The sequence below is a fragment of the Ignavibacteriota bacterium genome, from assembly GCA_016707525.1.
Classification (GTDB): domain Bacteria; phylum Bacteroidota; class Ignavibacteria; order UBA10030; family UBA6906; genus JAGDMK01.
This window is the reverse complement of the sequence record JADJHP010000006.1, coordinates 230686-288356: the sequence shown is the minus strand read 5'-3', so window position 1 is coordinate 288356 and position 57671 is coordinate 230686. Positions and strand designations below refer to the sequence as shown.

39 protein-coding genes and 1 tRNA gene (2 of these 40 only partly in view) are annotated in these 57671 nt (G+C 61.3%); 7 read left to right on the top strand and 33 right to left on the bottom strand.

Going from position 1 to position 57671, the window contains the following annotated elements:
• A protein-coding gene (locus tag IPI01_11645) for a hypothetical protein (GenBank protein MBK7258431.1) crosses the window boundary here: on the top strand, nucleotides 1–480 show its end. It extends 621 nt beyond the left edge of the window; only the last 480 of its 1101 coding nucleotides appear in the window; its start codon lies beyond the left edge, outside the window; its stop codon occupies nucleotides 478–480.
• Nucleotides 481–745: 265 nt separating this feature from the next.
• Here IPI01_11645 and IPI01_11640 read toward each other — a convergent pair whose 3' ends face one another.
• From IPI01_11640 to recC, 4 genes are all read right to left on the bottom strand, one after another.
• The gene (locus IPI01_11640; protein MBK7258430.1) at nucleotides 746–1420 is read right to left on the bottom strand and encodes a phosphoribosylanthranilate isomerase; all 675 of its coding nucleotides are present in this window, start codon (nucleotides 1418–1420) and stop codon (nucleotides 746–748) included.
• Nucleotides 1421–1555: 135 nt separating this feature from the next.
• Nucleotides 1556–3310 (bottom strand): exodeoxyribonuclease V subunit alpha, encoded by a 1755-nt coding sequence (gene recD, locus IPI01_11635; GenBank protein MBK7258429.1) that lies wholly within the window; start codon nucleotides 3308–3310, stop codon nucleotides 1556–1558.
• Nucleotides 3307–6648 carry a UvrD-helicase domain-containing protein gene (locus IPI01_11630; protein MBK7258428.1) on the bottom strand — a complete coding sequence of 1114 codons (3342 nt, stop codon included), beginning with the start codon at nucleotides 6646–6648 and terminating at the stop codon, nucleotides 3307–3309. Before IPI01_11630 ends, recD begins: the two co-directional genes overlap by 4 nt.
• A 6-nt stretch (nucleotides 6649–6654) precedes the next feature.
• Nucleotides 6655–10044 carry an exodeoxyribonuclease V subunit gamma gene (gene recC, locus IPI01_11625; protein MBK7258427.1) on the bottom strand — a complete coding sequence of 1130 codons (3390 nt, stop codon included), beginning with the start codon at nucleotides 10042–10044 and terminating at the stop codon, nucleotides 6655–6657.
• Nucleotides 10045–10283: 239 nt separating this feature from the next.
• On the opposite strand from recC, the gene IPI01_11620 reads away from it, so the two are divergent.
• On the top strand, nucleotides 10284–12260 hold the full coding sequence (locus tag IPI01_11620) for a glycoside hydrolase family 97 catalytic domain-containing protein (GenBank protein ID MBK7258426.1): 1977 nt from the start codon (nucleotides 10284–10286) through the stop codon (nucleotides 12258–12260).
• A gap of 69 nt (nucleotides 12261–12329) precedes the next feature.
• Nucleotides 12330–12689 carry a hypothetical protein gene (locus IPI01_11615; GenBank protein ID MBK7258425.1) on the top strand — a complete coding sequence of 120 codons (360 nt, stop codon included), beginning with the start codon at nucleotides 12330–12332 and terminating at the stop codon, nucleotides 12687–12689.
• 162 nt (nucleotides 12690–12851) lie between these two features.
• On the opposite strand, the gene IPI01_11610 is transcribed toward IPI01_11615, so the two are convergent.
• A complete protein-coding gene (locus tag IPI01_11610) occupies nucleotides 12852–14027 on the bottom strand; it encodes a hypothetical protein (protein MBK7258424.1) in 1176 nt (391 codons plus the stop codon).
• Nucleotides 14028–14253: 226 nt separating this feature from the next.
• On the opposite strand from IPI01_11610, the gene IPI01_11605 reads away from it, so the two are divergent.
• Nucleotides 14254–14682 carry a DUF1801 domain-containing protein gene (locus IPI01_11605; GenBank protein ID MBK7258423.1) on the top strand — a complete coding sequence of 143 codons (429 nt, stop codon included), beginning with the start codon at nucleotides 14254–14256 and terminating at the stop codon, nucleotides 14680–14682.
• Between the two features lie 11 nt (nucleotides 14683–14693).
• On the opposite strand, the gene IPI01_11600 is transcribed toward IPI01_11605, so the two are convergent.
• The 3 genes from IPI01_11600 to IPI01_11590 all read right to left on the bottom strand — a co-directional run bounded on the left by IPI01_11600 (nucleotide 14694) and on the right by IPI01_11590 (nucleotide 17624).
• A complete protein-coding gene (locus IPI01_11600) occupies nucleotides 14694–16277 on the bottom strand; it encodes a DUF362 domain-containing protein (GenBank protein MBK7258422.1) in 1584 nt (527 codons plus the stop codon).
• Nucleotides 16278–16355: 78 nt separating this feature from the next.
• Nucleotides 16356–17132 carry a 3'-5' exonuclease gene (locus IPI01_11595; protein ID MBK7258421.1) on the bottom strand — a complete coding sequence of 259 codons (777 nt, stop codon included), beginning with the start codon at nucleotides 17130–17132 and terminating at the stop codon, nucleotides 16356–16358.
• A gap of 21 nt (nucleotides 17133–17153) precedes the next feature.
• Nucleotides 17154–17624, bottom strand: a complete 471-nt coding sequence (locus IPI01_11590; GenBank protein ID MBK7258420.1) for a hypothetical protein — start codon at nucleotides 17622–17624, stop codon at nucleotides 17154–17156.
• Nucleotides 17625–18022: 398 nt separating this feature from the next.
• On the opposite strand from IPI01_11590, the gene IPI01_11585 reads away from it, so the two are divergent.
• Nucleotides 18023–18487 carry a thermonuclease family protein gene (locus tag IPI01_11585; protein ID MBK7258419.1) on the top strand — a complete coding sequence of 155 codons (465 nt, stop codon included), beginning with the start codon at nucleotides 18023–18025 and terminating at the stop codon, nucleotides 18485–18487.
• Nucleotides 18488–18548: 61 nt separating this feature from the next.
• A complete protein-coding gene (locus IPI01_11580; GenBank protein ID MBK7258418.1) occupies nucleotides 18549–19073 on the top strand; it encodes a dihydrofolate reductase in 525 nt (174 codons plus the stop codon).
• A gap of 66 nt (nucleotides 19074–19139) precedes the next feature.
• Here the strand turns inward: IPI01_11580 and IPI01_11575 are convergent, their stop codons facing one another.
• The 7 genes from IPI01_11575 to IPI01_11545 form a co-directional block, all read right to left on the bottom strand.
• On the bottom strand, nucleotides 19140–21401 hold the full coding sequence (locus IPI01_11575) for a hypothetical protein (GenBank protein ID MBK7258417.1): 2262 nt from the start codon (nucleotides 21399–21401) through the stop codon (nucleotides 19140–19142).
• Nucleotides 21316–23016, bottom strand: coding sequence for a hypothetical protein (locus IPI01_11570; GenBank protein ID MBK7258416.1), 1701 nt, complete (start codon nucleotides 23014–23016; stop codon nucleotides 21316–21318). Before IPI01_11570 ends, IPI01_11575 begins: the two co-directional genes overlap by 86 nt.
• A 149-nt stretch (nucleotides 23017–23165) precedes the next feature.
• Nucleotides 23166–23238, bottom strand: a tRNA-Phe gene (locus tag IPI01_11565).
• A gap of 69 nt (nucleotides 23239–23307) precedes the next feature.
• Nucleotides 23308–23922, bottom strand: coding sequence for an HD domain-containing protein (locus tag IPI01_11560; GenBank protein MBK7258415.1), 615 nt, complete (start codon nucleotides 23920–23922; stop codon nucleotides 23308–23310).
• A gap of 102 nt (nucleotides 23923–24024) precedes the next feature.
• Complete coding sequence (locus IPI01_11555; protein MBK7258414.1) at nucleotides 24025–26571, bottom strand: BamA/TamA family outer membrane protein; 2547 nt, start codon at nucleotides 26569–26571, stop codon at nucleotides 24025–24027.
• Between the two features lie 49 nt (nucleotides 26572–26620).
• Complete coding sequence (locus IPI01_11550) at nucleotides 26621–29548, bottom strand: serine hydrolase (GenBank protein ID MBK7258413.1); 2928 nt, start codon at nucleotides 29546–29548, stop codon at nucleotides 26621–26623.
• Nucleotides 29549–30487, bottom strand: coding sequence for a hypothetical protein (locus IPI01_11545; GenBank protein ID MBK7258412.1), 939 nt, complete (start codon nucleotides 30485–30487; stop codon nucleotides 29549–29551).
• A gap of 158 nt (nucleotides 30488–30645) precedes the next feature.
• Between IPI01_11545 and IPI01_11540 the strand changes: the two genes are divergently transcribed.
• Nucleotides 30646–31887: a DUF1343 domain-containing protein gene (locus IPI01_11540; protein ID MBK7258411.1), complete on the top strand. Its 1242-nt coding sequence runs from the start codon at nucleotides 30646–30648 to the stop codon at nucleotides 31885–31887.
• On the opposite strand, the gene IPI01_11535 is transcribed toward IPI01_11540, so the two are convergent.
• From IPI01_11535 to IPI01_11450, 18 genes are all read right to left on the bottom strand, one after another.
• The gene (locus tag IPI01_11535) at nucleotides 31878–32888 is read right to left on the bottom strand and encodes a DUF4922 domain-containing protein (GenBank protein ID MBK7258410.1); all 1011 of its coding nucleotides are present in this window, start codon (nucleotides 32886–32888) and stop codon (nucleotides 31878–31880) included. The two genes, IPI01_11540 and IPI01_11535, sit on opposite strands and share 10 nt — an antisense overlap.
• Complete coding sequence (locus tag IPI01_11530) at nucleotides 32888–34480, bottom strand: glycosyltransferase family 2 protein (GenBank protein MBK7258409.1); 1593 nt, start codon at nucleotides 34478–34480, stop codon at nucleotides 32888–32890. Before IPI01_11530 ends, IPI01_11535 begins: the two co-directional genes overlap by 1 nt.
• Nucleotides 34481–34536: 56 nt before the next feature.
• On the bottom strand, nucleotides 34537–35817 hold the full coding sequence (locus IPI01_11525) for an AmpG family muropeptide MFS transporter (protein ID MBK7258408.1): 1281 nt from the start codon (nucleotides 35815–35817) through the stop codon (nucleotides 34537–34539).
• Nucleotides 35814–36350 carry a GNAT family N-acetyltransferase gene (locus tag IPI01_11520; protein MBK7258407.1) on the bottom strand — a complete coding sequence of 179 codons (537 nt, stop codon included), beginning with the start codon at nucleotides 36348–36350 and terminating at the stop codon, nucleotides 35814–35816. Before IPI01_11520 ends, IPI01_11525 begins: the two co-directional genes overlap by 4 nt.
• 52 nt (nucleotides 36351–36402) lie before the next feature.
• Nucleotides 36403–39030 (bottom strand): N-acetylmuramoyl-L-alanine amidase, encoded by a 2628-nt coding sequence (locus IPI01_11515; GenBank protein MBK7258406.1) that lies wholly within the window; start codon nucleotides 39028–39030, stop codon nucleotides 36403–36405.
• A complete protein-coding gene (locus IPI01_11510; protein MBK7258405.1) occupies nucleotides 39027–39935 on the bottom strand; it encodes a PD40 domain-containing protein in 909 nt (302 codons plus the stop codon). The genes IPI01_11515 and IPI01_11510 overlap by 4 nt, the downstream gene beginning before the upstream one ends.
• Nucleotides 39936–39937: 2 nt before the next feature.
• Entirely contained in the window at nucleotides 39938–42295 is a 2358-nt protein-coding gene (locus IPI01_11505; GenBank protein MBK7258404.1) for a 6-phosphogluconolactonase, read from the bottom strand.
• Nucleotides 42296–42307: 12 nt separating this feature from the next.
• Nucleotides 42308–44038, bottom strand: a complete 1731-nt coding sequence (locus IPI01_11500) for a serine hydrolase (protein ID MBK7258403.1) — start codon at nucleotides 44036–44038, stop codon at nucleotides 42308–42310.
• Nucleotides 44039–44058: 20 nt separating this feature from the next.
• The gene (locus tag IPI01_11495) at nucleotides 44059–45201 is read right to left on the bottom strand and encodes a DUF5009 domain-containing protein (GenBank protein ID MBK7258402.1); all 1143 of its coding nucleotides are present in this window, start codon (nucleotides 45199–45201) and stop codon (nucleotides 44059–44061) included.
• A 60-nt stretch (nucleotides 45202–45261) separates the two neighbouring features.
• The gene (locus IPI01_11490) at nucleotides 45262–46401 is read right to left on the bottom strand and encodes a dipeptide epimerase (protein MBK7258401.1); all 1140 of its coding nucleotides are present in this window, start codon (nucleotides 46399–46401) and stop codon (nucleotides 45262–45264) included.
• On the bottom strand, nucleotides 46382–47500 hold the full coding sequence (locus IPI01_11485; GenBank protein MBK7258400.1) for a C40 family peptidase: 1119 nt from the start codon (nucleotides 47498–47500) through the stop codon (nucleotides 46382–46384). The genes IPI01_11490 and IPI01_11485 overlap by 20 nt, the downstream gene beginning before the upstream one ends.
• 179 nt (nucleotides 47501–47679) lie before the next feature.
• Nucleotides 47680–50058, bottom strand: coding sequence for a family 10 glycosylhydrolase (locus tag IPI01_11480; protein ID MBK7258399.1), 2379 nt, complete (start codon nucleotides 50056–50058; stop codon nucleotides 47680–47682).
• A gap of 173 nt (nucleotides 50059–50231) precedes the next feature.
• Nucleotides 50232–51683 carry a T9SS type A sorting domain-containing protein gene (locus tag IPI01_11475; GenBank protein ID MBK7258398.1) on the bottom strand — a complete coding sequence of 484 codons (1452 nt, stop codon included), beginning with the start codon at nucleotides 51681–51683 and terminating at the stop codon, nucleotides 50232–50234.
• Between the two features lie 38 nt (nucleotides 51684–51721).
• Nucleotides 51722–52261 (bottom strand): hypothetical protein, encoded by a 540-nt coding sequence (locus IPI01_11470; GenBank protein ID MBK7258397.1) that lies wholly within the window; start codon nucleotides 52259–52261, stop codon nucleotides 51722–51724.
• Entirely contained in the window at nucleotides 52230–52910 is a 681-nt protein-coding gene (locus IPI01_11465) for an IPT/TIG domain-containing protein (protein MBK7258396.1), read from the bottom strand. The genes IPI01_11470 and IPI01_11465 overlap by 32 nt, the downstream gene beginning before the upstream one ends.
• A 53-nt stretch (nucleotides 52911–52963) precedes the next feature.
• Nucleotides 52964–53974: a PorV/PorQ family protein gene (locus IPI01_11460; GenBank protein ID MBK7258395.1), complete on the bottom strand. Its 1011-nt coding sequence runs from the start codon at nucleotides 53972–53974 to the stop codon at nucleotides 52964–52966.
• 23 nt (nucleotides 53975–53997) lie between these two features.
• Complete coding sequence (locus tag IPI01_11455; GenBank protein ID MBK7258394.1) at nucleotides 53998–56061, bottom strand: hypothetical protein; 2064 nt, start codon at nucleotides 56059–56061, stop codon at nucleotides 53998–54000.
• Between the two features lie 52 nt (nucleotides 56062–56113).
• Nucleotides 56114–57671 carry the 3' portion of a carboxypeptidase-like regulatory domain-containing protein gene (locus IPI01_11450; GenBank protein ID MBK7258393.1) on the bottom strand. Its footprint extends 1610 nt past the window's final position, so the window shows 1558 of its 3168 coding nt (coding positions 1611–3168); its start codon lies off the right edge, out of view — the gene reads right to left on this strand; it ends in the stop codon at nucleotides 56114–56116.

Genomic DNA, 57671 nt, shown 5'->3' with positions numbered 1-57671 from the left:
ATCATGTTCGGACTCTCCCTGGCGATCAAACCTGTGGCCCTTGTACTCTTGCCCGGGCTCTTCCTCGCCGTGCGCACATGGCGCGAGCGGATGATGGTGATCGTGGTTCCGCTGTCCATCGTCGTTGTTCAGTTCATACCGTATTTCTGGACGTCGGATCCCCTCGCGGGGATCGTGGCCTTCGGGCGGAACTGGTATTACAATGGAGCGTTCTTCGAGGCCGCATTCGCCTTCACGAAAGACAATCTGTCTGCCCGGTTGATCTGCGGGATCATCCTGTCGGCCTCGCTGCTGGCCGTTGCCTGGCAGCGGTTATCGCTCCCGGTGACCGCATACCGGAGCGTGTTGCTTCTTCTCCTGTCTGACCTATGCCTGGTCCGGCATCTCCCTTCTGGCTCTGGCCAGCCTGACATCGCTGACCATGGTAGAATACCTCATTTCGGGCATCTGGGGGATCGATCCGTGGATAATGGTACTTGAGTATGCGCCTGTTGTCGTATTGATGTTCATTGAAATGAGGCAAAATGGACCAGAATTAGTCACAAAATGACAATTTTCGGGTCAATTTACTCAATATTGATGCATTTATAGTCAGCCTCCGCTCCTCTTTGATCATCCCGCCCGCAGTGTCCTGAAAGCTGATAGATATCTATCCAGGAGGAATCACGAGACAAAGAAAATATTACATCATACATAATACGTAATATGTATTATTCCTAATCTGACCGGTAGGTCTTCTCCAGGTTCAATTGGAAGAGCTCGAACGTATCTCTTCCATGAATGCTGAAAGCTTCCTTACATCCAGTCGCCCGTTCGAACGGACACCACTGCACACATCGATGCCGAAGGGGCCAACCTGGGAGATCGCCTCCCTGACGTTCCCCGCGTGCAGGCCGCCTGCCAGGAAGAGTGGAACGCCTATCGCCTCGCGGATCGCCCGGCTGATCGACCAATCGTGCTGCCTCCCCGTACCACCCAGTTCCTTCACCGCCGCCAACGGCCGCCCGGAATCCAGAAGCACCGCATCCACATGGGGCGCGACCCGGATCGCGTCCTCCACCGCGTCGGGACCGGTAACATGAATGACCTGCACCAGCTTCACACCGGGCAGGGATCCACGCAATTCTTCGTGCGTTCCTTCGGTCAGCGTGTCCACGATCTGGATCGTGCTTGTGCGCACCATACGCCATTGGTCCACAATGCCCTGCACGGATCGCCGGCTGGTGAGAACGAATGTCGCAACGGCCGGCGGCACGCGCCCGGCGATCGCGGCGATGAGCTCGTCGGCGATCGGGCCCGGCCCACTCGGCATTGCGCTCACCAGTCCGAGCGCATCAGCGCCTGCAGCGACCGCCAGCGTGGCTTCCTCGTGACCCATGATGCAACACACTTTCACGCGGGGGAAACGGACACGCTCCATGACGTCATCTCCTTCCGTTGTGTTCGGTGACCTCCAATGTACTGAGAAAAACATGCTTTCGCGAGACGGCCCGGATATGGACGGGCCCCGGCTCGTCTTGCCGGGGCCCGGTGTTCACCATCGTATGGCCCACCATCAACCGGATTCACCCCCCCGTTCCAGAGCACGGGCGAGTCCGGACATCTTCTGCGGGCGGCTGCGCGTGCCTGCACGCACAGCCTCTTCGCTCCCCTGCACGATGCACCGGTGACGTGCACGCGTCACCGCGGTATAGAGCAGATTGCGCGTCACCACCGGACTCTCCGTCACGGGCAGAAGCAGCAGCACCTCATCGAACTCGGAACCCTGGCTCTTGTGGACCGTTGTTGCGTACGCGCGGTCGTACGCGGGAATACGTGACGGCGCGTAGGTCCGGAATGCGCCACCGGTTCCCGCGAAGACGATACGAAGATTGCCATCGGCATCCGGCATCGTCACGCCAACATCGCCGTTGTACAGACCGAGCGTGTAGTTGTTCGCCGTGATCATCACCGGTTTCCCCGGATACCAACCGCCTGCATCAGCGATCAGGCCTTCCTTCTTCAACCACTGCTCGACGCGGTCGTTGAGGTCGTCGACACTCCCCGGTCCTTCACGCAGCGGCGTGAGCAGCCGGAAGAGTCCGAACCGCCGCAGGCACTCCTCTTCCGTTCCTCCGTGCAGGATGCTGTCGAAGTATGGACGGAGCCATCGTGCAACGGCATCTGCGGGAAACATGGTGCCGGCGGTGCCGTCGCCGCCGGTCCACTGCAACTCTCCGGTGGTGTCGTTCTGGAGGATCTTCACTGCACCGGCCTCGTCACCGGCATTCACGGCGCGTGCGAACGATCCGATGCCCGCCTCCTCGCGGAACCGGAAACTCCGTGTCAAACGGAACAGCGCATCCTGCAGGCCCTCGCCGGATCCCGCCGTGTCCATCCGTCGAACGCCCTGGACGGTTTCCGCAAGCCTCAAAAGGCCCAATGAATACAAGGGTTCTGCGCACAATTCCCCGAAGACACTCCCCGGCTGCACGGCATCCAATTGGTCCTTGTCGCCCAGCAGGATCAGCCCCGCCCCGGGTCTGAGGGCCGCCATCACCTTCGCCATCAGCGAGAGGTCGATCATCGAAGCCTCATCCAGGACGATCAGGTCCGCCGCGATCGGATCTTCCGCGGAACGCTGCGGCCTGCCGGATGCATCCCTGATACCGAGCAGGCGGTGGATCGTGGACGCTTCTTCCGGGATCCTCTCGAGGATCGCGCGAGGTATCGTCATCTGCGACTTCGCGGAGGCGATCGACTCACGAAGCCTGTCCGCCGCTTTCCCGGTCGGCGCCGCAAGGCGGATCGTATACGGCGCTCCCTCCGGCTGCAACAGAAGCTTGAGCGCCAGTATCCGCGACACCGTGGTGGTCTTGCCGGTGCCGGGCCCACCCGAGATCACGGCCAGGTTACGCACCGCAGCGCCGAGCGCAGCGAATGCGTGTTCGCTCTTCAGCGCGTCGCCCGGGAACAGTGTGCGGAGGTGCGCGGCCAGGACACCGGCATCCGGCATCGGCTGAACGGGCGCAGCGAGGTGCCGCAGCGTGGCCGCAACGGTCTGCTCGTACTGCCAATAGCGGCCCAGATACAAACGGCCTTCATCGAGCATCAGCGGGGCCGGTTCACCGGGCGCCCCCACGACCCCGCGGAGTTCCTGGAGCAGCGGAAGCGCCGCACGGAGTCGCTCATCGTGATGGACATCAACGCACACATGTCCCTCGGCCAATCCCGACAGGACCGCACACACCGCTGCTTCAAGTTCTTCTTTTCCGCGGCCGGCACGCACAGCCAGGAGGCCGCCAAGCTTCTTTCCTACATGCTCCATCACGCCACCTCCTTCCCGAACAGGCGCGATTCAAGGGCCTGGATCAGTCCCGCGGAAGGCCGGTGGAAGAACACGCCATGCTGTGTGCCGGGCTGCATCCCCCGCAGGAACAGATACAACACGCCGCCGAAGTGCTTCTCATACGCATAGTCCGGGATGCGCGTGCGCAGATACCGGTGCACGGCTATACTATAGAGAAGGAACTGAAGATAGTAGTGCTCCTTTGCCAGCACACCCGGCAACAAGGACGGGTCGTAGCGGTCCGGTGTCGCGCCGAGGTTGTTCGATTTATAATCGACGATATAGTAGCGCCCATCGTGACGGAGGAGAAGATCGATCGTACCGATCATGAACCCCTGCATGTCGCGGTCACGCAGCAATGCTGCCGCGCGCGCGAACTCCGAGGGCAACCCGGCTTCCGGGTCCGCCAGGAGCGCGCGGAACGCAGCGGTCTGGAACCGGTTGCAGCCGAACACAAAATCCAACTCCTGCACGCATGCGGCCGCCTCAACGGAAGCCAGACGGATGCCTGCGGGGCCGAGCGGCGTGTCCAGTGCGGTCCGCACCATCCCTGCCATGGCATCGCCGAAAGCGGCATCGAACCCGTACCGTGCCAGCATGTGGTCGACGGCATCCCGCACCGTTGCATCATCGGATTGGAAATTCAGGTGCTCGAAGAACGCGTGCCATGCCTTTCCCGTCCGCGCCCCGGAGGGAAAGGCAAAGATCGTATTCCCTTCCGGTTTCGCATACGGTGCGGTCACTGTCGCATCCGTGTCCTTCCCCGAACGCATCCAGTCGCTCGTGAGCGATGTGTAACTCGCGTAGGACCACGCCTGCCTCACGGGAGGGCGCCTGAACTCGCGGGGGACGAGCTTCACGGATGGCACCGCCGGTGCAGGGAGTTCCCCGCCCGCTGCTGGCGAAAGGGAGATCATCGAACTGCGCATGGCCCCTTTCGACCCCTTCACCAGGCGCATCACCGGGGCGAGAACCCCGCGATGGCCGGCAGCCTTCAACACATTCCGTTCGCGGTCCGCTTCCTTGAAGAGCAGATACGAGAGCGCCGCGTCCTCCATATTGTTCACATGTCCCCACACCACATAGCACCGTTGCCGCGCACGGGTCATCGCCACATACAGGTGCCGGATACTCTCCGACCGGGCCTCCTCCACCCGTCGTTCGAAATGCTGGCTCCTCTCCGGTGACCCGATATCCGCCGTCAGAACGGACGTCCCCGTTTTCTTCTTCCCTGTTCCGGGCATAGCGCGATGGAAGAAGACCACCTTCTCTTCGGACTCTCTGAACGCTTTCCCATCGTAGGTGAAGGGGCAGAACACGACCGGATATTCAAGGCCCTTGCTCAGATGCACCGTGACGATCTGGACCCGTTCGGCGTCGCTTTCGAGGCGGATGCTGGACTCCTCATGTTCCTCTTCCGTTTCCGCGATCTGCTGCTCCAGCCAATGGACGATATGATCATGTCCGGGGTGCAGAATGCTTTCCTGGTGCAGAAGTTCCACGAGATGGAGAAGATCGGTGATGCGGCGTTCCGCATCGGCGTAGATCAGAAGGCGCGTGGCAACAGACCGGCCACCCTGTGCGAGTCCGGGCCCATGGATCAATGCGGTCGCCATCCGCATGAACCCGTTCTGGGAACCTTCCCAGATGGTGCGCAACGCGATCAGCCGTCCGGCGATCGCCGCATAGGCAGCCGCATCCTGCTTCATGGCGGCGACTTCGACACCGGTATAGCCGAGCGACGGTGTGAGGAGTGCGGCTGTGACATCCGCGTCGTGCCCGGGGTTCGCGACCGCACGGAGGAGCGTGAGAAGCTCACCGGCGGCCACGGAACGGTAGACACTGTCGAGGGTCTTGACGATGCATGGGACCCCGGCATCCTGCAATGCCCCCTGAACGATCTTCGCCTGCAGATTGGAGCGGACGAGGACGGCGATATCGCTCGGACGAAGCGCTGCCTGATCGTCCCCGCTGCGTGCTATCAGTCCGCTGATCTCCCCGACCACAGCCCTCACAGCGGCGACCTGCGCCTCTCCTTTCCCCCACATCCACCCGCCTTCCTTCTTCTCGGGCTGTTCCGGCAGCAGGAGCCAATGCAGTGCCCCCCTGGGCTCCGCATCATGGATGGTGCGCGGCGCCTTCCCCTTTTCATGGTGCGCCTCGACCTCCGGGAACGTGGTCATGCCATTGTCGGAGAACGGCGTATCCTTTTCCGTCGCCGTGAATACCTGGGAGACGGCCGCCACCAGGGGTTTTGCCGACCGGTAGTTCACCGAGAGCGATGTCCGGTTTCCCCGCGTGATGGAGGATGTGGCATGGAAGTACGTATGGATATCGCCACCCCGGAACGAATAGATGGCCTGTTTCGGGTCACCCACGAACACCACCGGGCAGTCACTCTTTTCATAAATACGCTGGATGATCTCGAACTGCAGGGGATCGGTATCCTGGAATTCGTCGATCAGTGCCGCAGGGTATGCCGTACGAAGCGCATCCGCCAGACGCTCCCCGCCCGGCGCGGCCAGCGCGTTGCGCACGTTCACGAGCATGTCGCCAAAGGACATGACGCGCAGATCGCGCTTCCGCCCGGCAAGTCCGGTGCGTGCATAGGTGATGAGGGCATGTGCTACCGCGAGAGCCACCGCCACGGGATCCTTCATGGCCCGGGCACGCTCAAGAGAGCTCTCTTCCGGCACGATCTCCAGGAGAGGATCGCTGATGATGGCGTGAAGGACACTGAGGTCCTTCGGGGTGAGCAAGCGCCCGGTGACCCGCCAGTCGTTCTCCTTCGCCCCGCCGAACATCGGCCCGTGCTCCACACACCACCCGAACTCCTCGGTCGAAAGCGCGCCGAGGTACGAGCGCGCAAAGTCGGCGACCACCGATTCAAGCAACGGGAGGTCGTCCGTGAGCACTTCCGCGGAGAAATCCATCCCCGTCGCGAACGCCTGCTCGCGGAGGACGCGGGTGCAGAACCCATGGATCGTGAAGATCGCGGCTTCATCGAAGGAGATGATCGCATTCGTGAGGCGCTTCACCGCCTTCTCACGCGCGCCGGGAATACGGATCAGTTTTTCGAGTGCCCTGCGGAGCGTCGCATCCTCCAGCGAGGCAAGGCGCCCGGCGTCGAGCAGGTCGCGGACCTCACGGATGCGCACGCGGATACGGTCGCGCAACTCCGCCGTCGCCGCTTCGGTGAACGTGACCACAAGGATCTGGTCCACGGCAAGGCCACCGTCAAGCAGCAAGAACAGGTACCTGCTCGTGATCGAGTAGGTCTTGCCTGTCCCCGCGCTCGCTTCGATGAGTTCAAATGCCATGGCCCGTCACTTCCCCCTTTTCTTCTTCACGAGATCGACCCTCTCCATCCCCGCGGCGATCCGCCCCATGATCAGTTCGGCAAGATCACGGAACTCCTCTGTGATGGCATCCGCTCCCGACAGGAACGACCGGGAGATGTACGGATCGTCCGACTCATCGAAGCGGGCGAAGGAATCGGGGTCGTCCCATTGGGAGCGCATCTCTTCCAGCTTCTCGTCAGGGTCCTTCTTTGCACTCTTCTTTGTGCTTCGCTTTGCATCCTTGTTCGCTGGCGCCGCCGGTTTCTCTTCGTCCGCCTGTGTCGCAGAGATGAACTCCCATGCCTTTTTCGGAAAGAAAGGAAGCGGGCGTTTCAATCCTTCACCGTAGGCATCGAGCAGCCGACCGAGCAACGTCGCCGCATCCTTCTGCGGCCGGAAGTCGCATCGTGCATTGATCCCGAGATACGTCCCCTTCACTGCTGAGGGAGCAATGGAGGGATGGACCAGGGAGACCGCGAGGAAGCGGATCCAGAACGAGACGAAATCCTTCTCGTGGACATTCCCCGGTTTGACGGCGAACATGCCATCGTGCGTCACCCACGCATGATCGATCTCGAGGGTCCATGGGCCGAATGTCCGTACCGTGGCGATCCCGGGCATTCGCGGTGTATCGAGAAGCGCCCGGTATGCTTCAACGAACGGCCGGACGGTCTCCATGACATTCCTGAACCCGTACTCCGCAGCGACGCCAACGGGCAGTTCTCCTCCGGCCTGCAGCAGCGCAAAGATCGCGTCTTCATCCAATGCGCGCTTCGGCATCTGTTCGTACAGCGCCCTGAACACTGCGCGCGTTTCAATGTTCCCGATCGTCAACGGCTCAACGGCCTCGATCCCATCCTCCGCATCCCGGTAGTAGGCACCAAGCCGTTTCCGGATGAGGAACGATGCGGGATTGGCGAAGAACCTGCAGAGATCGTCAAGGCGCACGCGATAGAACTCCTCGCCGGGCTTCTCGAGCGGGACCGGAAAGATGTTGTGGCCTGTCTCCCTGCCGTTGCCCGCTTCGCCCGCGATCATGGAGGCGTCGGATGCGTAACTGAACAACCGCGGATCGGACCCGTCGAAGTACCGCCGGGAGAACGCCTGGAGGGGATGCACCACGGCGACCGAGCGCAGGGCTTCGGCGACACGGTCATGCCCCGCTTCATCAGGTCGGTCGAACGCGATCCTGCCGATGAACTCCATGACCTCCGAGAGCACCGGGGACATGGCCTTCGGCTTGCCCGAACGGATATCCTCCCCCACATACGTCGCAAGGAACCGGTCGCGCGCCGACAGCAGGAGCTCCAGGAAGAGATACCGGTCGTCCAGCCTGCCCGACCTGTCGCCATAGCGGTACCATGTCTGCATCAGATCGAAACTCGGGGGCTTGACGGTTCTCGGAAATTCTCCGTCGCCCATCCCCAGCAGCGCGATGACGCGGTACGGCAGGGGGCGCATGGGTTTCATGGAAGCGAAGGTAATGCCGCCACCGAGGAAGCGGGCGCCCGGTTGGGAGCCGGCATCGATCCCCGCGAAGAGGAGTCGCAACGTTCCCTGATCGACCGTGCCCGTATAGCCGGCATCACCGGCGGCGGAGACAACATGATCGAGGAGCTCGCGGACCATCTCCCTGCTTTCCATGTACTCACGTGCATCGCCGGTAAAGCGGTCGAGCCATGCGCCCAGCACCGGTTCCCAGGCGGCCATCGGGCGCGCAGTGTGGAGGTCCCCGACCCACGCGCGGAGCGCTTCGAGGTACGCAAGGAATCTATCCAGAAGTTCTACCTGCTGGCCTTCGATCTGATCGTACGGCAGCAGTCCGCCATACAACGGAGACCCCGTGCCGGTCAGGTCCCGTGGGAACGCCACGCCGAGCACCATCCGCTGCAGGCCCCACTCCCAGGTGAACTGGTCCGAGGGAGGCAGGCCCCACTGCTTCTTCTGCTCGCCGTCCAACCCCCAGCGGATGCCCGCACCCTCGACCCACCCGCTGATCGTACCGGCATCGCCCCCACTGATCCCGAACGCATCGCTCACGGGATCCAGGCGGAGGAGATCAAGAATGAGATCGGCATCGAAACGGGAAAGAGGCAGCGCGAGCAGGCGCGACCAGAGATCGACGATGACATCGATCTGTCCGGTCTTCCGTTCCGCGATATCCACCGGCAGGGTGGCGGCAGGCCGCACGGCATCCCCATCCCCTTTGCGTCCGAAGACCGCCTCGCAATAGGGAGCATAGAGATCGATGTCCGGGGCAAGCACCAGGATATCCGACGCGCGAAGCGTATGGTCCTGGTCCAGCATCGCCAGCAATTGGTCGCGCAGGACCTCGACCTCACGCATGCGCGAATGGCACGAGTGGATCGTGAACGACGTATCGGGGGCACTGCATGTGATATGCTCCTCCGAAAGCCGGAGGATGCCGGACTGCAGCGCATGAAGGAGTGTGCCGGTTCCGGGGTCCTCGAAGCAGCCATCCACGCCGCTCCCTTCGCCTTCGGCATCCACCGCGAACCGGATGAAGTCGCGCCCTTGTTTCCCCAGTGAACCCAGAAGCGCATGCGGCACGTCGATGTGCATCAGCTCCGCGGAGTACTGCAGGTCCACCTGGGAACGATACCGTTCGTCGGCGATGTCGTCCCACTTCTCGCGCGAAGGGTTGAGCAGATAGACATACACCGGCATGCACTGCCCGAGGGCCTGGAGGATCTTCACATACGCGGGCGAGAGCGAGCTGATCCCGAACACGCTCAGCCTGTCGGGCAGGCCCCGCACGGTGCCGGATCCGATCCCCTCGAGGAATATCGTGAACAGAGATGCGCGGTGAGGTTCGTGCAATTCCTGCGTCAACCGGCGCCAGAGGCTTGCCTGCCATGGCTCGTCGGGGCCCAGGTTACGCTTCTCGCCCCGCTCCCACGAATGGAGCCAGTCCATGCGATAAACGAGATACCGATTGTAGAGTTCCGCGAGCCGGCCGGCCAGGTCGAACCGCCGCTCGGTACCCCCCCCGTCAAGGTAGCTCCGCAAGGGCGCAAAGCCGGCCCTGAACGACTCATCCTCCAGCAAACGGAGGATGTGCCACTGAAGGACTTCCACATCATAGACGGATCGGCGCGAGGTCGTGAGGCCGGCCGAACGGTACAGGTCCCAGATGAACTGTCCCGGGCTCCGGTACATGACGTTGGCGGAGACCCCGCGCGTCCGGGCGAGCATCAGGTCGAGCCATTCACCGACGGTCCGGTCATGCACAACCACGCGCTCCGGGCGGAGCGGGTCGGGCAACGGCTCGTCCACGAGCATGCCTGCGAACCGTTCCGCGAGGTTCTCCAGCCTGTTCGATTGTACGATATGGAGTCCGGGATTCTTCATCACCGCCGGTATGCATCCTGTTCTGTGTATTCGAAAGTAGCGAACAGCCCGCTGAGTTACAAGGAAACAGCATGGAGAAGATACGGAACCTGCCCTCCGGTTGCATCTCACCGGATGATACAATTGCACATGGATCGCGGACATGCAGGAGCGATGGGCCGGGCAACTCCTGGATTTCCTCCGTATATTGCGCCAATCCGCCCCCCGCCGGGGCTCATTCCTCCCACGTGTCAGGCATCGCCATGAAGACCCTGCTTGCAGGCCTCCTCATCCTCACATCAATGACGTTCGCCTCGCCGGAAATGCACACGGTTGCATCACCTGACAGCCGCCTGCAGTTCATTCTCACCGCCGGCACGGACGGACAGCTCTTCTACGCACTCACCCGGGATGGGAAGGAGATCATCCAGCGCTCGCGGCTGGGTGTATGCACGCACGATATGCCGGACTGGACATCGGGTTTCACGCTCAACGCTTCCCGGGAGTGGAGAACGGACACGACATGGCACCCCGTGTATGGCGAACGGAGCGTCGTGCGTGACCACTACAGCGCAGCGACGTTCACCTTCATACGGAACAAGGATACGAACGCGGTGATGGCACTCGATGTCCGCATGTACAACGAAGGGGCCGCATTCCGTTACGTATTCCCCGAGAACCTGTCAACCTCCGTGCTGAATATCACAGGCGAACTCACGTCCTTCGCCGTGCCTGAAGGGACGATGGCATGGGTGACCCCGTTTGCGCAGGAACTCTATCACCGGGTTCCGGTGAAGGACTGGTCGTATGGTGCCCTTCCGCTCCCGCGCTGGAATCCCCGGACACCGGAATATGAAAGCGAGCGGCCGCTCACACTGGAACTTCCCGGCGGCACATACGCTGCCATCGGGGAGGCCGGACTCGTCGAGCACGCGCGCATGAAATTCGTCCATGCAGCGGACGAGCCGAACACCATCGGGATCCGTCTGTTCGGGCCGGTCACGGCAACATCTCCGTACGCCACACCCTGGCGGCTGATCATGGCCGCAGATTCCCCGGGAGAACTGCTCGAACGGAATGACATCTTCCTGAACCTGAATGAGCCGTGCCAGATCAGCGATACGCGCTGGATCAGGCCCGGGAAGATCATGCGCGAGGTCACCCTCTCCACATCGGGGGCTGAGGCCTGTGTCGATTTCTGTGCCGCCCATGGCATCGAGTATATCGAATTCGATGCGGGATGGTATGGATATGAATATGCCGTCAGTTCCGACGCCTCACGCGTGGACGTCGACCCCCGCCGGAACCCGGCAAAGGACCTTGACCTCCAGCGCATCATCGCCTATGCCCGGTCGAAGGAGGTCGGGGTCTTCCTGTATGTGAACCACCGGGCGTTGGAGAAGCAGATCGACGAGATCCTGCCCATCTACGAGCGCTGGGGGATCGCAGGGCTGAAGTTCGGGTTCGTGCATGTGGGCTCCGACCGGTGGACGCACTGGGTCCATGAGGCCGTACGCAAGGCTGCGCGGCACCATCTCATGGTGGACATCCACGATGAATACCGGCCCACCGGCTACAGCAGAACATACCCGAACCTGTTGACCCAGGAAGGCGTCTACGGGAACGAGTGCATGCCCGATGCCACGTTGAACGCGACGCTGCCCTTCACCCGTTTTCTGGCCGGAGCGGCGGACTACACCATCTGCTACTATCATCAGGCCGGGATCAAGAAGGTCGCGGGGATCAAGACGACCTCTGCACACCAGCTCGCTCTCTCCGTGATCTATTATAGCCCGCTGCAGTTCGTGTTCTGGTACGACAAGCCCTCCGACATTCAGGGCGAACCCGAGGTGGCATTCTTCGATCGTTTGCCGACGGTCTGGGATACAACGAAGGTACTCCTCGGGGAGACAGGCCGGTATGCCGCACTCGCGCGGCGCAAGGACAGCACGTGGTTCGTGGGGGCGATCACCAACAACGATGCCCGGACGCTCGGGATCCCGTTGTCATTCCTGCAGCCGGGCGTCACCTACCATGCAACCATGTACACCGATGGAGGCGACGCCGTGCCAACGCGTACGCATGTGAAGATTGAGCGGGCGCTCGTGACCGCGGCGAGCCGGGTGACGGCCCCACTGCGCGCCTCGGGAGGCATGGCCATCGAGATCCGTCCGGCCACTGAAGCGGAGATCCGCACGGTTGCGCCATTGACGGACACCGGAGGACAGGCCCGGCCATAGCGCCATCCCGATGCTCTCGTTTCAGGCCATCGGAGGGTCTTTCCTCGGGACGCATTTCGGGAGTTCTTGTTGGGGAACCGGTTCTGGCCCACGGCCGAACTCAGCCTGGGCGAGGATCTGGATCCGGCGATCCTGCCTGATCCGACCAGCAAGGCTTGGAGTGATGTTTGGATCGGTGAGAACGCGAAGGGCGGATCCGGGATCGCTCTTGTCTCCCGCGCCATGGTCCGGGAGACGGAAGAAATTTCCCCGGTGATCGATCGACTGCGGGATGGACTCCGTGCGCATGAGCGGGACGTGGCTATCATGCCGCTTTCCGCCTCGGTGAGCCGCCCCCCCCCCGCCCCCGGCGCACCCTGTCCATTCACTGAAGCCTGCTCGTTCGGCACCAGGATCGGTCCATGGAATAGCGGAGCCAGTCCGCTGTAACAGCGTACTGGCGGGTTGGAGCCCGTGGTGTGAACCGGTGGCGGATCCTGCGGCCGGAAGTGTTCCCGGACCTTCGTTCTTCCTCGTGAGAACCAGGGGCCGGAATGTTGCTATCTTCAGCACTTCGCGTGAACGATCCATAGATCCTTTCCGGTATGGCCGTCAATGCATTCTGTTTCGGGTGATCACCGAAGCCATCACCCACCCTGTCTTCCCCGTTCGTGTACGGATGAGATACCAGTCAGGCCCGTGTTCGGCGACATGCCGGCGCATGATCTCGACGGTTTCGCCTGCCTTCGCGACTGCTCGCCCGATCATCCGCGCGTCGAACGAATGCCCTTCGCGCAATCCAACCTGAGGCACAACAACGCGTGCAGGATCCGCATTGCGGCGAACTGCCGCCGCGGGAGCGGGGGCACTGGCCGCAACAGGGTCAGCGGGACGGAGTGCTGCCTGTGACATCGGTTCATCCATGACCGCCAACGCTGGCATGGAAACCTGCTTGTCGGCGTGCAGCGGATCCAACGTGGCCATGAGCAGGGCCACCACCACGACGGCAGCGCCATACATGAGGAATGTGCGGACCCCGGAGCGGTTCGCAGGCACCGCCTGCGGGCCCGGGAATCCTGCCGACGGCGCACATGCCTCCTGGCGTGGGACGCGCCGCGATCTCCCCCTCGGGGCCAGGAATGCTTTGGCGGGCGTGGGCTCGGCATCGAGACTCAGATCAAAAAACGCGGGGTCCAGATGTTCATTCTGTTGTCCGCCCGCGCAACCAAGGACGATAGCCGAGATGTGTGCACCGGGGAGTGAGGAGCGGATGGCGGTGGCGATGGCTTCCAGGGTCGCACCGGTCATCATCACATCGTCGATGATGAGAACGCGGGCGTGCGTGGCAAGGCCCGATCCGTCGAACTGAAAGACATTCTCCAGCTCGCGGAGATGGGCAGCATGCCCGCCCAATCCCTGCAGGGCATGCGTGGTGCGAGTTTTCTTCAATCGCGTCGGGCTGTACGACGCACCGGAGCGTTCGGCGAGGGTATCGCAGAGCCGATCGAGGGGCGATGCATCGCACACTTCAGTCTCGTCGCAATACAGAGACCGGATGATGATATCATGTTCGGGAAGTCCGCTGAGCATATGCGGTACCAGCGTCAGCCAGCGCTGCACAGCCCGTCCACGCCCTTTGCGGAATTCGTCCATGGCGAACGAGACCGGCTCCTGACGGCCATTCCGTGAGGGATGATAGAAGCCGACATGATGGACCGCATCGAGGCCTTCCGGCCGCAGCGGTGAATGCAGCAGAGGCTGCAGGGCTTCGATCTTGGTCTTCTTCATGGTGCGTTCCCTTCGCTGATGCGGACAGCTCATCAGATGCAAACCCGATGCCAGGGGAACGCACCTCCATTCCGGGCGGCAAAGGGCGTAGGAGACACATCGGGGGGCACCTTCTGACCGCTTTCAGGAAGGGCGATGTAGCGATGGGAGTGACCGGACATGGGTGACAGATTGCCTTTTGCCACCCATGTGTGTACCTTCTCCCCATACAACACAGGAGGGTCGCATGGCAGAACTCAAGACGAAGCCCACGGGTGTCGACGTGGAAGGATTCCTGAATGCGGTGAAGGACCCGCGGCGGAAAAAGGACGCATTCACTGCCCTTGAGGTGATGCGTGCCGTGACCAAAGAAGTCCCCGCGATGTGGGGACCAAGCATCGTGGGATTCGGCTCGTACCACTACGTCTATGCATCGGGGCATGAAGGCGATTCGTGCCTTGTCGGGTTCTCGCCGCGGAAGGACTCGCTCGTCCTCTATCTGATGGGCGACTATGAGAACCGTGATGCACTCGTGAAGAAGCTCGGGAAGTGCAAAGCAGGCAAGGGGTGCATCTATGTGAAGTCCATGGACGACATCCACGTACCAACGCTCCGTCTGATGATCAAAGCATCGGTGCGGTACCTCAAGGCACTCTACCCCCCGAAACGCGGATAGCGGAACTGCCCCTATTTCACAACGATCATGCTCTTCACCATACTCTTCCCTCCGAACAGGGCCCTGCAGAAGTAGACCCCCGAAGGGTGGCGACTGGCATCCCAGCGGATGAGATGTGCCCCGGCAGGACGGTATTCGTCCACCAGGATCCCGATACATTCGCCGGCAACGTTCATCACTTCGATGCGCACATTCCCTGCGCGCGGCAATTCGAATGGGATCGACGTTGAAGGATTGAACGGATTCGGGAAGTTCTGATGGAGTACGAACGATCCGGGAAGCCCGATCCTTCCTTCCGCGACATGCGTCGCGGTATAGTCGTACGGCTCATTGAGAAGGTGCCAGCTCTCCTCGGTCTGCCCGTCGTAGTCCCTCAGGAGATACTGGGTGCGTAGCGGGGTCCGCGGGAATCCCGAGAGGGAGGTCAGCATCGCCGATCCATCCGCCGTCCACTCGTAGATCGGTATCCTGGACGGGTCGAACGTGACCGAGAGCCCGCGTTCCACGGCCATGTGCAGAGAACCCACATTGCCCGGTTCATGCCCCCCGAGCCAGTACCCGACGGCATCGACGTGGAACGGGTTCTTCCCGAAGATGACAAGGTTGACCATATGGTCGATGCCCTTACCGTTCTCTGCCGGACCATTCGTGAAAGGGCCTTCACGGCCATAGACCGCCTCGATGATGTTGAGGCCGGGTTTCGTGACCGCGTTGTTATCGAGGCACCGCGTTCCCCAGGTCTCGTGCCAGAGCCCGCCATCCTCACCCGGCCTGCCCCAACGGGGGATCCCTTGCGCAACATGCGTGTTGTACGCATCGAGGATCCTCTGTTTGGCACCGGCCCGGATGTGCACCGGATCCATGAGCATCGTATCCGCGTGACGCACGCAGTGCTGCACGTACGGCATCGCGATCGCTCCCTGAATATTCTTGGCACACAGGGTCATGCCCATCAGATGTGTCTTCAGCTTCGCGATGTTGAGCAGCCACGAATCGGGTGCATTCACAGGCCAGAGGTAGGGGATCCGGGTGAACCACTGTCCATCCGGAAGATCCACCCACTGCAGGTCCGCTTCATTGATGGCCCCGACGGGAGCGTCGAGAGCGCGAATATCCGCACCGGTGCGGGCCGCCATCTGCGCATAGCCGCTGTTCGAGAACTGCCCGGGATCGTTCACTTCCCGGAGATAGAAGTGGTCGCCGGCGACGCCAAGGGCCTTGATGCTCTCGATGATCCCTTCCACGAAGTAGGGATCTGTCACGATACCCATATTGTCCACGTCCGTATCGGGCATCATGACGATGTTCGGTTTCAGGGCGATCATGTGGCTGATGGGGATGCCCCCGCTCTGCACCGGAACGAACACCGACGAACCGAATGTGAGCCCCGCCTGCCGGATGGCCGCATGGTTCGTCTTCACATCGACCGCGGTCCGCATGATGAAGACCGCGGAAGGGTTCGCTTCGATGAACGGATGGACATTGAAGCGATCGGCGGTGACGGACCGGACGCCCGCCAGGACGTCGATCGGCGATAGTGCGAGTGCGGTGCCACCGGCAGCGACCGTACTGAGAAATGACCGGCGTGTGAGCATGGGGTTATCCTCGTTCGTCAGATGAAATTGCGTTGCCCGGCATTCCTGATACGCCTCGCCGGGGGCACCGGGCCACCCTCACGACCTCCCTCCAGCCGGTCTGGCCGGGGGCCAGGGACGTCCAAGGGCTTTGGAAAGATGCATCTTCGTGGAAGCGGGGAAATCCTTGGAGAGGATCCAGTCGGCATAGCCGGGCTCATCGCCGACGGGCACCCCCTTGTGCTTTCCGAAATTGTAGACGACGCCCTGCGGGAGACGTTTCAGGTACCTTGCCGGATCGACGATCTCGTCCGCGCCGCAGAACGTGTGGAGCTCTTCGACGGTCGACGGCAGATCCTCATAGCGTTGGACCTGTCCGAGGAACACCTCTGCGGTCGCCATGGTATCCGCCAATGCCGAGTGTGCACCCTCCAGGACCTTGTTGCAGTAGAGTGCGTAGGCGGCGGTGAGGTTCCGGGGCTCCTGCTTGATGAAGATCGTATGCGAATCCACGATCTTCGTGTCCTCTGCAGGAAAGACGATCCCCGCATGTTCGAATTCCAGACCGAGCATCGGCACATCGAACCGGAGCAGATTGTATCCCCCCAGATCGCAGCCGGCGAGGAATGCCAGCATCTCCTGGGCGACATCCTTGAACTTCGGTTTCCCTTGCACGTCGGCATCGGTGATATGATGCACCGCCGTCGAGGCGGGCGGGATCGGCATGCCGGGATCGAGCAGAAAATGCAGCTGCTCGATCGGCCGGAGATCCAGGCCGCATTTGACGAAGGCGATCTCCACGATACGGTCGTTGACGGTATCAAGGCCTGTAGACTCGATATCGAAGAAGACCAGGGGGCGTTTGAGGGTGAGCATGAGGTCGGCTTTCCTTCGTCGTCACTTCAGCTTGAATGAATTCACGATAGCACCGATATCGGCCTTCACGGTGCCGAACATCTCCTCCAGCCCGCCGAACGTCAACGTGTAGTACTGATCTCCCTTCCGGATGTAGACGACATCGTACTTCATCTTCATCCCGCTCATCTCACCGGTATACACCAACTCCCGTCCCTCCCGTCCGTTGATGGTCACCTTCTTCACCGCTTCAAACTTCGTGTTCTTGAACGTGCCGGCAAGCTGCTTCTTCACGTATTCAACGAACGCATCGGGGGCCTGGGCCGTAGCTGGCGCGGTGTCCACCGTCAGGATGAAACTCACTCCGCCTTTCATATAGTGCTCTTTGGCCGCCGAACCGGTGTTCTTGGTCCAGCCGGCGGGCACCTGGATCGAATAGTCGCCCGGGGCCGCGGCAGCCACGAGGGTTGCGCAGAGGATGGCGACGGTCATGACAGCAGTGAAGGTTTTCATTGGAGAAACTCCGATCTCTGGCGTTGATCACGCATGGTATGCATACGATGGAGGTGACACCGCACACCCCCGGCAGGTTCCGCGAGGGGCCATCCACGGTTATCCACAGGAACGGGGGGTCAAGTAAATGGTACACAAGGATGCCCGAAATGTCAATTCCATCCTTCTGCGCTTCTGCAAGGATCACCGCAGCGATCATCGGGTCAAGTACCGGGGGACACATGCATATGCGATTCGACTAGGAGCGGGCAGCCCCCCTCCGCGATTCGGATCTTCGGCGCGTCCGACAGGCACGGATCTCGAGACACGTCACCAGGCATTTCTCCCCGCATGCCCTTTTCGTATATTGGTACACACACGATCGTACGATCACGGCACGTTAGACACCAGGAGAAACGATGTTTGCCCGCACATGGATCACCTTACTGTTCCCGCTTCTTTTGTCGGCCGGGATCACCGGAACCGTCATCGGCATCCATGACGGCGATACGCTTCGCCTCCGGACGGGCAACGCGACCGTGAAGGTCCGGCTCTTCGGCATCGATGCCCCCGAACTGGGACAACCGTTCTCCCGTGCTTCGCGAGAGAAGCTGTCAGCGCTCACGTATGGCAAGACGGTCACCCTCATCCCCCACGGCAAGGATGCGTTCAAGCGCCAACTCGCTGAAGTGCTCCTCGATGACGGAACGAATGTCAATCACGAGATGGTCCGCACAGGGATGGCGTACTACTTCCGCAGGTACGCACGCAGCAAGGCGCTGGAAGGCATGGAAGACGAGGCCCGCCGCGATCGGCGCGGTGTGTGGAGCGTCGATGGATCGGTGCCTCCGTGGGAGTACAGGAAACGGGAACAGAAAAAATGACGAGTCCTACCCCTTCGTCCCCGACCATGGAGAGTGACGTACAGTACGGAGCGGTGATCAGATGAGAAGACTCGTCTACAACGTCGCGATGAGCCTCGATGGGTTCATTGCCGATCCGGACGGTGGGTACGATTGGATCGTCATGGATGACAGCATCGACTTCGGCGCCCTGTTCGCGCGGTTCGATACGCTCCTCATGGGCCGCAAGACCTATGAGGTCGTGCGGTCGCAAGGCCCCGGCGGGCCGGGCGCGGACAAGGAGACCATCGTCGTTTCGCAGACACTCAGGCCGGAGGCGCATCCCGGCATCACGCTCATCCAGGACCGGATCGCGGAACGCGTTGCCGGTCTGAAGCGCGCTCCCGGAAAGGACATCTGGCTCTTCGGTGGCGGCGAACTCTTCCGCCTGCTCCTCGATGCCGGTCTCGTCGATGCGATCGAGGTCGCCGTCATGCCCGTCATGCTTGGTACGGGGATCCCGGTCCTTCCTGCCGGCCATGGCACTGGCCGGCTTCACCTCGCATCATCCCGTACGCTGTCTAGCGGGATCGTCCTGCTCAGCTATGATACGGCGAAGAAATCCTGAGGGATCGCCCTTGGGACAGGGTCCATCCTGACGTCTGTTCACCGATGGCCTGCCCGCTGGTTCACATCACCTTTTGATGAGCAACGTCACGATCTCCCACGGCTTCACTTCCAGCGTCACAGAACCATCCGGTGCCACAGGCAACGGCCCGGCCGGATACTCGAGGAGGTCAGTGCGGATGGCCTCACGGATCGTCATGGAGAACGTCAGCCGCGCCGTACACCGATCCCCTTCAGCTTCATAGAACCGCACCACCGTCCCCGTTCCATCCTCACTCTGCTTCACCGAGGTGATGACGATATTCGATGGCTCGGCACGGAGGAACCCCTTCCCGGCCGATGGCAGCGTACGACGGCCGGCGCTCTCCTGTGTCGCCGAAACAAAGGACATCAAGGGGTTGTTGAACGCTATGCCATCGCGGTACCGCATCCGCCAGTTCCCGTCATGGAACATCAAGGACATCCGGAAGGTGTGGTCCCCCTTCTGCTCGAAGTAGTATTCGGGATCCCACGCAAGGCTCTTGCGCGTCGAGAGGAGCACGTGCTGTACCACCGGATAGTGTACGGGCTGTGATGTCTGATCTTCAAAGATATGGAGGGTCATGTCCGACGCGAACAGGCACCCGTATCCTTTGTACGACCCGGTGGAGACGTTCACCCAGTTGAGCGCTTCCCGGAACGCGATCGGCTCGTACCCGCCGTAGAGATTCGGGTAATACTGCGACTCCTTGTTGTCGGGAAGCTGCGAGAAGTCCGCTTCGTCCTTGCTGAACTCGACAGCACCGAATGGGATCTCATAACTGATCGCCGCTGTCTGTTTCGTGTCGGCGGCATCCTCCTCTTTCCGCCACTGGAAGCGGATCCCGGCATACTCCACGATATCCGCGAAGTCGATGCGGATCCGGTATTCCTTGCCCTTCTCGAGTTTCGTGGAGAACGTCTTCATCGTATTCAACTCGTACGGGTTCCAGTTGTCGACGACCAGCTCGTCTTCGAAGTACATCCGTCCCTTGTCGTCGGTAATGATGCCCAGCGTGTAGTTTCCGGTCTCCTGCACATGGATGGTTCCCGTCCAGCGCACGGAGAAGAAATCCTTCGGCACCCCTTCACCGGGCGAAGCTTTGTCCCAGTACGGCGCCATCACCGTATCCACACGTGTGAACACGGGCTCGCCGTCCAGATTGGGATTCCGGAAGTACTCGCCGAGCAGGCCGCGGCTCTTCCCGTCAGGTGTCGTGACGCACGACGCCGGGACCGTGATCAACCCGGTGGTGATCTTACGTTCGATGTTCATCGGGAATGCGATCCGCACTTCCTTTGCCCGTGTGCCGTTCCAGCCCACAAGATCGAGTTCGAGGTCGACATCGTGGGTCGCCTTGGACACCGAGTACCGGTGACGTGCGACGCAGTTGCCAAGCGGGGTCTCCGTCTCACGGATCCAGCGCAACGGGGTCTCCACGAACCGCACGGTCGTGCTGGTACGCGTACCCGACCGCTCGAGATCCAGCGGGATGCCTTTCAAGAGCGCTTCTTCTTCCCACGCGTTCCCCGGTGCGGCAAATTGCAGGAGCTCACCCGCCTGGAATTTGTCCGTCCGGAAGTAGCTCCTGCGCTTCCCCTTGTCCGTGTATTCCTTGATGCCGGCATTCCCGAAGACGACCTTGAATTCCGGTGTGTCGATCGAGTCGCCGGTGAGCGTCGTGACCGGCGCGTTGGTCTTCGCTGCTTTTTCGATACGATACGTCGCATACCCCAGGGCCGGCACCTCCGCCTGGATCAGCACTGTCGTCGTGCTTGCCGTCATGTCGACGACCTCGAAGGGAACCGCGATACCGCGGATATCCTTCACGGCAAACCCGGACCAACCCGTCGGAAGCGAGAACGACGACCGTACCAGTTCCCGGCGGTCCCAATTCAATGGGTTGTAGACCACGACCTGCAGACCCCTGGCATCCTGCCGGACGACGCGATCGCCCAGCAATTGCATCGCCTGGCCCATCAGCGACTGTGCGCCCTCGTAGGATCTCCGATACGAGGCATGATAGATGCTGTCGGTGGTCAGTCCTTTTCCGCCGCCCCAGCCGTGGTCAGGCCAGAGGTTCGCCTGCCAGGCCGAGTCGAACATCGGCTTGGGATATGTCACGGCGGGATCTGTGGCTTTCAAGAACGAGAACAGCTTCTCCGCCGACAGGAGAATGTTGTGCGCCTTCCTGCCCTGGAGCAGGGCTTCACGATTGCCTGGCTCATCGTAATAGGCCCATGCATTCGGCCACTGGCCGCGCAGCGTTTGGAGATGCATTCCCGGGGTACTGAAGATCCCCTTGAGCATGGTCCTCCGGATTGGTGAACTCCAGGAGCGGGGGCCGCACCTGTGCGGCCACGTCGCCGGCATGCTGCTTGTTCCATGCCACCGCGAAGGCGCTCATCATCGCATTCTGTGCTTTCACGAACGGAACGAGTTCGCCATTGGGCGGCAGGTAATCCTCATTGTAGTCGTAGATCATGGTCTTCGGCAGGTTGCGCGACCGCGCGAAATCCTCCCTGCCGTACACAAGGTTCAACCATTCTTCGTTGGCGCCGGGAGAGATGCGCGGGGAATTCCCGTACCGCAATCCGTACACCGGCACCGTCGTGCCGTCCAACCCCTGCCAGTGATAGAACCCGAGAGGGATCCGTGCCTGGACGAGATACTCCACTCCGGCGCTTTTGAGGATCTGCGGAAGCTGCCAGGTGAGCATCGGGACGTCGGCATTGATGTAGATGCGGCTGTCCGCTCCGGGGATATTCTCTTTGATCCAGCGGCGGCCGAAGTAGAACTGGCGGGCCAGCTTCTCCGCACCGACCTGCTCCTGGAGCGACAGGGTATACATTGCACCCCAGGAGAATCGGCGTTCCGCAGTCCGCCTGAAGATCTCTTCTTTCTTCTCCGGATGGCGTTCGAGAAATTCTCGAAGATAGGCAACGGCTTCCATCGTGTACTTGAAATCCGGTGCCGACTCCATGATCTTCAGGGCCGGGAGAATGATCTCCTGCGAGCGGTAGTCCGCTGTTTCGAATTGCGTCCCCAGCCAACCGAGATCGTTATGGTTCGTCGAATGGACCAGGACCTTCCCGCCATCGAAATAGGTCTTCCTGAAGGCGGTCATCGGCAGCTTCGGTTGCGTCGCAACGGTCCTGCCGCCCACGGTGAGCGCGATATCATAATCGCCATTCGCCGGCGGCACGAACGTCCAGATCTCTTTCCCCGTCACCGCCCTCGCCTCGATCGTTCCGAGAGCGATAGCATCGAGCACCTTCCCGCGCTGCGAGATCGTGATCTGTGCGTCACGCAGGGCCGGACCCGGATTGACGACATTCAGCAACGCACGTTTCACCGGCTTGTCACCGACCGCGTTGTAGTTCTCCATCGAACGCATCGTGAATGTCAGCGCATTCGGCTGCGCAAAGACCCGCACCTTGCCGATGCCCGTTCCTACGGCACCTTCCTCCTGCCACACGTCGCGGACCGTGATCGTGATCGATCCGGTACGTTGTTCTTTCGCGAGGGGAATGATCTGGAAGTCATCGGCCTGACGGAGCAGAACGTCGCTGGACGTTCCATCGGAGAATGTGATCGTGATGTTCTTCGGCCGGGCGTAGGAATAGCGGTATTGCAGGTTGTACGGCGTGATCACATGGCTGAAGATGGGTTTGGGGAGGATCCAGATCTCTTTCACCGAAACCTCACGCGCGTAGGTCAGCGTGATGGATGCGCCCGCCGTCTCCCCCGCGGAGTTCCACCCCTCCTCGGTATTGCCGGTGATGGCCTTGTAGGCCAACGGCTGGTTCGAGGTCGCCTTTTCAACACTGCATCCGCTCCCCGGATCGGCCAGATTCGGATTGCCGGGCTGGGCGGAGGCAAGGGAGGCAAGAAGAAAGAGAAGGCAGAAGAGGGTGCATTTCATGGGGAGCCTCGAAGGGTGGATTGTTGGTACTCGTGGAAGATAGGGGATTCGGGGGAAAAGAGGTAGCGCGGGGGGGGGATTAAGAACTAAGAATTCTGAATTCTTAGTTCTTAATTGCAAAAGCCCGAACGAAGTTCGGGCTTTTGCCGTGGTCAGGGACGGAATCGAACCGCCGACACGCAGATTTTCAGTCTGCTGCTCTACCAACTGAGCTACCTGACCGTCAGAGCGCTACAACCTGAGTCATAAATATAATGAACCCCGTGGAAAAAGGCAATCCCCCGCTGGTATTTATCGGTTTCCGGACCCGGCATGGTCCAAGAGCTCGTACAGGTGCGATAAATTGCGGCTGCGCATAGCCCCGTAGGTACGCCGGACGAAGCCCGTATGGAACTCGCAACTCCCCACAAACTCTATGTTTTTCTGAAGCCACTCCACCTCCCCGTAGATGATCCCCATCCTCGTCTGCCATTCGTCCCGCAAGGCATCGCTGTGCTCTTTGAACCGGGGGCCGCCGATATACATCAGGTCGGCGTCACACACGATCCGTTCAAGGGCTGTGGTCGGCCGCTGGGGGATCCTCGTTGCCGCGATGCATCCCTTCACAAGAGGGATCCGCAGGGCCGGATACCCCTGCTTCCTCAGGAAATCCTCCGCGATCACCGCGCTCCGCGCTTCATGCTCATCAGCCCCCTCGAGATATCCGGCGTCGTGAAACCATGCCGCGAGGACGATGATCTCCATCTCCTCGTCCGTGAGGTTCATTCCCGTTCCGATCTCCACGCAGGCCGCCACCACCTCGCGCGTGTGTTCGAGCGTATGATAACGCGCCCAGGAAGGGATCCGTTCCCTGTAGAGCGTTGCCACCAGCGCCTCAGCCTTCTCTATGATCGCCGATCGTATCATGTTTGCACGGGCCTCCGGCCCCGCCCGGTATCGTTCCTGTTCCGGTTTCCATTGCACCAACACCCCCACACGCTTCACCCGTTACGCTGTCCCTCTGCGGTCTTAAAACCCGAACCCCACCGCCCCATACAGCATCACGCTTTCTTTTGAAACCCCGATGCTTGCAGTGAGGGTCGCATCGCGCCTCCACGGAGCAGCCCACACGCCTCCACCGAACGACGGATGCCACACCCCCGATTCCTCGCCCGGTTCGAACACCCGTCCTGTCTCCGCAAACCCGAAGACGCCGTACATCACCGGAGTGATGATATCGATCCGACCGAGCCGCACCCGGGTTTCGACGATGCCCGCGAGCGATGAAGCGCCCGCGAATCTCCCCTGCTGATAGCCGCGCATCGCCGTGCTGCTCCCGATCGTCGCCGCATCGTAGTACGGCACCTTGCCCCACGACCTGACCCCCAGCACACGCAACGAGAGCGTCACGGGCGCCGGCCCGCCGGTCGTGACAAAGAACCGCGCATCGCCCCTCAGGCGCCCGTACGGCGCACCGACACTGAAGGCCTTCGGCACGAACATCCCGCTGATATCACAGTACGCCCCGCTGAACGGATGCACGTCATCGTCCCGGGTGTCCCATCGCATACTCCCACTCACGGATGCGAGCGCCATATCGGCGATGCCGTATGGCTTTTCGTCCGTCACATACTTGTGTTCGCCCTTACCCGTGATGACGATGCGGAAACCACTCTGCACGGTCAACGTCAACGGCCCGTCCGCCGGCCACCGCAACGCAGGCTCCAGCCGTACTTGTGTCTGGCGCACACGGTAGTACGGATCATTGGGACTCCTGCTCGTGACGCTTTCATTCCCGCGCCCGAAGTAGGTGAGAACCTCGAATCCCGTCGCGGTGGCATCGAAAAGGAACGCCGTATTGCGTATCAGCCCCCGCCATTCCGCCTGCATCACGAGACGTCCGACCCCGGCGAAAGGAGCGATCCCGCCAAGCAAGGACATCTGCGAAATGAACGGACGCGTATCGTGATCAAAGTACGTCAGGGTCGGACCCACCCCGATCATCGGCCCGAACTCCGAGTTCCAATCGAACATCCCGGTCCATGTCTGCGCATACCCGCGGTCCTCGCGCTCAGGAGCGAAGCGCACGGTGTCGTTCGCGGGAGGCGCCGGATCAACGGCACGAAAAACGGTCCCATCGCTTTCGTGCACGACGGTCCCCGGCCCATCGTACACGTACGTGCAGTTCTCGGCATCGCCGATGAACGGGATGATGCCGAAGAGATATCCGCTCACCGACGATGAATCGGTGATCTCATCATTGCCCTGCCCGCCGGCCACGCGGACCGGGATGGACGAAGCGACGTGTCCGCGAACGACGATACGGTCATCGCCGCCTTTCAGGAGGATGCGGATCTCGTCGGTCTCTGCAGACATGAACACACGATCGGAGAGGACCGTGGGATCGTCGTTGTCACGGGCGCTGGCAGCGCGGATGCAAACACGGACGCGCTCGTCGTCGATCCGGGTGATCTCTGCGAGTTCGGACCCGTCGGTCCCATGAAGGTCGACGACCCTGACGTTCATGCGGTAAAATTCTTCTGCCATACGCGGGAACCGGTCCCGACGCGACTTCATGTCTGCGGCGAGGGTCGTCCCGAAACGCTTCCTGACCTCTTCTGGTAGTACCCGGATGGATGCTTCAATGACAGAATCCGTGAGTCGCGAGGCTGTGACGGCCGTCACAGAATCCCATGATCTCTTCTCCAGCGGGGACAAGAGCCAGCGGTCCAGATGCCGACCGGTCCAGAGCACCCTCCCGACAGATGGGAGCCCGCCATCCCACGAATCCACAGAAGTAAGAAAGAACGTTCCCGCCCGGGGGATGATGCCATCGAAGCGCGTGAAAGCATGCGAAGGATCCAGGAGCACAGGAACATAGCGTCCGTCACCCGCGGACGTCCAGCCCCAGGCATCCAGGCCTTCCTCCCAATCGCCAAGATACAAACCCAGAAGTCTTGCCGCAAGGAATGCCGCAGGATCCACCTGTCCGGCCCCACCCCGTTCCAGCCGCCTGAGGAGTTCGTAGGAATCGATCAACGGAGTGGATGGCAATGCAGCCACGAACCCGCCTTCCCCCGCCCCCCCTCCGGCGCCACCCTGGCCTTCTTCCTGGAGGACAACGAATCGGGAATGCAGATGCAGCACCCCGGCGGCATCCAGAAACGGACCTGCCAGAAGCCGGGCATAGGGGTGCGCCATTGCTCTGAGATCAGCAAGCACACCCGGGGCATAGAGTCGCTGGAACTCACGATTGAAACCGGCCTCCACCGGCTTCACCATCGGTGTGAATACGATCCGTGACCGATCGTCCACCTGATACCCACGCATCCCCCGGATCGCGGAGACGGTCTCATCCGCCGGGGGGTGCTGCAACGGAAAGGCCCTGATCACAGGAACGGTCACCGGGAGTGTCCATACATCGCGCCACAGGTCACCGAACAGGAGCCGGTGCGATCCGCCGGCGGAGACGGAAAGATCGGGCGTGAAGGTTGTTGATGTACGGGAGGAATCCGGGGGTGCGGAGAAGGCAAGGACAGCGGCAATGGGAAGAAGGCACAACGGAAGGAACAGCACACTCCGTTTCCACGATCTCGTTTCCGTGTGCCTTGCGGTTCCCTTCATGCTACTTCAATGCTCTGATCACCATATCATGCACCGCCGGCCGGATGCGCTGGATCTTCTGGTTCGCCCTGGTCGGATGCACGCGGTTCGTCAGAAGGATCACACTGATCCTCCGGTCGGGATCGGTCCAGACGGACGTACCCGTGAACCCGAGATGCCCGAACGATGACGGCGAGAAGAGTGATCCGGCGGATGACCCCGTGGAGGATTTCATGTCCCACCCAAGGTAACGGTCCTGCCCCTGCACGTATTTTCGGGTGAACTCGACGACGGTGCTTTCCTTCAGGTACCGGGTCCCTCCATACGCTCCCTTGTTCAGGAGCATCTGCATATAGATGGCGAGGTCCGACGCAGTAGAGAACAGCCCGGCATGTCCGGCAACGCCGTTGAGCAAGGCGGCATTCTCATCGTGCACCTGTCCCTGCACCAGCCGCTTGCGCCAGAGCGTGTCGATCTCCGTCGGTGCGCATTGCAGGGCCAGGCTCTCCGGTGGGGCATACATCGTGCGCGTCATCCCGAGCGGCTCGAAGAACTCTTTTCGGACAAAAGCCTCCAGCGGCATCCCCGTGATCTTCTCGACCACTTTGCCCATCGTGATCATGCCGATGTCGCTGTAGATGGTGGTATCGCCCGGCACCGCAATAAGATCGGTCGCAAACACCGAATCGATGGCCGCCGTGGCAGTTGAACACATCAGGAAAAACCTCCGGAACGGCGGGAATCCTGCACGGTGGGTGATGAGCTGACGGATGGTGATCGCCGCCTTCGGCCCCGAAGCGAATGGGGGGAGGTACATCCCCACCGTATCATCCAACCTGAGCTGTCCGTTGTCGACCAGCTTCATCACCGCGGACGTTGTTCCGATCACCTTGCTGACCGAGGCAAGGTCGAACATGGTGGTATTGTCGATCGGCCTGCTCGTGCGGTCATAGGTGAAGGTGCCGAACGACTTATTATAGATCAGCATGCCATCGCGCACCACGGCAAGTTCTGCCGCCGGGAAGGCCGAATCTGCGATCGCGCGCTCGATGATCCGGTCCAATTGCCGCAGACTGTCCGTATCGAACCCTGCCGTGACGGGGTCGTCGTACCGCAAGCGGTCGCGTGAACACATCGCGCCCGTGCCAAGCGCGAACCTCCCGCTGACGGTCACCGGCAATTTGCCACAGAGATCGATCTCCCCGAAGAGTGCTTCTGCCGCGGCTTCCACCTGCGGCTCGGTGTCACCATAGGCGCACAACACCGCATCAGCCCAGGACAACGGGCCGGCCAGATAGGGATTGCCGAACAGGACGACCACGGTCGGAACATCAAGGTCCGCCACCTTCTTCAGGAATGGCTGCAGGCCGGATGGCATATCCACCGTGCCGCTCGACGTCCGCACCTTGACGAACACCGGAAGGACAAGAAGATCGGCTTTCCGTATCCGCGCGAGTGCCGCATCGATATCGATGGCATTGCTGACCGGCGAGAGACGGTAGGCCTCGAGCCGCATACTGCGTTGACGCAGCAGTGCATTGAAATAGGCGCCGGGCTGTTCCACGATCGAGGTATTCCCCGGGCGCGATACCTCCATGAGGCCGTTGTCCGTGTCCGAAAGCACGATCGATGTGATACGCCGTGCCTTCCGGGCCTCGAACGGTACCGTATTCCGCTCATTCTTCACGAGGGTCATGGACGCACGCGCAACCGTACGTGCGAGGTTCCAGTGTTCGCGGCTTCCCACGACACGTGCGATCTCATCCGGGTCGGTCGTCCGGAGTGTATCCAGCCCGAGGTCCCATTTCGCTTTCAGGATCTTCCTCACCGACCGGTCCAATCGCTCCTGCGTGATCTCTCCTGTGCGCGCTGCTGCCGTCATGGCCGCGAACGCGGATTCCTCGTCGGGCGGCATCAGGACGATATCCACCCCGGCCTTCACCGCCATCACACTCGACATGCCGGGTGAATAATCGCGGGTGATCCCACGCATATCCATCGCATCGGTGACGATCAACCCGCCGAACCCGAACTCTCGCTGCAGGACCCCGGTCACAATGGCCGGCGACAATGAGGAGGGCACGGATCGGGACGGATCGAGTCCCGGGACCAGCAGGTGCCCGATCATGACCGACTGCACGCCGGCCCGCACCGCTGCGCGGAACGGGACAAGCTCCACCGAGTCCAGCCGGGCACGGGAGTATGGGATCGCCGGAAGGTCCAGATGGGAATCCGTTCCGGTATCGCCGTGGCCGGGAAAGTGCTTCACCGTCGCAAGGACGCCGGCACTTTGCGTGCCCCGGATGAAGGCATCCACCATTCCTTCCACGAGTCCGGGGTCACTGCCAAAGGCCCGTGTATTGATCACCGGGTTCGATGGATTGGTGTTCACGTCGGCGACCGGCGCGTAGTTCTGATGCACCCCGAGGGTGCGTGCTTCGCGCGCGATCGCACGGCCGACGTCATAGGCATACTGCGTATTGCGCGTCGCACCGATCGCCATGGCGTCGGGGAAGGGCGTCCCGCGCCGCACACGCATCGGGACGCCACGTTCGAGGTCGGCGCTCACGAGCAGCGGCACATTGGACATGGCCTGCAGGGTATTGAGGCGCAAGGCCGACTCGTACACATCGCCGCGCCAGAGGATCGCGCCGCCGATCTGCCGTTCGCGGACGAGCCGCACCAGGCGCGCGTACGGATCGGTCGTGGAACTGAAATAGTGGCCGGAGACGCCGACCATCATCATCTGACCGATCTTCTGTTCAACGGTCATGGATGCCAGGACGCTATCCACCCAGTGCGAACGATCGCGGGTGACAACGGCCGTGGCCGGCGGAGGGGCGACGGGAGGGTCAGCCTTCTGCACCGGGGGTTGCGAGGAACACGAGAGCAGCAGGACAGCAGACACTGCGGCAATGCACTGATGGGGACGAACGGTGAGACGGAACATCTACCTCCCTTGGAGACGTTGGTGAGCCAGGATGACCGCGCCCTTCGCCGGAGCATAGAGCGCGGGGACCACTTCAGCGCCCGGCACCTCGGTGCTGATGGCACGCTGCAGGATCCCCGCATACGGCGTGTCATGGTCGATGAGTCCCCCCGTGAAGACCACCCCCACCGGTGTTCCGCCTTCCATGCGAGCGGCGAGTGCGCGGAGCGTCTCTGCGAGCTGGTGCGCGGCGGATTCGAGTATGCGGACCGCGGACGCATCCCCCTCGGCCGCGGCGCCGAGCACGACGGGCGCAACAGAAGCGAGATCGAATTTTTCCTGATACACCGCGGCGATCACGCGGTCACGCGACGTCCAACCGAACCTGTCCGCGAGCAGTGCACGAAGCCGCGGGGCGTCGCCGCGCCCATCGATCTCACGTGCAACGGCCCGGGCAGCTTCAAGTCCGATCGCGTATCCGCTCCCTTCATCGCCCAGTACGCGGCCCCACCCACCGACCGAGGCGACCTCACCGGAGGGGAGCTTGCCAATGACATTGGAGCCCGTCCCGGCGATGAGCACGATACCCGGTCCGCCGCCGAAGGCTCCTTCCAACGCGATGCGTGCATCGGTCTCAAGGATCATGGGCATGGAAGACCAGCCACGCGGCGCCGCCAGCACCCGGAGGGCCTCTTCCAGGGATGCCCGCACAACCAGGCTCCCCACACCTGCGAGTCCGAACACGGCCGCTCCGATCTCCTGGGGCGAGCGCTTCGCGAGTTCGCAGCATCCTCCGATGAGTTCGAGCAGGTTGCGTGCCGCGGTATCAACGCCGGCGACATTGGGATTTCCGGGACCGACCTGCATACGAGCGAGTTCCGTCCCCGAGCGATCGGCAAGGATCCCCAGCGTCTTCGTCCCGCCGCCATCCGCCCCGAACACCAGTGTGGCTTCACTCATGGTCATGGATCCTGACAGTATCAGAGAAGAGATGATCGTGCATCAATGTACCGAATGACCCGCGCATTTTCAACAAACGGGCCATCTTGCATCTCACGGGAGGCATGGCTACTTTTGGTGTATCCCTGTGGTGTCCCCACCATGTACCGGAGCCGGCCATGCGAACGTTCCTGATCTGCACACTCTCTTTCGTGGTACTCTTCTCATCGGCCCACGCGGGTCAACCGGCCGTGCGCACCGGCATTGAAGTGCTGAAGGAACGAGGATTCAACATCCTCCAGGGGAAACGGGCAGGGCTCATCACCAATCCCACGGGCGTCGACGGACAACTCACCTCCACGATCGATATCCTGTTCGCGGCCCCGGGCGTGAAGCTCGTCGCCCTCTTCGGACCGGAACACGGCGTGCGGGGCGACTTCGCGGCGGGTGACCAGGTGGACACCTACACGGACGCGCGCACCGGCCTCCCGGTCCACTCCCTCTACGGCAAGACACGGAAACCGACCCCGGAGATGCTGGCCGGTATCGACATCCTCGTGTACGATATCCAGGACAACGGATGCCGTTCGTACACCTACATCAGCACCATGGGCCTCGCCATGGAGGCCGCGGCGGCGGCAAAGATCCCCTTCGTCGTCCTGGACCGCCCGAACCCTCTGGGCGGGATCAGGATCGAAGGGAGTCTTGTCGAGAAGCCGTTCACGTCGTTCGTCAGCCAGTTCCCGGTCCCGTATGTCTATGGACTCACCTGCGGTGAACTCGCCACATTCCTGAACGGGGAGAAATTGCTGGCGGGCGGGGCAACCTGCGACCTCATCGTGGTCCCGATGAAAGGGTGGAACCGGAGTATGACGTTCCCCGAGACCGGCCTGGAGTGGGTTCCGCCGTCTCCCCATCAACCACGGGACATCTCCGCGTTCTATTATGTCTGCACCGGGATACTCGGCGAACTCGGCGTGATCTCGGAAGGCGTCGGCTACACCCTCCCCTTCCAGGTCTTTGCTGCGGAGTGGATCGATGCCGGCGCGATGGCAGATGCGATGAATGCGTTCCGGTTGCCCGGGGTGCTCTTCCGCCCTATCGTGTTCAAGCCGTTCTATGGCCGCTCCACCGGAAAGACACTGAAGGGTGTCCAGGTCCATCTGATCGATCCGGCGAAGGTGAACCTCATGGCCCTGCAGTTCCGGTTCCTCCAGGCGCATCACGAACTCTATCCGGACAAGAACCCATTCACGCTGGCCGATCCTTCGCGTATCACGATGTTCGACAAGGTCGTGGGCACAGACCGTGTCCGGCAGCTGTTCACGCGGAGGATGCGCTACGAAGACGTGGAGGGATCGCTGCAGAAGGACGTGGAAGGGTTCAGGGTGAGGGCGGAACGATACTTCCTTTATAAGTGAGAAGGGACGCTCGCCCAGAACTCCGCCCTCGACAGCAGCACCTCCTGATACATCGCCGCGAGATGTTCATGGGTGACCTTGCGGAAATCCGCTTCCACGGGGGTGATGGAAACGCCACCGAGGTCGACAGCCGCCGGACTGATCAGCAGACGCTCATCGCCTTCCGCAAAATAGAATGATGGCCGGTGCTTCGCGCGCGGGAAGAGCAGGACGACCCACGACCCGCCTTCGTACCAGGCAATGAGATTCATCATCGCCTCTTCGACATCTTCCGTGATCCCCTGCAACACGGCGACATACTCGGCCACCGCGCGCTCCACATCCGCTGCATCCGTCCCCTCAAAAGCAACGAACCGCCGGCCGCCCCCTTCGATGGCGATGGTCCTCGCTGTGCCGGTCGTACGGACCTCCTTCCCTTCCGCTGCACGAAGGCGCGCGTACTGCCCTTCGATCGGCATGAACTGCCGCGTACCCGCCTGGAAATGCAGATGATCGGGGGCCGATGCGCCACACCGCGGACCGTTGTAGAACACACTGTACCGCGGTGCAAGGTCACGGGCAAGGGCAAGGAAGGATCCGAGCTCCCCCGCGATGCGTTGCGGTACATGGTCCACGTGGGGGATCGTGAAGTGCTCGGGAAAGATCGGGAACGGGTTACACAGGATGATGAAGTTGCTTCCGTAGGGAACGCCGCGCTGTTCGGGAGGGAGGTGAGGCAAACAGAGAAAGCACTTCCGTTCGCGGATGGAACGGTCATCCACGCGCGCTGCAGAGGAAGTGAGGCGCCCCGGATTGAACTGGACACGCACCTGGTAGCCGCCGAAGCGGAACTGGCGCGTCCGCACGTGCGCGAGGCCCGCGACATTCGTCCGGAGCATCTCCCAGGTCGCCTGTTGCCGGTGCAGAAGTGCCGCAGCACCATCGGCCACCGGAGCGCCCGCCGCCAGCCCCAGCTCCTCCAACCCGATGCTCACCCTCTCGATCTCGTTCCTGCCGGCCATCACTTCTTCTTTCCCTTGCCACGGCCGGACGCCGGCTTCGCTTTCTTCGCGGGGGCCTTCGCACGCCTGACTGTCGCCGGTCTTCCTTTTTTCGCTGTACGCCGTGCGGGCTTCTCCGCGTTCTTCTCCGCGTTCTCCTGCATGCGGATCCGTGCAAGCACTTCCACCGTCCGGATCTTGTCCTTGTAGAAATTGAAAGCATTCAGTCTGGGGATATCCAGATCGGCATCCGAATTCCCCTCCCACCGGCGGCACAGATACACCGGTTCGTACACGCGGCCGATCTGGTACTCGCGCGAGATCGCGAGTCCGAGTGCATAATCCTCGCCGTAGCTGACATTGGGGATCTTGATCGAACGCACGACGGGTGTATAGAAGGCCCGCGGGGCACCGAGCCCGTTGATCCGGAGTGCGTTGTTGCGCCCGTTGTCGGGCGTCCATTCTTTGTGGTCGATGACACCCGGGGGGATGGGTTCGAGCTGGAAGTTGGTCATCTGATAACTCCCGATCACCATGGCGCACCGCTCGCGGTGGAACGCCTCGACCATCTTCTGGAGAGTACTGCCATCCTTGTACAGATCGTCGCTGTCCAACTGCACCGCGAACCGCCCGCAACGCGGGTGGTGCACCGCTTCGTTCCAGCACCCACCGATGCCGAGATCCTCACGGCCGGGGACGACATGCAGGACACGTGCATCCCGGTGCGCCAGCGTGCGCAGTACATCGGTGGTACCATCGGTGGAGTGATTGTCCACCACGATCACATTGAAACTGAACGACGTATCCTGTTTCAGGACCGACTCGACCGCTTCACCGACGGTCTTCACGCGGTTGCGGACGGGAATGATCACGGACGCTTCCACCGGGAAGGTTTCGGCGGTGAAGGCCGGGGTCTTGAAGACCGGCGGCAGCCAGGCACCGATCGCCTTCAGGTGCCACGTTGCAGCCGCTTCCATGTCGATCTGTACCTGGCGGTTCTTCGGGTCCACATAGTCGAACAGCTTTTCGCCCGACCTGCGGGCGTCGGCTTCGACCTTGCTGTAGAGGTATTCGCCCACACGGACGATCTGTGCTTTGCGGGTGATGCCGAGCCGGAGGGCATACCACCCGGCGTACGCATGCTTTTGTGAGCGGACTTCGGCGAGTGCTGCCCGGACGGCTTCACGTTCCAGCAGGACCACGGACCCGAAATTGAAATCATCGCGCAGGCTGCCATACTGATACTCGATCACCGGATGGGGCGACCGCCGCCCGTCCTTCATATCATAGTAGTCAGAAAAGACCATCCCGGCGCCCGTGTCGCCGGCAACGCGAACCATCCGCTCGATCCCGAACTGCCCGAAGTCGATCCGGGTGTCGTGGAGGAGTAACAATGCGTACGGCGTGCGGAGGGTCTTCCCGAGAGCGGCCATGGTTGCGCTGCTCAGAAGGCCTGTCACCGTCAGGCTCTCACACCCTGCCACCGGCGGCAGATCGCCTGCAGTGCTCAGCAGCACGATCCTCTCGACGGATCCGGACGCCTGGAGTTGATCCACCGTCTCCTTCGTCCCCTCGGCTCCTGAATACGGAATGAACGCTGTGATCGGTTTCATGCTTGTGCCCTGTCTTTTCCGTTGTTCCTGTTCTTCGTGTCGTTGCTGCGCATGCATCATTGTTTCTTCCCGAATCCCTCAGGCACCTTCACCAGCGCCGCCACAAGGAAGCCCGGGATGGTGGAGAGCACCACCCACAGGAAGAACTGCTGATACCCGATCGTATCCTGCAGCCACCCGCTGAACATCCCCGGGACCATCATGCCGAGGGCCATGAAGCCGGTACAGATCGCATAGTGGGCGGTCTTGTGCTCCCCTTCCGCGGTCAGGATCATGAACAACATATAGGCGGTGAACCCGAACCCGTATCCCAATTGCTCGACGGCGACGGCGGCATTGATGAGGATGAAATTCTCCGGCTGCGTCTGGGACAGATATACGAATACCAGATCGGGGAGATGAATGATCAGGACCATAGGCCAGAGCCAAGATTTCAGCCCGCCGCGCGATACCACATATCCGCCGATCAGGCCGCCGATGGTCAGTGCGATGATCCCGACAGTACCATACACGATCCCCACCTCGCTGGTCGTCAGTCCCAGTCCGCCCGCCTGGCGGGGATCGAGCAGGAAGGGCTGCACCATCTTGACCAATTGCGCTTCGGCGAACCGGTAGAACAGCAGGAACGCGATGATCGGGACGATACCCTTCTTCTTGAAGAAGAGCGCGAACACCCGGAAGAACTCCGACATCGGGCTCCGGCCGGGCTCAAGGACGGCGGTGGTATCGGAGGCCGGATACGGCAACATGAATCTGTGATAGACGAAGAACAGCAGGAAGAGCGCGGCAAGGATGCCGAACGTGATGGCCCAGGCGAGATGCAGATCCCCTCCCAGTCCGGTCTCCAATTGCCCTGCGATGACGACCAGGATGCCCTGGCCGGTGATCATCGCGATGCGATAGAACGTGCTGCGGACGCCGACGAACGCGGCCTGCTGGTGCTGCGCGAGCCCGAGCATGTAGAAACCATCCGCGGCGATATCGTGCGTCGACGAACTGAACGCCATCAGCCAGAACACCGCGATCGTATACTGGAAGAACGATGGCATGGGGATGGTCAGCGCAACGGCCGCCAGCGACGCACCGATGATCAGCTGCATGGTCACGATCCAGAACCGCTTGGTCCGGAACAGCTCGATCAGGGGGCTCCACAGAGGCTTGATGACCCACGGAAGGTACAGCCAGCTCGTGTACAATGCAATGTCGGTGTTCGAGATCCCCAGCCGCTTGTACATGATCACCGACACGGTCATGACGACGACATAGGGGATCCCCTGCGCAAAGTAGAGCGATGGGATCCACGCCCAGGGGGTGCGTGTCGCGGATGGAGCACTCATTGCGTCTTCCTGTGTTCGTCTGTGGTGAGGCCGATCCGGCGGTATCCGATACGGTGCGGAACGCTTGTCGCGCCCATGGTGAACGGTTCTTCTTTCACGAACACGAACCCGATCCGTTCATACCACTGCATGGTCCGGACGTTCTGCACCATCACACCCAGCCAGATCTCGTGCACGCCGAACGCAACAGCATGGCGCTCGGCATGCTCGAGCAACAGCGACCCGATCCCTTTCCCCTGATGTCCGGGGAGGACATACAGGGATGAGCAATAGCACTTCTGTTCGTCCGGTACATGGACGACCTTCGCATAGCCGATCGGCGCACCGTGCTCTTCGACGATGAGCCCCCGGAAATCGGGGGACACCAACAGCATGGCGAGTTCATCGAGGGTGTACGCCTTGTCGAAATACGCCCGCAGGTCGGCCTCGGGAACGAACGACGCATACGTGGCGACCCACGTGGTCCATGTGATGCGGCGTATATCCTCAAGATCCCCGTCCTGCCAGGACCGGACGATCAGGCTGTTCACCATAGGGGCGTTGCGATTACGTTGATCCGTGCAGGGCGGTGCGATCCCCGTGTCATTATTTCACCAGAAGCATCTTCACCACCCCCGTGAACCCTCCCGTCGACAAACGTGCAAGGTACACCCCGCTGGCCGCCGACGCACCCGGGGTCCATTGGATCTCATGGACGCCTGCAGCTTCGCGTCCATTCACGAGCTGTGCGACCTCACGGCCAAGGACATCATGCACGGTCAGACGGACCACACCTTCGGCCGGGATCGCATAGGAGATCCTCGTCGAAGGGTTAAAAGGATTGGGAGAGTTCTGATAGAGCACGAACCGGTCGGGGATGCCCGCCGTCCCTGCAGCGATCCCCGTGACCGTGCGGCCGATCAATTGCATCTGGTCGACATTGATGGCGGTGACGTTCGAACTGCTCCCGGACACGTAGGCGAGTTCGAAGCCATCGAACCGGAGGGAACCGTCCAGCGTCCCGTTCCCTGATCCTGCTCCCAGCGTATCCACTTCAAGGTCCCACGTGAGCGCACGCCAGCCCACCCAATCGCACGTGATCCAGCGCGACACTTCGCGGTCCCCGGCTCCGTCGCGCACGGCGAACCGTATGCGGGCGCCGCTGGCATCGCCGAACACATGCGCCCGGAGGAGCGTACCATCCTTCAAAAAGCCTGTCTGCCCGAGCGGCGAAAGAGTATCGGCGGGGATGCGGACGTGCCAGGGGGCGGCCGCTGTATCCCAGACGACACGGATCCCTACGGACCCGGTGTTCCCGGTGACGTAGCCAAGGAGCCGGCCCGTTGCGGACGAAACGACAATACTGTCTGTCCCCTGCATATCGGCCGCCTGCGTCGGCTGCCGGAGCCTTGCGGTGCCGGGATCCAACGAATCAAGGACACTTGTTGTGAACGCACCCGACCCGACCGAGAAATCCCAGAGATACGACGCTGTCCCGGGCATCGTATTGCCGAGAAGATCAGCGACCCTGGTCAGACGCATACGGTACAGATTCCCGGGGAGCAGTCCATTGGGGACGTACACGGTCACGCCACCATGGCCATTGGCTTCGGCGTACTCCAGGGCCCGGAACTGGATCGAACCTGGGATCTGCTGGATGAGATAGTTCGAAGTCAGGACCGAAGCAGGGTTCAGCCGTTCATCGTACGTGATGTTCAATACCGTCACCGGCGATGTGAGCCGCACTCCGGCGTCAGGCAGTGCCGACGTGACCACCGGAACGAAGACATCAACATACTTCGTGCGGAACGACAGCACGAACGGGTCACCCCCCGTACCGTCACCATTCCCGTCGATCGGCTGTCCGGATACGGAATGCGCGCCCGTATCGATGCGGACGGTATAATTCACGTAGAATCCGAACACGCCGTCCGGATCGAACGTGACAACAGAGTTGTTGGCGTTCCACGTGAGCGTGCCGCCGATCGAGGGACTGATCGAGAATGCCGAACGCACGGAGGCGGTATCCATCGGTTTGGAGAATCCGATGGTGACGAGATTCGCCGCTGAATAGGCCGTATCGCCGTTCACCGGGACCGTTGTCACAGGAGCGGGCGCGGCAAACGATGTGAGACTGCGGTCCACGAAGACCGTCGCGCCGCGGCCCACGGTGACCTGCACGGAGTCGACCGTGTATCCGGGGGTCTCGAACCTGACGGTATACGTGCCCTGCGGCACGTTGTCGAACATATAGAACCCGTTGTTGTAGGCATCACCGGTCACCACCCGGTCGCCGGGAAGAAGCCGTACCGTGCTGAGGTTGAGGGGCTTGTTCGACGCGACATCCCCCTGCACACCCGCAATGATCCCGAGCGAATCGGGCGCGGCACCAAAGTACTGCATGAACGAATTGCGCAGCGCGTAGGACTCCATCTTGCGATAGAGGTTGTTCATCAACCGCCGGGTCTCAGGATAGTAGTCATGGAACGACCCTTCCGAAAGCTGGCCCGGCATTGCAAGGCCGTTCAGCACACCGAGATTGAACCCTCCATTCGTGCCGCCATAGAAGGTGTAGTCCAGATAGGTCCACGTGGACCGCATCGTGTTGCGCAACTTTGCCTGGATCGACGGCCCGATGATGTTGGACATCGTGACGGCCGCGGGATACTGAGGAAGGCGTGTGGTGATGTTCTCCTTCACCAGGACAAGCGTATAGTTCGTTGCGGTATTGGTGCCACCCGTCGCATTGCTGTGGATCGAGTGGAACCAGTTCACATTGTTGGCGTTCGCGAGCGCCCACCGCGCGGACAACGACGGCTCGTCGTCGGCAGGATAACTGTTGGTGTACCGTGTGAGGATCACCCATGCACCGCGCGCCTGGAGCAGCGTATCGAGCCGCAGCGCCTTCTGAAAGTTGCTCTCCGATTCCCAGAAATCCGTACCCGGGTCCGGGATCACGTGCCGGTCATTCGCAGCATTGTTGCCGCCATGCCCGGGATCGATGCAGAACTTCAGGCCGGTGAGGTCGCCGGTCTGCGCCTGCACACGCACGGGAGAGAACACAAGGACGGAACAGGCCATAAGGAGGAGGAAGAACACCGCGGCTACCCGTCCCCTTCCCTGCACGCTGCGCCGTGCGCTGCCGTTGTCGATCATCCCGTCTCCCTGCACTCCGCACGTGCGAGCCAACACCCCGTAGGGGTCTTTCGATATTCCTTCTTCCCTTGTGCTCATCGCCCCTCCTCCCGGTACGTCAGTACCAATATCTCTCCCGAAGGGGTGCATGCCAGGATCCGGTCGTCCACCGGCGAGCACACGGGCATGAGTTCGATCGCCGGCGAATCGGTCAGCCGGATGGGGCTCCCACCGTCCGGCGCAACACAATAGATGTCCGATCCGGTGATCTGTTGCCCGTCATTCTTCTCGCGCATGCAGACGATCCAGCGGCCGCTCCGCGTCCACGAGGGCGCATCGCACCTCCCGAATTCTGCCAGGATGTTGCCGGCAAGGTCCGCGACGAACATCCCGCGCGACATTTCATAGGCCACCATGCGGGTTCCGTCGGGTGACAGGGAGGGCCAGATATAGCTCCCGTTCCGGTAGGGGTCGAGGCGCAGCGGCATGCCGTCCACGACCGCCATGATCTTGGTATCCTCGATCCCGAGCACCGCTTTGCCCGTGCCCATCGCCGGTGCCATGTTCTTCCGGGCAGCCGACGGATCGAACAACACCCGGTCACCTGCATAGACAGGCGTCGGCAGATCACGGCCGGATGCCATCACCACCTGTTCGCCGGACAAAAGCTCCACCTCGACCACTTCCTGCACGCGGCGGTTCATGGACGTCCCTTCCAGCGTGCGCCGGTAGGCGACCCGGTTGCCGTCCGGTGAGACCGAGAAGCCGTACCCCGCCCCCGCATCATCACAGATCTGCTCAAGCGACCGCGTGGAGAGGGTGTATCGCCAGATCCCCCTGTAGCCGGCGGTGGTCACAAAGATCGTTGTTCCATCTGGTGAGAACTGGGGGGCACTCCAGACACGGTCCACAGGGAGGGGAAGCCGTTCCGTGGAGACGACGCGGATCTGTCCGCTCGCCGGGAGAACAAGCCCGGCGAGCAGGACAGCGATCAGACAACGCATAGTTAGTCCTTTGCTTCGGTGAGTTTCTTGAGTTCGCGGACCTTCTCATAGAACTCGGCCAGTTCCATCTCCTTCAAGAAGATCATGCCGCGTGATGCGCGCATGCGGGGATGGGGATGCTTCTGGAAATAACTGTGGCCGAGGCAGGTCTTCATCATATCGTATTGTCCGACCTGGATCTGCTGCGCGAGTTCCGAGAACGGCCCATCATGCTCGTAGCTCGGGAAGGAGGCGGCACTCTGCGATCCGAAGCAATTCATGAACGCTGTATGCAGCAGCGACAACGAATTCAGCGAAACGGGGATCAGGAGTTCCGCCTCGGAGGGACGGTAGCGGTACCACACGTTCCTGTAGCCCCAGACCCGGATGTTCGTGTTGCCGGTCTCTTTCTCGTACATCCTCAACGCTTCGGCCACTGCCTGCAGCGCCTTGTAGTGCGTGTCCGGGCCGCTCCCTTCGGGATCGAAGGCGACCGAGACGACGGTCGGGTTGACCTTCTTGATGAGCTGATAGATCGGGATCACGTCCCGGTCCACTTCGGGCTCTTCGGAGAAGATATCGCCCTTGTAGAAGCCCAGGCGGAGCGCCGAGATCGCGGACGCATCGATGCCGAAGTACGCCCAGAGGAGTTCCACCTCATATTCGCGGATGGTGCCCTTGAACAGCTGGATGTCCGGCGGATCCTTCGCACCGGGATACTGGGTGCTGAAGTACTCGTCCATGTCCCTCACCCGCAGACGCAACACACGCATGTCGCTGGTGTTGTAGACCTCGATGAGGTTGCGCAGCATCCGGCGCGCCTGTCCCTCATTCTTCATATCCACGTTGTTCGCGGCCACGCCATCCAGATACAGGAACACGTCCTCCATCTTGTTGGGTGCGCTCTTCGGATTGAAGTAGCCATCCTTCAGCATCTGGGTGAACTTCGGGCTCTCCAGATACGGCAGGAGATTCCGCACGACCGAATGGCAGAACGGATTCGACACCGCGGTGAAGCCGGACGTCAGGTTGGCGAAGTAGTGCTTATTGCTGGGGTCGCGCACCAGATGATAGATATGCGCAAGATAGCCAAGCATGATGTCGTCGTGATGTGGCTCGGTGTGCAGGAACACGGTCTCCTTCACCGGAGCGAGTCCGCGCTCGATCTTGGCAACGAGGCGTTCGGCAACGCCATGGACGAGCGCGGGGACCTGCTGGCCCGACTTCGTGAGCAGTTCCGATGCGAACCGGTCGGCCGCAAAATCCTCCGTCTGCAGTTCCGTCACGCGCTTGCCCTGGTGCACGGCGAGCTGCACAACGATATCATCGATGTCGGCAGCGGTCGCCTCCGGCTTGTTCCGGAAATCCTCGAACCGCCGCTCCACCAACCGGCTCGCCGCACCCTTGGTCAGATACATACGTCCGCCCTCGATGCTCTGGAGGACCGACGCCGGGTATTGCGGACTCGGTTTGTTCTCGATCGCATCGGCAACGATCGGCGCTTTCGCGTCGCCGGCCGCGATGACGATCGCCGTGACCGTGGGGTTGTAGGTGATGGTGGCAAGGCCGATCGTGATCACGAGGCGGCTGCGCGATATCTCGATGCCGCCGAGGTCCGATGCCGCCGCCGCCTGGGTCTCATAGTTCGTCCCGGTAAGACGCGTCACCGAGAATACGCTCGAACCGCGGACGTTGAAGGCGATGTGGCCGTCCGGACCGATGCCGCCGAGGAAGAAGCCGATCCCGCCCATCTCATGGATCCGTTTCTCGTAGTCCATGCAGAATTCATCGACGCGGTTGATGGCTTCCTTCTGCCGCCGTTCGAGGTTGGTGCGGGTCTGCCGCACGCGCAGCGAAAGGTCCACGATGTTGTTCGGGAACATCTCCTGCATCGACACACCCGGAGGAAGGCCGAGGCTCGTCGCGTCGATGAGCAGGGCGTTCTTCGGACGGAGGCCGAACCCCTTCAGGTACAGTTCATTCACATACCAGTTGAAGCTGTTCTGCTGCGTCGCGTCCATCGGATAGAACTCATCGATCTGCACGAACCGCAGGCCGTCCATCACCGGCCGGCGTGCCGTCGGGATCCCGTACGCTTCGCACTGCGTCCTGATATCGGCCTGGTCCCAGCGCTCCAGAATGCGCATCACCCACTTGATGAAGTGCTCGGGGGTCTTGCCCGTCGGAAGGGAGATCACACCGTCCGGATTCTTCAGGACCCACTCAATGAACCGGAATGCGGTCAGCTTCCCCAGCAGAGGAAAGTTCTCAACCTCGATGACCTTGATCTTTTCCGTCGGCGGATACAGGAACGACCGCCCGGTCTTGCTCAGTTCATAGGATTCAACAGTGGAAGCCGTATCATACATGTGTGCAGCCATGGGACTCCGTAGTCAGTGTGTTGGTGTAATTTTGAACTCAACCGGAAGCCGCGACAGCCAGGGGTGGATGAACGCCCCGAGCACCGCGTCGTGCTCGACCTCCGTCGGGACCGCATGGAACCGCGCGCGGAGCGGCGCGGCCAGGGAATCCCCAAAATCCGTATGTTCCCGGGCCAGATGCTCCGTATAGGCGGTCTCGATCATGCCCGTGCCCTTTTCCAGCCAGGCCTTATAGAACTCAAAGTTACCATAGAAAGCATCGAAAAGAAAGAGGTGCGTGATCGAAGCGCTCATCTCCCCTTTTTCGAGGCAAAAAGCCACAGGCCGGTACCCGCCACTGTGTGCGGAAAGCACGATCTTCGCGACCCGTGCTTCCGGAATGACCTCTTCCCGCTGCATGGTCCGGAGCACATCCTCGACCATGCGCCGCAACCCGCCCTGATCCTCCATTTTTCCGCAGAACGAGTCCCGCGCGCGATACGGCCCCTGCGGGAGCACGAGGATCGCATTGATCTTCTCATCCCCGAGAGCCTGCGGCAACATGTACCGCTCGAGGACGTTCATATTGTCGTTGCCGTGCCCGTGGAAGTGGATGATCAGGTTCACCCCGTCCGGCCCGGGCTTCAGGCCCTCCGGTACGAAGACCACGATGCTGCTGTCCATGTAATGCGGATACGCGGGATAGTGCGTACCATCTTTCTTCGTCAATCCGTTCGCCCGGTCGGGATGCGGGAATGGCGCCGCGGTTGACCGCCAGATTCCCCACTTGCCACCCGGCATCATGTTCCAGTCCACATGCGACGTCGCCACCGGACCGTTGTCATACCCCGTCATGCCGGTGAAGTGGTTCCAGATCGCCCGCGCGACGTAGCCCGCGAGAAGGATCCCCGTATTGTTGATGCCTTCGCCATGGTCCGGATGCTTGTCGATGAAGATCGCGATCGCCATGTCCAGCTTGTCCGACAGCACCAGCCCGGCATCCGTCTTGGTTTCCTGCACGAATCCGGTCTTGTGCGCCACCGCAAAACTCGCACACGACGATGCAGGGAGGAACCGCGGGACCATGTCGTCGTAGAACTGCGCTTTCAGGATCGACAGCATGTCGTCCGAGGCCCCGGGGCTCACCAGTGTCCGACGGTACAGCGCTTCCGACAGCGTCACCATGTCCTCCGGCGTCGACACGCCGATGCCGTACCGGATGCCCTCCGGGGTCCGCTGTTTCGTCTTCCAGGAGTAGAGCCTGTTCAGCAACCGCGTGTTCTTCAGCCCCACACTCTTCATCATATCATTGACATATGCGAGCCGTTCCTCGTGTGTCGTCCCCAGCCGGTCCACCACCAGGTTCGTTGCGGTGTTATCGCTGAGAATGATCATCAGCCGCACGGCATCGCGGAGCGTAATCACCGCGCCGGTATCGAGGCCTTCCAGAACACCCGACCCCTGACGCTTGTCGTCCGCCGTGAGGGTGATGGACATGTCGGGCTTCACGCGCCCTTCCGCGACAGCCTTGAAGTACGCTGCCATCACCGGATACTTGATCAGGCTTGCCGTCGGGAATCGTTCCTCGGCGTTGTACCGGATCACCTCGCCCGTACGAAGGTTCTTCGCCATCACGCCGAGATGCCCGCCGTACTGCTGTTCGAGACGCTGGATCTCCTTCAGGACCGCAGCAGGCTCCTGTGCGTTCATCGATTGAAGAGACATACCCATCACCAGTCCGATCACTATGACGATGCGTGACATGATGCCGACCCCGTGTTGTGTCAGACCTTCAGGAACCATTTTCTCTTCCACATGAACCAGACCACCAGGAACATCATCGAGATGAACGAGATCGCGAACATGAGCGATGTGTTCATCGGGCTGCCCAGGGGGGCGTACAACGTCTGGTACAGGTACGACCAGACCGAATACCTCTGTCCGTCCTCCGCCGTCCAGCGGATGAGGCCCATGGTCTTTGCGATCAGTCCGGACAGCACGAACACCGTGATGGCGTTCATGCCATAGATGACGAACGGCGTTGCCCAGGTGCGATAGCCCTTCACATCGATGAGCCAGTAGAACATGGCAAGACAGACGTTCGCCCAACCTGCCATGAAGATGACGTACGAACTTGTCCACAGCGCCTTGTTGATCGGGAACCACATATCGAGGATGGCACCCGCAAGGAGCAGGAAGTTCCCCGCCACGAACATCCAGGCGGTCTTCTCCTCGCCCGTGAGACGCGAGCGCAACAGATGCCCGGTCATGACGCCCATCAATGCCGTAGCGATCGCGGGGATGGTGCTGAAGAGGCCCTCGGGATCGAATCCCGGCACCGGCGCTCCGCGCCACGTGTGGCCTGCCAGCAGGTTCGAATCGATGAACCACGCAAGGTTCCCGGTCGGCTCAACGATGCCTGCGCCATACCCGGGGACCGGCACGAGTGCGGTCACAAGCCAGTACGACGTCAGCAATCCGACGATCCAGGCGATCTGCCCGCGAATCCCTGAATACAGGAAGATGGTGCTGGCGATCAGATAGCAGACCGCGATACGCTGCAGCACGCCGGGGATCCGGATGTGCGCCCAGGTGAAATCATGGCCCAGGGCGAGGCCGAACGGAAAGCCGTTCAGGAACAGCCCGAGGCCGAAGATGATCGCCGCACGCCGGAGCACATGGAGGAGGAGTTTCGGCTTGTCGGCCCCCTCTTCCACGCGACGCGCGAAGGAGAGGGTCATCGAGACGCCGACGATCCAGAGGAAGAACGGGAAGATGAAATCCGTGAAGGTCCATCCGTGCCATGCGGCATGACGGAGTTGCGGATAGATCGCCGACCAGGTCCCCGGATTATTGACCAGGATCATACCGGCGATCGTTGCCCCGCGGAACGCGTCCAACGAGATCAACCGCTGCTGTGATGCCATACGCTCTCTTCGGCCTTTCGGTGAATGGAACGTGAAGGGTAAAGGAAGCAGGACTCTTCTCTACTTCTTTGTGACGCCGATCCCCGGCCTGTCAGGCAACGTCACCTTGCCATCCACGATCGTTGCGCCATCGAAGAGGTCGTTCTTGATGAGCACGGCGCCGTCCAGATCGGCCCAGTCCACAAGCGGCGAGAGCTGCGCGGCCGCGGAGATCGCACACGAGGTCTCCGTCATGCACCCGATCATCACCTTCATGTCCAGTGCGCGGGCCAGCGTGATCATCTTGTGTGCCTCGCGCATACCGGTGCACTTCATCAGCTTGATGTTGACGCCGTCATACACACCCCACGCCTTGCGGACATCCGGCAGGCGCTGCACGCTTTCGTCACCGATCAGGGGCAGCGGGCTCTTTTCGCGCAGCCACACGATATCATCCACCTGCTCTTTCGGCATGGGCTGCTCGACGAACAGGATGTTCTTCGTGGCAAGCCACTCGATCATTCCGAGGGCAATGGTCTTGTCCTTCCAGCCCTGGTTCACATCCACGGAGATCGGTGTGTCCGTGACCTCACGGATGGTGTTGATCATCATCTTGTCGGTGTCGCGCCCGAGCTTCACCTTGATCACCTTGTAGATATCCGCTTCTTTGGTCTTCGCGCGGACCACCTCGGGCGTGTCGATGCCGATGGTGAAGGAGGTCACCGGTGTCTTTGTCGGATCCAGCCCCCAGATGCGGAACCATGGCTGGCCCATCTTCTTGCCCACCCAATCGTGCAATGCGATGTCCACGGCAGCTTTTGCGGCCGGATTCCCCGGGGCGATGCTGTCCACATACGCCAGCACGGTCTCGAACTCGAACGGGTCGGCGAACGTCGTAAGGTCCACCTTCGAAAGGAACGCTTTCGCCGATTCCTGGGACTCGCCGAGGTACGGTGGCATGGACGCTTCGCCGTAGCCAATGATGCCGTCCTTTTCCACCTGAACCATCATGTCCGGCGTGGTGGTGCGGGAACTCGTGGCAATGGTGAAGGTGTGCTTGAGTTCCAGTGTATACGGCGTGAAGGTCAGTTTCATGTCATTGACGGTGAAAGTGGAGGAAAAGGGAAGTGCCCGCGGATGGAACGCAGCGGCCGCACCTGCGATCGAGATCATGCGAAGGAAGTCACGGCGTGACGACGACTCACTCACGGCCGCCTCCATAGTCAGGGAGGTCTCTCAGTGGCCTTACCCCGGACGCAGGGCGTGCACCGATCACGCGGCGCGCGCGGAGGAACATCTGTTCGCGGTGCTGGCTGTAGTCGGTATCCACCGGCGCGAGGCTGTTCACGCGGACGTCGGTGGAGGCATGGATGAATCGCTTGCCGCCGAGGGAGATGGCGACATGCGTCACCCGCTCCCGCCGTTCCGGCGTCGCCTTGAACCCGAAGAACAGAAGATCGCCCGGTTTCAGATCCACGCCTCCGGTGGTGTCGACCGGTTCGCCGACATCCACTTGCTGGCTGGCATCACGCGGCATCACGACACCGTTCAGGAAGAAGACGGTCTTGATGAATCCCGAGCAGTCCATGCCCTTCGCCGATGTGCCGCCCCAGAGATACGGGACGCCGAAGAAGCGGCGTGCGGTCGTCAGAATGTTCTCCGGTGTGGGGTTCGCTTTGGCGATCCATTCGATGTACGGTGTACCCATGCTCCGGGGAAGAACTGCCGTCCTGCCGTCGGGGAATTCCACGGCGAAGGACGCCTCGGTTTCGCCGGTGAGCGCAAGCAACCCTCCCGCCACGACATCGCCGACCACCTCCGAAGAGGGGTCATCGCCGGCATGGAGGAACGTGATCTCCGTTGTCACGATCGCTTTCGGCTTCGCCGTCCATGCTTCGAACGATGCCGGGGTCATCATCTCGATCCTGTCGTCGGTCCACCCGAGGTAATCATCGGGTGTCTGCACGAAGTACCAGCCGTGTTCTTTCTTGAGGATCCGGAGCGGCGTGCCGAGGATCGCCTGCGTCGCCATTTCCGCGGCGTGGTCCGGTTTGGACCGGATATTCGCCACGCTCACGCTGACCACCCCCCTGGTGCGGTCGCCCACGATCGGCTGGGGGAGTGTCTGGATGCTGTCCTCGAACACGAATTCCTTGTGCAGCGCAAGAAACGCGAAGAGATCCTTCTTCAGCGCGATGGAGTGGATCTCGCCCCGCAGCACGACGATCTTTCCCTTCGGTTCGGGCTGAATGTCGAACACGACCGTCCTGCGGTCGGGGGCGAATTTCTGCTTCGCTTCCTTGAGGATATCGGAGAGCATGTCAGGCCCTCCGACCGCTGGACGAAGCGGTAACGCGAGAAGCAAGAAGAGCGCGGCCGCACCGAGAGAACCCGGCATATGCGACCGCACCGCGTGCGGTGAACTCATAGATGACCCTTTCGGCCTGGACATGAAACATGACAGGGAGATCCATTGGCTGTTCCGGCAATGACACAGAATCAACGCAATAATAACATACGATTAATCCGGACAAAATCACCTGCCTGCATACGGTAGACATACATCCCGCTCGCCGCACCGGACCCATCCCATTGCACGGCATATGCGCCGGCCGGCAGTTCGCTGTCCACCAGCGACGCGACTTCCCTGCCCAGCAGATCGAACACATTCAGGCGCACATATCCCGACCGCGGGACCGTGAACCGTATCGTGGTGACCGGATTGAAGGGATTCGGATAATTCTGCGCGAGTGTGTACTCGGATGGGAACTCTTCCTCTTCAACACCGGTCGCCTGGACCGTGCGGAAGCGGTACGCGATCGACCAATCGCTGGTACCAAAGGTATTGGTCGCCTTCACCCTCCAGAAGTAGATCTTGTAATTCTGCATCCCGACGGGGGAGAACGTCGTATCCACGAGACCCGCGGTGTCGACAAGCGCAGGAGCGAACGTGGTTGCGAGGGCGACCTGCACACGATACGATGTGGCCGCCGGCGCCGCGCCCCAGCGGAGCGCCGCGCTGGTCGGAATATCCAGCGCGGAGTTCGGCGGATACACGCCCAGAGCCACTGCAGGGAAGCCGCCGTAGAACACGCGCGGTGCGGAGAAGGCCGAAGCGCCCGCCGCGTTCCGTGCGCGCACACGCCAGTGCACCGCCGTCAGACCCGGATAGCCGCGAACCACCCGCGCGGTGTCGGTGACCGTCGAGTCGTTCACAATGAGCGTCCCGGCGAAGGCGGAATCCAGCGATACCTGCACGTGAGAGGACGCAACAAGTGGATCGGACTTCCAGCGCACGGTAAGGCTCTCCGGCATCTCGATGGCAAGCGGGCCGGGGCTGGCGAGCACCGGCACGGCCGGGGCGCCGATAAGCAGGATGCTGCTCGGCTCACTCTCGTTGTAATTCCTGTCGAGCGCCGTGACGACATACGAGTACGGGCCGCCCGGTGGCGGGGTCGGTGGTGTGAACGAACGCGCCCCGACCACATCGACCATATTCCGTGGATCGGCGAGCTCGGCCGGGAGCGACGGAGTATGGTTGAACCGGTACACGGCATACCGCTTCGCCGAATCGCCATCCGGCGCGCTGAGGGGCAGGTCCCAGAGGATCGCGGCAGGGGCGGATGGGGAGATCTTCTCATACCGGATATTGCGCGGCATGAAGGGCGCGATGGTATCCTTCCACATCATCTGTGGCAGGAGCGCCGGGCTGCTGTACATCCCCAACCGCAGCGAATCGGCGAATCCTTTGGTGTTCTCGATGAGGCCCAGTGCCGCCCGGAAGTAGACCTCGCCCTGGATCTTCGCATTTCCCCGGTTCACGCGGACCTGCGAGAGGATCTCGGACGCCGGCCAATCGCCGGAGCCGGACGACATCCTGTAGGAAGCGAGCCCGGGGTACAGATGCCGCCCGTTCCGTGCACAGGAGTCGGCCCACCAGGCGCTCAACTTCAGGTAGTCCTGACTCCCGCCGATCTTCCAATACAACTGCGGTGTCAGGTAGTCCACACTCTTCTGGTGCAGCCAGGCGATCGCATCGCCATAGATGGAGCCGTACGCATCAAGCCCGGTGATCCCCGGGGGGACGCCGTTCTTCCATATGCCGAATGGACTCATGCCGAATTTCACATAGGGCTTGATCACGTTCACGCTGTCCATGATCATCTTCATGAGCAGGTTCACATTGTCGCGCCGCCAGTCCCCGATGTTCGTGAAACCCCGGGGATAGGCCGTGAACGTGGCTGCGTCCTCGGTGGAGATGATCGGACTGTAGGGATAGAAATAGTCATCGGCATGGATGCCGTCCACGTCGTACCGGCGGACGATGTCTGCAGCCACGCGGGCGACGAACTCGCGGACCTGTTCGAGGCCCGGATTCAGGATGCGGAGATTGGAGCTCGGGAAAGTCAGGATCCAATCGGGATGCTGCACATAGACGTGGCTCGATGCGAGCGGATACCTGTTGATCGCCTTCTCAGCACGGTACGGATTGAACCAGGCATGGAGTTCCATCCCCCGTTTGTGTGCTTCCTGAACCGCATACTCCAGCGGATCATAGAAGGGCGACGGCCCGCTCCCCTGGGTGCCGGTCAGATGATACGACCATGGTTCATAGGGTGATGCGTACAGTGCGTCGCATTCGGGGCGTACCTGGAAGATCACGGTGTTGATACCCGCCGCCTTCATCCCGTCCAGCAGGACGAGGAGCTGGTTCTTCTGGTTCTGCGGCGTGTCGCCACGCACCGGCCAATCAAGATTGTCCACCGTGGCCAGCCATGCTGCACGGAATTCACGTTTGGGGGGCGTCTGGGCAGAGAGCACACCGGACACCAGAGACATCAGCAGGACGAGAACGGTACAGCGGACGATCATGGACATGGATACAGCCCCTTACAAAACCGGTTTCGGAAACGATCCGTCCGTCGTCGCACACGACGTCCATCCGGGCGGACCGATATGACACAGAGGCATCCGGCGTTGTGCCGGATGCCTCTGCTGTTTGCATCATCTGTCGTGTGTGACCACGAGGTGTTTCCCGTAAAGAGACATCGTTACTTCATGAGCAGCATCTTGTTCACGAGGCGTGTCCCGTTCGAGGTCAGGACATAGACGTAGGTCCCGGACGACAGGCGTGACGCATCGAACTTCGACTTGAACGTACCGGCATTCAGCTGTTCGTTCACAAGGGTGGCAATTTCCTGGCCCAGCATGTCATACACCTTCAGGGTGGTCATGCCGCTCTTTGTAAGCGTGAACTGGATCTCGGTCGACGGGTTGAACGGGTTCGGGTAGTTCTGCGACAGCGTATAGCCCGACGGGATAGCGCTTTCCGTCTGTTCCACGCTCGTCAGCTTGCGCGTGAACCAGCGGAGGCCGGGAGGCGGACCGGCGTTGCCGCCGAACACGCACGCATAGGCCGTATCGCCGCCCGGGCTGAACGCGATACCACGCGGACGCTCGTTGACGTTGGCCGCGACGCCGAACTCCCAATTGATCTTCTCGCCCGTCAGCTGACCGGTCGTGGGATTGTACGCATACCATGCCGCGGGGTCATGGGTCGTTGTGACACCCGGGTAGCGGTTCGGCAGGTCGTTATAGGAACCGGAAGAGGCCCACAGTTGCATGGTCTTCTGATTCCAGACGATCGATTCGCAGTCGAAGCCCTTCATCACGCTGTCCACCTGGTCCCACGGTCCGAGCACGCCGGACCCGGAGGAATTGCGGTAGCGGATGATCGTATGCAGCGTGAAGCCGGCATAATAGATGTCATTGCCATCCTTGCTCACCTCGAGGGCGCGCGAGAATCCCCGCAGGGTATCACGCGCGTACTGGAGGAAGTTGCCGGAATTGTCATGAACCCACAGCGGATACCCGTCCGTGACCACACGGTTCACGAACACGTTCCCATCCTGATCCACGCCCGGAGCGACCAGACTGCCATTCGTATTGACCACGAACTTGCTGATCACGTCACCGGTCTTATGGTCGATCTTGTAGACGTTGTTGAACCAGAGGGCATAGATGTTCCCCTGCCAGTCGGCACGCAGGCCCACGCCGGCGCCGCGCGAGCTCAGCGTGGGATGCCACACCAGCTTACCTTTCACATACACCGAGTAGCCGCCGATGGTGTCCTTCTTGCCGCCAGGCATGTTGAGGACCTTCAGCGGGGACCATGCCGGCTGGGTACCGTCGGGGTTGAAGCAATACAGCGCGCGCACCGTGATCTTGCGGGCTTCGATGCTATCCACGCCGCCGGCGGTGTCCTTGTCGGCCATGTAGTTCGGAATGAGGAGGCTGTCCCGTGAGATGGCATAATAATGCTGTGCCCAGATCTTGCCGTCGCCATCGACCGCAAGGCCATGCATACCATTCCCGAACAACGTGTCACCGACGACCCCATGTGACGGCGGGAAAACCCCCATGTGCTGCCAGGTGTGCGACTGCGAGAATGCGCTCGCGGCCACCACCAGCATCAGGAGAACAACCGTGTAGACTGCCTTCATAACGTGACCCTTTCTGTTGGTTGAGTGTGGACTATGTATCACAATGTGGCGCCATAGTACGGCGCGCCAGGCTTGAGCATCGTTGACTTGATCAGCTGCGGCGTGTTGACCGAACGGATCAGGTACATATCGTCGTCCTTGCCCCAGGTGAAGAGCAGCGTGGTCGGACTGAAGAGGCCCGGGTACAACGGCTCGGCGGCCTTGGTGGGATGCACGATCACCACCGCCGCCGCCGCATCCGTACCGATGTACATGTCGCCATCGGCAGCGAATGTCACCGCATTCACCACAGAGCCGGAATAGGACGCGCTGAAATTGTAGTACTGTTCGAACGCTCCGAGGCTGTCGGCGCTGATGATCGGTGCACGCCAGACGCCCTCCGTGGTGTCCACCTTGCCGCCGACATACAGATACCCGTTATACACGCGCATCGCACGCGCATTGCAGGTGAACGGGAAGGCTTTGATCGTTTTGTCCTGCTTCACACGGTAGATCGAAGCATTGTTCCCGCCCGCCCAGCAGTTGCCCTGCGCATCGAAATCCAGATCATAGATATTGCCGATCGCGCTGCCGGTCACCCAGATCGCCGGTGCCCCCCCCTGCCGGCGTCGTGTAGATGACGCGCAGGATACGGGCACTGTACAGCACGCCACCAGGCCCGATCTTCATCGCGGACCATTTCGTGACGCCCGCGGCATGCGTGGCATAGTCCGTTTTCACACCCGCCGGCGTGATCTTCTTCACTCCCGATGCGCTAATGGAGACATACACATTCCCCGCCGCATCGGCCGTGACCGCCCAGGGCTCGTCGGTCTTGGCCAACCCGCCGAAGTCGCTGACCGCTGCCAGCAGCTTATACTGCCTGGCTTCGCTGTACTTGTCCGATTTGTACACCGATACCCGCACCTGCACGGTATCCTTCACCAGGTTCGGTGCGCGCACGGTCAACTGCGTCGTGCCGGCCGTCAGGATCGTGGCCGGCGTCGCATCGAAGTACACCTGATTCTCGGAGGCGACCGCCGAGAAATTCGTACCGGTGATGGTGATGGTGGTGACGCCCGCCAGCGCCGTGGTGGCCGGGTTCAGCGTACTCACGACCGGCTGCGGACGCGTTGTATAGTTGTCGCTGTAGAGGCTTGCAGGCGGTTCCTCGTTGCACCCTGCCATCATCAGTACGGAGAGCAGTGCGAACCCGGGGACCGCGATTCTCAGCATTGGAGTTTTCATGCGAACAGTCCTGTTATCGATCGTCAAACTCAGTGGTACAGTATCCCGGGATATTAGAGAGAGAACTGGAACGAGAACCGGTTGACGGCTCCGAAGACCCCGAACGGCGTGCGCGCATAGTCCAGGCTCAACCCAAAGCCGTCGAAGTCCTTCTTCAGCCCGACGCCGTAGCTCATCCCATACTCATCGCCGCCCGAAACATACCCTCCCCGCAGGGAGAGGATATCCATGAACACATACTCCCCGCCCAGCCGCACCTGCTCCGCGAAGTCGCGCGGATGTTCGGCATCCACCGCCATCAGGAACTTGTGCATCGTGGGATCAGCATCCGTCAAGTCGAGCGCGTTCATCGAGACGCCGACCCTGAAGGTCAAGGGCAACTGGAAGCCTTCCTTCTGATACATGACCTCCTTCGCGAAATTGCGGATCGCCATGCCGAAGTTCAGGCTCTTGAACCCGGTCTTGTACAGGATCCCGAAGTCGAAGGCGAAGACGCTGGTCGTATTGGATACCTTCACCGGGTCGCCATTGGCAGCAAGAGCGTTCGTGCCATCGCCCAGCGATTGCCGCACATACTTCACGTTCCCGCCGACGGAGAACTTGTCGTTCAGCGCACGTGCATAGCCGATGCCGACCATGATCGCCGACGGCTTGAACGTGCCGAGGTCGAGATACCCCGCATCGTTGTTCCATAGGATCGTTTCTTCGAAGACCCCGTAATCGACCGCCTGGAAGTTGAATCCGATCACGCCGTACTCGCCATCGAAGGGGCTGAACGCCGCGGCCGCATACATATGCTTGATGTCCGCGATCCACTGTGTGTGGCTGACGAACATGCTTGACAGCCCGGTCATCCGGCCCATCGATGCGGTATTGAAGAAGAGGGATGACGCCGGCCCTTCGAGCGATGTCATCGCTTCGCCCAGGGCCGCGGCCCGGGCATCGGGCAGGACATTCAGGAATTTCATACCGGTCTGCGCGAGTTTCTGCTGCGCAGGAGCGTCGATCGCCGTCAGAACGCACAGCAGAGCGATGAAGCTCACGACACCACGTTGTGTTCTCATGGAAAGGCCCCGATGCTCGTTCATTAACGGATGACGGAGAGTTTCTTGATGATGCGCTCGCCCGTCTGCAAGTTCTCAAAGACCACGATATAGATGCCGCTGACGATCACCTGATTCGAAGAGGTGACGGAGTTCCAGTAGGCATCGCCGCTGCCGTCCAGATGCTCGATCTCCTTGATGAGCTCGCCCAGCTCGGTGAAGATACGGATCCGGCACTGTCCCGGGATGTTGAAGAACGCTATCTTGTCCCCCTCGCCATCGAAGCGGAGGGTTTTCAACGGCGCCGAGACGCTGTACGGGTTCGGCACGATCCGGATCTCACTCATCGCCAGGCCGGGGGCGCGTTTCAGATAGGCCGGCTCGTAGGTCTGCGTATGATAGCGGCTGCTCATGAGCGGGACGCCGGCGGGCGTGAGTGCCTGACCGGTGTTCAACGCCGGATCACCGACGGAGACGACGTAATAGTAGTATGCACGGCCGCGGAGAGCGGTGGTATCGTCGAAGGAGCGTGCGGTCTTCGGAACCTGCGCCAGCATCGTGTACTCACCGTCCGTCTTGCCAAGTGAGCGATAGACGCGGAACCCTGCGAGGGCGGGATCAGGTGTGCTGTACGTGTCCCATGTGAGCCCGATCTTGTCGCCGGCCGACGTGACCGTGAGGATCTTCGGCGGAAGCGGCGCGGGCGGCAACGCAAAGCCCGATTTGTAGTTCGCGATCGCGCGGCGCATGGTCTGGAAGAGCGAATCCTTCCCGGTCAGCACCGAGTCGTTCTTCGCTTTCGCGGTGATCGTCGCCGCTTTGAACTTCCGCCCCACCGAGATCTGCTTTTCGCGGCTCAGGGCTCCCACTGCTTCGACCATGACAATATGGACATCCTCGCCGGGGTTGATCGTGTACGGGCCATACCCGTTGGCATTCGAGAATCCGCCCGGCGTCCCGAGCGCCGGATCGCCCTTGGGATCATTGAAGGTGCCGGTCGGCTCCACGACATCCGCATGGCGCGGGGCGCGATGGCCGCGGCGCATCCACGTCGTGTACTTCGCCGTCATGCGCGCCGCATTGTACATGTCGGCATCGGCGGAGGCAAAGGCCTCGTCCGACCCTTCATAGGATGTCGTCGACGGTTGCGCCGGATCATCGGTGCTGTCCGCCGCGGACCGGTCCGCATGGATCGTGCCGATACCGACGAATTGCGCGGCACCCAGGCGACCAACCGAATCGGCCGGATCGCCGTAGTTCGCGACCGAGGCAGGCGACCAGATCGGGCCGCCGAGATTGTCATACTGCGTGAACGACGGATACTTGCCGTGCCAGACATACTGGAGCCGCATGTGCGGCGCGGTATACACGCCCGGCACGTTCACCGCATCGTCCACGTCGGCCTTGAGGCCATCACCGCGCACATCAAGCATCGTGTTGATGCCCCACCCCGTCGCATTGCCGATGACGTACCGCGTCGTCGCACAGACGGCCAGACGGTACTGGAAGTAGAACATCACCGAATCCAGCCGCACGCTCGAGGTGTTCGTGAAACGATAGTCGCTGATGATGTAATTGTCATGGTACTGCTGGCTGAACGCGTAGATCTTGCGTGTCATCTTGAGCCCGAGCGCGGTCGTCAGCTCATTGACGATCATGCGCTCGCCGGGGATCGTCGGATCGATACGCTTGATGTCCACAAGCCGCCCGGTCGTGCTCACCCCGTCCACGGTCACCGAGGGGGCTTCCATCTTCGCGACCAACTCGAACAGCGTGGGGGTGAAGACATTCTTGCCGTCGTAACGCGGACCGACGCCGATCACCTTGTGGGGATACACGGTGCCGTCCGGGTCGCGGAAATTCATCGCTCCGATCCACAACCCTTTTGCCGCCTGCATGTCCTGGTTCGCATAGATGGCCTCCCACTGGAGTCCATCCTGCTGTTTCTTGACACGTCCCTCCTCGATCTCGGCCCCCATGTTCGCATACCAGTTCTGGAGCGAACCGATCGAGATCCATTGGGTCTCATACCCCTGCGCCCGGGCCGCCTGCGGTGCCAGGCCGAGAAGGAACAGTGTGATGAGGACAACTACGCCTATGTTCTTCATTGCTTCCTCGCCGTGAGATACGCTTGTGTCGTGCGACAGACGTCCTGTGTGATCAGAGATCGAACGAGAACCGGATGCCGTAGAAGATGTTCCGGGGATTGAGGAACGTGAAAGCTTCCTGGTTCGGCATATCGATGTATGCCTTGTCGTCCATCACCTGCTGCAGCTTACCGGGGTCCACCACCTGGCGGACACCGTTCACGAACTGGTAATACTCGCCCGTTGCCACGACATAGTAGAACGGCCGCGCATGCTGGTTCGAGGGGAGATCGAGATCGGTCATCTGCGCCAGGCCGACGATAGGCTGATACGGCACACCGTCCTTGCGGTAATCGCCCGGCTGGTCGTCGCCGGGAACGTTGACGTAGCCGATCGCGGTCTTGAACTGCGGCGCGAAGTCCGGCAGATGCAGCGACTTCATATAGTTGTCATAGTCGCGCGTCCCGAAGAACCCGTTGTCCCCGCTGAAGTACCGGAAGTTCAGGAGGTTCGACATGTCAGCGAACAACTGGATGTTGGCACGTCCGAACTTGAAGTTCTTGCTGAGGCGCATGTCCAGATTCCAGTAGTCACGCCATTTGACGTTGTACTGCAATTCGGAGATCGTGCCGCCGCCGGCCCAGGTGTCGTACGCACCGGCCGACCACGTCCCGATGAAATTCAGACGCCAGTCGCCCAGCAGGTTCTGCCCGACAAGCGCCGGCCCGAAGTCGGACGGCGTGAAGAAGTCGAGGTTGACGCGGGCATACGGACGCGGGAGCGGCTTTTCCTGGTACACATTCGTCCGGATATAGGCACGCTGCTCGTTCGGGTCCTCGTAATACCGCCCGAGGCCGAAGTATCCCGTCGTGCGCACGTCGTACGTATAATTGATGAAGCCCTGGACCCAGTTGCCGCGGTTCTTGTTCACCTGGACCTCGAAACCACGGATGTCCCGGTACTGGTTGCTCGTGTATTTGCTGTACAGAACACCCGAGTTCCGGCCGTAGTAACTCACGGTCTTGGTCTCGTTCGTGACGTCCTTGTAGTACGCGGACACCCTCACGAGGTACTCCTCCATCAGGCTGTGCTCGTAGCCGAGCTCATACGCCACGGTCTTCGGGAAGTCGGCCGTGGGGTCCGCCATCGCGGTCACCTGATTGTTGTCCGAATACCTGCGCAGAAGGAACAGGTTGCGCGGATCCGGGACCTGACGGAAATGCCCGTAGTTGAAGAACAGCTTGGCGTCGTCGCTGATCGGGAAGGCAACGGCCAGTCGCGGACTGACGGTCAACGTTGCCGGCGCGGTCGTGGGCACCAATGCCGTATCGAGCAGCGCCTGGCCGGAGAATGCATTGTTGTAGGGATCGTTCGCGTACTCGTACCAGCTCCCGTTCGGATTGAGGTACTCGAACCGGAGGCCGAAGTTCGCGATCATCCCCTCGAACTCGAGCTTGTCCTGGAGATACAACGCGCCACGGATCGGATAATTGTGCCAGCTCGTGTTGTATCGCCCGCTTGGCAGCGTGATGTCGACGTTGCGGGCCCGCACCCAGTTGTCCGTGTACGCGAATTCCACGCCAGCCTTGACCTGATTGAACTTGTCGATCTGCGTGGTCAGGTCGAACCGC

Excerpts from the sequence above, each read along its gene's own strand:
- IPI01_11590 (MBK7258420.1), bottom strand. The coding sequence starts at position 17,624 with ATGAAAACCTTCACTGCTGTCATGACCGTCGCCATCCTCTGCGCAACC.
- IPI01_11620 (MBK7258426.1), top strand. The coding sequence starts at position 10,284 with ATGAAGACCCTGCTTGCAGGCCTCCTCATCCTCACATCAATGACGTTC.
- IPI01_11530 (MBK7258409.1), bottom strand. The coding sequence starts at position 34,480 with ATGAAACCGATCACAGCGTTCATTCCGTATTCAGGAGCCGAGGGGACG.
- IPI01_11525 (MBK7258408.1), bottom strand. The coding sequence starts at position 35,817 with ATGAGTGCTCCATCCGCGACACGCACCCCCTGGGCGTGGATCCCATCG.
- IPI01_11560 (MBK7258415.1), bottom strand. The coding sequence starts at position 23,922 with ATGATACGATCGGCGATCATAGAGAAGGCTGAGGCGCTGGTGGCAACG.
- IPI01_11460 (MBK7258395.1), bottom strand. The coding sequence starts at position 53,974 with ATGAGAACACAACGTGGTGTCGTGAGCTTCATCGCTCTGCTGTGCGTT.
- IPI01_11595 (MBK7258421.1), bottom strand. The coding sequence starts at position 17,132 with ATGCTCACCCTCAAACGCCCCCTGGTCTTCTTCGATATCGAGTCTACA.
- IPI01_11515 (MBK7258406.1), bottom strand. The coding sequence starts at position 39,030 with ATGAGCACAAGGGAAGAAGGAATATCGAAAGACCCCTACGGGGTGTTG.
- IPI01_11630 (MBK7258428.1), bottom strand. The coding sequence starts at position 6,648 with ATGGCATTTGAACTCATCGAAGCGAGCGCGGGGACAGGCAAGACCTAC.
- IPI01_11465 (MBK7258396.1), bottom strand. The coding sequence starts at position 52,910 with ATGAAAACTCCAATGCTGAGAATCGCGGTCCCCGGGTTCGCACTGCTC.
- IPI01_11640 (MBK7258430.1), bottom strand. The coding sequence starts at position 1,420 with ATGGAGCGTGTCCGTTTCCCCCGCGTGAAAGTGTGTTGCATCATGGGT.
- IPI01_11540 (MBK7258411.1), top strand. The coding sequence starts at position 30,646 with ATGCGAACGTTCCTGATCTGCACACTCTCTTTCGTGGTACTCTTCTCA.
- IPI01_11510 (MBK7258405.1), bottom strand. The coding sequence starts at position 39,935 with ATGCGTTGTCTGATCGCTGTCCTGCTCGCCGGGCTTGTTCTCCCGGCG.
- IPI01_11505 (MBK7258404.1), bottom strand. The coding sequence starts at position 42,295 with ATGGCTGCACACATGTATGATACGGCTTCCACTGTTGAATCCTATGAA.
- IPI01_11495 (MBK7258402.1), bottom strand. The coding sequence starts at position 45,201 with ATGGCATCACAGCAGCGGTTGATCTCGTTGGACGCGTTCCGCGGGGCA.
- IPI01_11535 (MBK7258410.1), bottom strand. The coding sequence starts at position 32,888 with ATGGCCGGCAGGAACGAGATCGAGAGGGTGAGCATCGGGTTGGAGGAG.
- IPI01_11500 (MBK7258403.1), bottom strand. The coding sequence starts at position 44,038 with ATGTCACGCATCGTCATAGTGATCGGACTGGTGATGGGTATGTCTCTT.
- IPI01_11575 (MBK7258417.1), bottom strand. The coding sequence starts at position 21,401 with ATGCTCAAGGGGATCTTCAGTACCCCGGGAATGCATCTCCAAACGCTG.
- IPI01_11485 (MBK7258400.1), bottom strand. The coding sequence starts at position 47,500 with ATGCTCTCCGATATCCTCAAGGAAGCGAAGCAGAAATTCGCCCCCGAC.
- IPI01_11605 (MBK7258423.1), top strand. The coding sequence starts at position 14,254 with ATGGCAGAACTCAAGACGAAGCCCACGGGTGTCGACGTGGAAGGATTC.
- IPI01_11580 (MBK7258418.1), top strand. The coding sequence starts at position 18,549 with ATGAGAAGACTCGTCTACAACGTCGCGATGAGCCTCGATGGGTTCATT.
- IPI01_11600 (MBK7258422.1), bottom strand. The coding sequence starts at position 16,277 with ATGCTCACACGCCGGTCATTTCTCAGTACGGTCGCTGCCGGTGGCACC.
- IPI01_11480 (MBK7258399.1), bottom strand. The coding sequence starts at position 50,058 with ATGTCCATGATCGTCCGCTGTACCGTTCTCGTCCTGCTGATGTCTCTG.
- IPI01_11585 (MBK7258419.1), top strand. The coding sequence starts at position 18,023 with ATGTTTGCCCGCACATGGATCACCTTACTGTTCCCGCTTCTTTTGTCG.
- IPI01_11520 (MBK7258407.1), bottom strand. The coding sequence starts at position 36,350 with ATGGTGAACAGCCTGATCGTCCGGTCCTGGCAGGACGGGGATCTTGAG.
- IPI01_11490 (MBK7258401.1), bottom strand. The coding sequence starts at position 46,401 with ATGGAGGCGGCCGTGAGTGAGTCGTCGTCACGCCGTGACTTCCTTCGC.
- IPI01_11455 (MBK7258394.1), bottom strand. The coding sequence starts at position 56,061 with ATGAAGAACATAGGCGTAGTTGTCCTCATCACACTGTTCCTTCTCGGC.
- IPI01_11610 (MBK7258424.1), bottom strand. The coding sequence starts at position 14,027 with ATGAAGAAGACCAAGATCGAAGCCCTGCAGCCTCTGCTGCATTCACCG.
- IPI01_11475 (MBK7258398.1), bottom strand. The coding sequence starts at position 51,683 with ATGAAGGCAGTCTACACGGTTGTTCTCCTGATGCTGGTGGTGGCCGCG.
- IPI01_11550 (MBK7258413.1), bottom strand. The coding sequence starts at position 29,548 with ATGTTCCGTCTCACCGTTCGTCCCCATCAGTGCATTGCCGCAGTGTCT.
- IPI01_11545 (MBK7258412.1), bottom strand. The coding sequence starts at position 30,487 with ATGAGTGAAGCCACACTGGTGTTCGGGGCGGATGGCGGCGGGACGAAG.
- IPI01_11570 (MBK7258416.1), bottom strand. The coding sequence starts at position 23,016 with ATGAAATGCACCCTCTTCTGCCTTCTCTTTCTTCTTGCCTCCCTTGCC.